The organism is Hydrogenophaga atypica (assembly GCF_042665215.1).
GTDB lineage: Bacteria > Pseudomonadota > Gammaproteobacteria > Burkholderiales > Burkholderiaceae_C > Hydrogenophaga > Hydrogenophaga defluvii_A.
Window position 1 is genome coordinate 1 of record NZ_JBHTCA010000020.1, and the last position, 55,194, is coordinate 55,194.

At 64.5% G+C, this 55,194-nt stretch carries 58 protein-coding genes (1 of these 58 only partly in view); 26 read left to right on the plus strand and 32 right to left on the minus strand.

The features are described 5' to 3' along the window. Nucleotides 1-195: 195 nt before the first annotated feature. Nucleotides 196-906: a hypothetical protein gene (locus ACFQPB_RS18325; protein WP_382226383.1), complete on the plus strand. Its 711-nt coding sequence runs from the start codon at nucleotides 196-198 to the stop codon at nucleotides 904-906. A gap of 26 nt (nucleotides 907-932) precedes the next feature. On the opposite strand, the gene ACFQPB_RS18330 is transcribed toward ACFQPB_RS18325, so the two are convergent. Beyond that, complete coding sequence (locus ACFQPB_RS18330; protein ID WP_329693309.1) at nucleotides 933-1,298, minus strand: helix-turn-helix domain-containing protein; 366 nt, start codon at nucleotides 1,296-1,298, stop codon at nucleotides 933-935. A gap of 143 nt (nucleotides 1,299-1,441) precedes the next feature. Here ACFQPB_RS18330 and ACFQPB_RS18335 point away from each other — a divergent pair, with 143 nt between their 5' ends. From ACFQPB_RS18335 to ACFQPB_RS18345, 3 genes are all read left to right on the plus strand, one after another. Continuing rightward, the gene (locus ACFQPB_RS18335; protein WP_382226386.1) at nucleotides 1,442-2,356 is read left to right on the plus strand and encodes a restriction endonuclease; all 915 of its coding nucleotides are present in this window, start codon (nucleotides 1,442-1,444) and stop codon (nucleotides 2,354-2,356) included. A gap of 387 nt (nucleotides 2,357-2,743) precedes the next feature. Continuing rightward, on the plus strand, nucleotides 2,744-3,748 hold the full coding sequence (locus ACFQPB_RS18340; protein WP_382226389.1) for a hypothetical protein: 1,005 nt from the start codon (nucleotides 2,744-2,746) through the stop codon (nucleotides 3,746-3,748). Nucleotides 3,749-4,119: 371 nt separating this feature from the next. Then, nucleotides 4,120-4,401: an HU family DNA-binding protein gene (locus ACFQPB_RS18345; protein WP_382199460.1), complete on the plus strand. Its 282-nt coding sequence runs from the start codon at nucleotides 4,120-4,122 to the stop codon at nucleotides 4,399-4,401. A gap of 286 nt (nucleotides 4,402-4,687) precedes the next feature. Here ACFQPB_RS18345 and ACFQPB_RS18350 read toward each other — a convergent pair whose 3' ends face one another. From ACFQPB_RS18350 to ACFQPB_RS18420, 15 genes are all read right to left on the minus strand, one after another. Continuing rightward, on the minus strand, nucleotides 4,688-5,473 hold the full coding sequence (locus tag ACFQPB_RS18350; protein ID WP_382226392.1) for an enoyl-CoA hydratase/isomerase family protein: 786 nt from the start codon (nucleotides 5,471-5,473) through the stop codon (nucleotides 4,688-4,690). Between the two features lie 16 nt (nucleotides 5,474-5,489). Then, nucleotides 5,490-7,133, minus strand: a complete 1,644-nt coding sequence (locus ACFQPB_RS18355; protein ID WP_382199462.1) for an AMP-binding protein — start codon at nucleotides 7,131-7,133, stop codon at nucleotides 5,490-5,492. 16 nt (nucleotides 7,134-7,149) lie between these two features. Beyond that, nucleotides 7,150-8,757, minus strand: coding sequence for an acyl-CoA carboxylase subunit beta (locus ACFQPB_RS18360; RefSeq protein WP_382199463.1), 1,608 nt, complete (start codon nucleotides 8,755-8,757; stop codon nucleotides 7,150-7,152). Beyond that, on the minus strand, nucleotides 8,754-9,245 hold the full coding sequence (locus ACFQPB_RS18365; RefSeq protein WP_382199464.1) for an acyl-CoA carboxylase biotin carboxyl carrier protein subunit: 492 nt from the start codon (nucleotides 9,243-9,245) through the stop codon (nucleotides 8,754-8,756). Before ACFQPB_RS18365 ends, ACFQPB_RS18360 begins: the two co-directional genes overlap by 4 nt. A gap of 28 nt (nucleotides 9,246-9,273) precedes the next feature. Continuing rightward, complete coding sequence (locus ACFQPB_RS18370; RefSeq protein WP_382199465.1) at nucleotides 9,274-10,743, minus strand: acetyl-CoA carboxylase biotin carboxylase subunit; 1,470 nt, start codon at nucleotides 10,741-10,743, stop codon at nucleotides 9,274-9,276. Next, entirely contained in the window at nucleotides 10,740-11,588 is an 849-nt protein-coding gene (locus ACFQPB_RS18375) for a TetR/AcrR family transcriptional regulator (protein WP_382199466.1), read from the minus strand. Before ACFQPB_RS18375 ends, ACFQPB_RS18370 begins: the two co-directional genes overlap by 4 nt. Continuing rightward, a complete protein-coding gene (locus ACFQPB_RS18380; RefSeq protein WP_382199467.1) occupies nucleotides 11,585-13,387 on the minus strand; it encodes an acyclic terpene utilization AtuA family protein in 1,803 nt (600 codons plus the stop codon). Before ACFQPB_RS18380 ends, ACFQPB_RS18375 begins: the two co-directional genes overlap by 4 nt. 8 nt (nucleotides 13,388-13,395) lie before the next feature. Beyond that, nucleotides 13,396-14,187, minus strand: a complete 792-nt coding sequence (locus ACFQPB_RS18385) for an enoyl-CoA hydratase-related protein (protein ID WP_382199468.1) — start codon at nucleotides 14,185-14,187, stop codon at nucleotides 13,396-13,398. Then, nucleotides 14,184-15,128 carry an SDR family oxidoreductase gene (locus ACFQPB_RS18390; protein ID WP_382199469.1) on the minus strand — a complete coding sequence of 315 codons (945 nt, stop codon included), beginning with the start codon at nucleotides 15,126-15,128 and terminating at the stop codon, nucleotides 14,184-14,186. The genes ACFQPB_RS18385 and ACFQPB_RS18390 overlap by 4 nt, the downstream gene beginning before the upstream one ends. Nucleotides 15,129-15,139: 11 nt before the next feature. Beyond that, complete coding sequence (locus tag ACFQPB_RS18395) at nucleotides 15,140-16,342, minus strand: ABC transporter substrate-binding protein (protein WP_382199470.1); 1,203 nt, start codon at nucleotides 16,340-16,342, stop codon at nucleotides 15,140-15,142. A 72-nt stretch (nucleotides 16,343-16,414) separates the two neighbouring features. Then, a complete protein-coding gene (locus ACFQPB_RS18400; RefSeq protein ID WP_382199471.1) occupies nucleotides 16,415-17,461 on the minus strand; it encodes a branched-chain amino acid ABC transporter permease in 1,047 nt (348 codons plus the stop codon). Next, a complete protein-coding gene (locus ACFQPB_RS18405; RefSeq protein WP_382199472.1) occupies nucleotides 17,461-18,333 on the minus strand; it encodes a branched-chain amino acid ABC transporter permease in 873 nt (290 codons plus the stop codon). The genes ACFQPB_RS18400 and ACFQPB_RS18405 overlap by 1 nt, the downstream gene beginning before the upstream one ends. Next, nucleotides 18,330-20,228 (minus strand): AMP-dependent synthetase/ligase, encoded by a 1,899-nt coding sequence (locus ACFQPB_RS18410; RefSeq protein ID WP_382199473.1) that lies wholly within the window; start codon nucleotides 20,226-20,228, stop codon nucleotides 18,330-18,332. Before ACFQPB_RS18410 ends, ACFQPB_RS18405 begins: the two co-directional genes overlap by 4 nt. Then, nucleotides 20,225-21,022 carry an ABC transporter ATP-binding protein gene (locus tag ACFQPB_RS18415; protein WP_382199474.1) on the minus strand — a complete coding sequence of 266 codons (798 nt, stop codon included), beginning with the start codon at nucleotides 21,020-21,022 and terminating at the stop codon, nucleotides 20,225-20,227. The genes ACFQPB_RS18410 and ACFQPB_RS18415 overlap by 4 nt, the downstream gene beginning before the upstream one ends. Then, on the minus strand, nucleotides 21,019-21,813 hold the full coding sequence (locus ACFQPB_RS18420; RefSeq protein WP_382226394.1) for an ABC transporter ATP-binding protein: 795 nt from the start codon (nucleotides 21,811-21,813) through the stop codon (nucleotides 21,019-21,021). Before ACFQPB_RS18420 ends, ACFQPB_RS18415 begins: the two co-directional genes overlap by 4 nt. A gap of 245 nt (nucleotides 21,814-22,058) precedes the next feature. Here ACFQPB_RS18420 and ACFQPB_RS18425 point away from each other — a divergent pair, with 245 nt between their 5' ends. The 17 genes from ACFQPB_RS18425 (at nucleotide 22,059) to ACFQPB_RS18505 (ending at nucleotide 40,948) form a co-directional block, all read left to right on the plus strand. Continuing rightward, nucleotides 22,059-23,258, plus strand: a complete 1,200-nt coding sequence (locus ACFQPB_RS18425) for an acyl-CoA dehydrogenase family protein (RefSeq protein ID WP_382226397.1) — start codon at nucleotides 22,059-22,061, stop codon at nucleotides 23,256-23,258. After that, entirely contained in the window at nucleotides 23,251-23,973 is a 723-nt protein-coding gene (locus ACFQPB_RS18430; protein ID WP_382199477.1) for an NAD(P)H-dependent oxidoreductase, read from the plus strand. The genes ACFQPB_RS18425 and ACFQPB_RS18430 overlap by 8 nt, the downstream gene beginning before the upstream one ends. A gap of 22 nt (nucleotides 23,974-23,995) precedes the next feature. After that, on the plus strand, nucleotides 23,996-24,766 hold the full coding sequence (locus ACFQPB_RS18435) for an enoyl-CoA hydratase/isomerase family protein (protein WP_382199478.1): 771 nt from the start codon (nucleotides 23,996-23,998) through the stop codon (nucleotides 24,764-24,766). A gap of 372 nt (nucleotides 24,767-25,138) precedes the next feature. After that, nucleotides 25,139-25,861 carry a FadR/GntR family transcriptional regulator gene (locus ACFQPB_RS18440; RefSeq protein ID WP_382199479.1) on the plus strand — a complete coding sequence of 241 codons (723 nt, stop codon included), beginning with the start codon at nucleotides 25,139-25,141 and terminating at the stop codon, nucleotides 25,859-25,861. Nucleotides 25,862-25,952: 91 nt separating this feature from the next. Then, nucleotides 25,953-27,542 carry an ABC transporter substrate-binding protein gene (locus ACFQPB_RS18445; RefSeq protein ID WP_382199480.1) on the plus strand — a complete coding sequence of 530 codons (1,590 nt, stop codon included), beginning with the start codon at nucleotides 25,953-25,955 and terminating at the stop codon, nucleotides 27,540-27,542. 109 nt (nucleotides 27,543-27,651) lie between these two features. Then, nucleotides 27,652-28,641 (plus strand): ABC transporter permease, encoded by a 990-nt coding sequence (locus ACFQPB_RS18450; RefSeq protein ID WP_382199481.1) that lies wholly within the window; start codon nucleotides 27,652-27,654, stop codon nucleotides 28,639-28,641. Between the two features lies 1 nt (nucleotide 28,642). Beyond that, entirely contained in the window at nucleotides 28,643-29,482 is an 840-nt protein-coding gene (locus ACFQPB_RS18455) for an ABC transporter permease (protein WP_382199482.1), read from the plus strand. Between the two features lie 3 nt (nucleotides 29,483-29,485). Continuing rightward, complete coding sequence (locus ACFQPB_RS18460) at nucleotides 29,486-31,147, plus strand: ABC transporter ATP-binding protein (RefSeq protein ID WP_382226400.1); 1,662 nt, start codon at nucleotides 29,486-29,488, stop codon at nucleotides 31,145-31,147. A 13-nt stretch (nucleotides 31,148-31,160) separates the two neighbouring features. After that, nucleotides 31,161-32,885: a thiamine pyrophosphate-binding protein gene (locus tag ACFQPB_RS18465; protein WP_382199484.1), complete on the plus strand. Its 1,725-nt coding sequence runs from the start codon at nucleotides 31,161-31,163 to the stop codon at nucleotides 32,883-32,885. Between the two features lie 14 nt (nucleotides 32,886-32,899). After that, nucleotides 32,900-34,162: a Zn-dependent hydrolase gene (locus ACFQPB_RS18470; RefSeq protein WP_382199485.1), complete on the plus strand. Its 1,263-nt coding sequence runs from the start codon at nucleotides 32,900-32,902 to the stop codon at nucleotides 34,160-34,162. Then, on the plus strand, nucleotides 34,159-35,655 hold the full coding sequence (locus ACFQPB_RS18475; protein ID WP_382226403.1) for an aldehyde dehydrogenase: 1,497 nt from the start codon (nucleotides 34,159-34,161) through the stop codon (nucleotides 35,653-35,655). The genes ACFQPB_RS18470 and ACFQPB_RS18475 overlap by 4 nt, the downstream gene beginning before the upstream one ends. Before the next feature lie 13 nt (nucleotides 35,656-35,668). Next, a complete protein-coding gene (locus tag ACFQPB_RS18480; protein ID WP_382199487.1) occupies nucleotides 35,669-36,598 on the plus strand; it encodes a DMT family transporter in 930 nt (309 codons plus the stop codon). After that, a complete protein-coding gene (locus ACFQPB_RS18485; protein WP_382226405.1) occupies nucleotides 36,595-37,995 on the plus strand; it encodes an FAD-binding oxidoreductase in 1,401 nt (466 codons plus the stop codon). The genes ACFQPB_RS18480 and ACFQPB_RS18485 overlap by 4 nt, the downstream gene beginning before the upstream one ends. After that, nucleotides 37,992-38,921 carry a 2-hydroxyacid dehydrogenase gene (locus tag ACFQPB_RS18490; protein ID WP_382199489.1) on the plus strand — a complete coding sequence of 310 codons (930 nt, stop codon included), beginning with the start codon at nucleotides 37,992-37,994 and terminating at the stop codon, nucleotides 38,919-38,921. Before ACFQPB_RS18485 ends, ACFQPB_RS18490 begins: the two co-directional genes overlap by 4 nt. Before the next feature lie 25 nt (nucleotides 38,922-38,946). Further along, nucleotides 38,947-39,975 carry a histone deacetylase family protein gene (locus ACFQPB_RS18495; protein WP_382199490.1) on the plus strand — a complete coding sequence of 343 codons (1,029 nt, stop codon included), beginning with the start codon at nucleotides 38,947-38,949 and terminating at the stop codon, nucleotides 39,973-39,975. A gap of 4 nt (nucleotides 39,976-39,979) precedes the next feature. Further along, nucleotides 39,980-40,309 (plus strand): cupin domain-containing protein, encoded by a 330-nt coding sequence (locus tag ACFQPB_RS18500; RefSeq protein WP_382199491.1) that lies wholly within the window; start codon nucleotides 39,980-39,982, stop codon nucleotides 40,307-40,309. Nucleotides 40,310-40,333: 24 nt separating this feature from the next. Continuing rightward, nucleotides 40,334-40,948: an FAD-binding oxidoreductase gene (locus ACFQPB_RS18505; RefSeq protein ID WP_382199492.1), complete on the plus strand. Its 615-nt coding sequence runs from the start codon at nucleotides 40,334-40,336 to the stop codon at nucleotides 40,946-40,948. 567 nt (nucleotides 40,949-41,515) lie between these two features. On the opposite strand, the gene ACFQPB_RS18510 is transcribed toward ACFQPB_RS18505, so the two are convergent. Together ACFQPB_RS18510 and ACFQPB_RS18515 are read right to left on the minus strand one after the other, a co-directional pair. Then, nucleotides 41,516-41,674 carry a hypothetical protein gene (locus ACFQPB_RS18510; protein WP_382199493.1) on the minus strand — a complete coding sequence of 53 codons (159 nt, stop codon included), beginning with the start codon at nucleotides 41,672-41,674 and terminating at the stop codon, nucleotides 41,516-41,518. A 512-nt stretch (nucleotides 41,675-42,186) separates the two neighbouring features. Next, nucleotides 42,187-43,380 carry an ImmA/IrrE family metallo-endopeptidase gene (locus ACFQPB_RS18515; RefSeq protein WP_382199494.1) on the minus strand — a complete coding sequence of 398 codons (1,194 nt, stop codon included), beginning with the start codon at nucleotides 43,378-43,380 and terminating at the stop codon, nucleotides 42,187-42,189. A 29-nt stretch (nucleotides 43,381-43,409) separates the two neighbouring features. Between ACFQPB_RS18515 and ACFQPB_RS23920 the strand changes: the two genes are divergently transcribed. Beyond that, nucleotides 43,410-43,799, plus strand: coding sequence for a hypothetical protein (locus tag ACFQPB_RS23920; protein WP_465262283.1), 390 nt, complete (start codon nucleotides 43,410-43,412; stop codon nucleotides 43,797-43,799). Between the two features lie 1,592 nt (nucleotides 43,800-45,391). Here ACFQPB_RS23920 and ACFQPB_RS18525 read toward each other — a convergent pair. Next, entirely contained in the window at nucleotides 45,392-45,850 is a 459-nt protein-coding gene (locus tag ACFQPB_RS18525) for a hypothetical protein (RefSeq protein ID WP_382226408.1), read from the minus strand. A gap of 365 nt (nucleotides 45,851-46,215) precedes the next feature. Between ACFQPB_RS18525 and ACFQPB_RS18530 the strand changes: the two genes are divergently transcribed. Beyond that, a complete protein-coding gene (locus ACFQPB_RS18530) occupies nucleotides 46,216-46,509 on the plus strand; it encodes a hypothetical protein (protein ID WP_382226411.1) in 294 nt (97 codons plus the stop codon). Nucleotides 46,510-47,092: 583 nt separating this feature from the next. Here the strand turns inward: ACFQPB_RS18530 and ACFQPB_RS18535 are convergent. Beyond that, nucleotides 47,093-47,638, minus strand: a complete 546-nt coding sequence (locus tag ACFQPB_RS18535) for a hypothetical protein (RefSeq protein ID WP_382226414.1) — start codon at nucleotides 47,636-47,638, stop codon at nucleotides 47,093-47,095. Continuing rightward, nucleotides 47,635-48,546 carry a hypothetical protein gene (locus ACFQPB_RS18540; RefSeq protein WP_382226417.1) on the minus strand — a complete coding sequence of 304 codons (912 nt, stop codon included), beginning with the start codon at nucleotides 48,544-48,546 and terminating at the stop codon, nucleotides 47,635-47,637. The genes ACFQPB_RS18535 and ACFQPB_RS18540 overlap by 4 nt, the downstream gene beginning before the upstream one ends. Nucleotides 48,547-49,054: 508 nt before the next feature. Here ACFQPB_RS18540 and ACFQPB_RS18545 point away from each other — a divergent pair. The 3 genes from ACFQPB_RS18545 to ACFQPB_RS18555 all read left to right on the plus strand — a co-directional run bounded on the left by ACFQPB_RS18545 (nucleotide 49,055) and on the right by ACFQPB_RS18555 (nucleotide 50,393). Next, nucleotides 49,055-49,384 (plus strand): hypothetical protein, encoded by a 330-nt coding sequence (locus ACFQPB_RS18545; RefSeq protein ID WP_382226420.1) that lies wholly within the window; start codon nucleotides 49,055-49,057, stop codon nucleotides 49,382-49,384. 159 nt (nucleotides 49,385-49,543) lie between these two features. Beyond that, complete coding sequence (locus ACFQPB_RS18550) at nucleotides 49,544-49,948, plus strand: hypothetical protein (RefSeq protein ID WP_382226422.1); 405 nt, start codon at nucleotides 49,544-49,546, stop codon at nucleotides 49,946-49,948. Nucleotides 49,949-49,982: 34 nt separating this feature from the next. After that, nucleotides 49,983-50,393: a hypothetical protein gene (locus ACFQPB_RS18555; protein WP_382226425.1), complete on the plus strand. Its 411-nt coding sequence runs from the start codon at nucleotides 49,983-49,985 to the stop codon at nucleotides 50,391-50,393. 188 nt (nucleotides 50,394-50,581) lie between these two features. Here the strand turns inward: ACFQPB_RS18555 and ACFQPB_RS18560 are convergent, their stop codons facing one another. From ACFQPB_RS18560 to ACFQPB_RS18610, 11 genes are all read right to left on the minus strand, one after another. Further along, a complete protein-coding gene (locus ACFQPB_RS18560) occupies nucleotides 50,582-50,935 on the minus strand; it encodes a hypothetical protein (protein WP_382226427.1) in 354 nt (117 codons plus the stop codon). A gap of 81 nt (nucleotides 50,936-51,016) precedes the next feature. Then, nucleotides 51,017-51,184 (minus strand): hypothetical protein, encoded by a 168-nt coding sequence (locus ACFQPB_RS18565; protein ID WP_382226430.1) that lies wholly within the window; start codon nucleotides 51,182-51,184, stop codon nucleotides 51,017-51,019. Beyond that, entirely contained in the window at nucleotides 51,181-51,384 is a 204-nt protein-coding gene (locus tag ACFQPB_RS18570; protein ID WP_382226433.1) for a hypothetical protein, read from the minus strand. Before ACFQPB_RS18570 ends, ACFQPB_RS18565 begins: the two co-directional genes overlap by 4 nt. A gap of 146 nt (nucleotides 51,385-51,530) precedes the next feature. Continuing rightward, nucleotides 51,531-52,346, minus strand: a complete 816-nt coding sequence (locus ACFQPB_RS18575) for a hypothetical protein (RefSeq protein ID WP_382226436.1) — start codon at nucleotides 52,344-52,346, stop codon at nucleotides 51,531-51,533. A gap of 14 nt (nucleotides 52,347-52,360) precedes the next feature. Continuing rightward, nucleotides 52,361-52,561, minus strand: a complete 201-nt coding sequence (locus ACFQPB_RS18580; RefSeq protein WP_382226439.1) for a hypothetical protein — start codon at nucleotides 52,559-52,561, stop codon at nucleotides 52,361-52,363. A 117-nt stretch (nucleotides 52,562-52,678) separates the two neighbouring features. Beyond that, nucleotides 52,679-53,038: a hypothetical protein gene (locus ACFQPB_RS18585; protein WP_382226441.1), complete on the minus strand. Its 360-nt coding sequence runs from the start codon at nucleotides 53,036-53,038 to the stop codon at nucleotides 52,679-52,681. Beyond that, nucleotides 53,035-53,874 (minus strand): hypothetical protein, encoded by an 840-nt coding sequence (locus ACFQPB_RS18590; RefSeq protein ID WP_382226444.1) that lies wholly within the window; start codon nucleotides 53,872-53,874, stop codon nucleotides 53,035-53,037. The genes ACFQPB_RS18585 and ACFQPB_RS18590 overlap by 4 nt, the downstream gene beginning before the upstream one ends. Further along, nucleotides 53,867-54,532 carry a Rha family transcriptional regulator gene (locus ACFQPB_RS18595; protein ID WP_382226447.1) on the minus strand — a complete coding sequence of 222 codons (666 nt, stop codon included), beginning with the start codon at nucleotides 54,530-54,532 and terminating at the stop codon, nucleotides 53,867-53,869. Before ACFQPB_RS18595 ends, ACFQPB_RS18590 begins: the two co-directional genes overlap by 8 nt. Next, nucleotides 54,529-54,927: a helix-turn-helix domain-containing protein gene (locus ACFQPB_RS18600; protein ID WP_382226450.1), complete on the minus strand. Its 399-nt coding sequence runs from the start codon at nucleotides 54,925-54,927 to the stop codon at nucleotides 54,529-54,531. Before ACFQPB_RS18600 ends, ACFQPB_RS18595 begins: the two co-directional genes overlap by 4 nt. Beyond that, nucleotides 54,914-55,138: a hypothetical protein gene (locus tag ACFQPB_RS18605; protein ID WP_382226453.1), complete on the minus strand. Its 225-nt coding sequence runs from the start codon at nucleotides 55,136-55,138 to the stop codon at nucleotides 54,914-54,916. The genes ACFQPB_RS18600 and ACFQPB_RS18605 overlap by 14 nt, the downstream gene beginning before the upstream one ends. Further along, nucleotides 55,135-55,194: the 3' end of a helix-turn-helix transcriptional regulator gene (locus ACFQPB_RS18610; RefSeq protein WP_382226456.1), read on the minus strand. 228 nt of this gene lie beyond the right edge of the window; 60 of the gene's 288 nt are visible here — the last part of the coding sequence; its start codon lies off the right edge, out of view; the stop codon is at nucleotides 55,135-55,137. The genes ACFQPB_RS18605 and ACFQPB_RS18610 overlap by 4 nt, the downstream gene beginning before the upstream one ends.

A 55,194-nucleotide genomic window follows, 5' to 3' on the forward strand; every position in this document is an offset into this window, starting at 1 on the left:
CGAGCGCTTGCCAACGCATCCGGCCAGCCGTATCGACGAGTTGCTGCCGCATCGCTGGTCACCAGCCACCTGAGGTGCAGCGCCGGCCTCGTGCTGGCCGTCAGGATGACTTTGCCGGACGGATACCTTGATGCAGCCGTACCCGGCTCAGCTGCTGATGGCCACACAAGAGCCTGAGCGGGGGCGCAGGAAAGCGTGACGGAGAACCCGACACCACCGCGCATCACCCGCCGGCACCTGACCCGGCTGCGGGAGATTTACCGATCGTCGGGCTGGCCTTGTCGTGACCCGCTGGAGGTGGACCTGATCGTGGCTGGCTTGGTGCAGGCCGAGCGGGACGACCAGGGTCGGGAAACGCTGCACCTGACACCTGCGGGGCTACAGGCGTTGGCTGATGCGCATGCCACCAACCGCGCCAACCGTAGCGCCCACGATGAGCTGGTGATGCAGGTTGCCCAGCGCATGCAGCAGGACGGGCGCATCGCCTGGACGCAGTTGGCGCTACGGGCGCAAGTGGAAGGTGCTTGGACCCAGGCCATCCCCGATGTGTTCAGCATCCGCCACACCACGGTGGAGGCGTACCTGGAACCCGTCGTGCATGAGATCAAGGTCAGCCGTGCGGATTTGTTGGGTGACCTGAAGCGACCCGAGAAGCGAGCCGCCTACCTGGCAATGGCCTCGCAGGTGTACTACGTGCTAGGCCTGAACGCCAAAGGGCAACCGATCGCGGACGCAGACGAGGTGCCGGCCGAGTGCGGGGTGATGGTGGCCGCGACAACAAGAGTGGAGATCGTGCGGGTGGCGCCCAAGCAGCCGTTCACCGGATTACGGTTCGATGTGTGGATGGCATTGGCCAAGACGGCGGCGCTGTCCAGAAGCGATGACGGCGCCCAAATGGCACTTTGAACAACCGTGAGGTTGTCGCGCCGCGCTCAGGTCGCCTTGCCTTGCGCTTTGACCAAGGTTTTCACGAGCTCCAACGCCAAGCGTTGGTACTCCGGATTCAGCGACCGGAAGTATTTGCGCATTTGCATCGCCTCACGCGCCATGTCTTCGGGCCTGACCAACGAGTGGTCGTCGTCACCGGCCAGGCGCTTGCCCTCGGCCAGGGCGTACATGGCGGCCACAGATGTACCCAGCGCCTTGGCGATCGACTGCAGCCCCTCTTCAGTTGGCTGCTGGATGCCCCGCTCGATCCGTGACAGATTGCTGGCATCGGTGGCTGCGTCAAATGCCAGGGACTCCAGGCTCAGGTCCCTCTCCTTGCGCAACACCCGTATGACTTTGCCAATCTGCATGGGTGCGGATTCTCAAAAGAACCCGTCGATTGCACAAAGCACGATGCGCAAATTGCCATCTACAATTTGCCGATTATGCAAATTATGTAACTCCCATGCCAGCCCCGCCAACCAGCACAGTCTTGACTGGAGCAGCGCTGTACGTGCCCAAAATCGTCGCAGTGCTGCGCGAACTTGGGGGCAAGGCCAAGACCAGCATCGTGCGCGCGACCATCGTCGACCAGATGAGCGCGAGCGGCGAAGAGATCGACGAAACCGAAGTCTCGGGTGAGCCCAAGTACCAGAACGACATGCGCTTTGCGCGACTGCACCTGGTCAACGCTGGCATGCTCGAGACGAAAGACGTTTCCGGTCATGGCGTGTGGCAGCTGTCTCCTGCAGGCTGGGAAATGCCACTGGACAGTGCCACGGCCGCAGCCATCTGCGGCAAGAACGCGACAGGACATGTCCTGCAAGCGCAATTGCTGGAACCTGTTCAGGACGAACTGCCAGGTGTAGGTCTGGGTGATTTGGAGCTGCAGAACATCCTGCTGTCACTCTCCGACATCGGGTTCGAGCGCCTGTGCGCAGCCATCATGGCTGCCAACAACGCTGAATCGATCGCGGTGACGGGGGGGGCCAACGACGGTGGCATCGATGGCATGGCCACCTTTGCCGTGGACGACCTGGCACTGGTGTCGTTTCGGATCGCATGGCAGTGCAAAAAGTACAACTCGGACCACAAGGTTCAGCCGGCCGAGGTGCGGGAGTTCAGGGGTGCACTGGATCACGGGTTTCAGCACGGGGTGTTCTTCACAACATCGACGTTCACGGTCAAGGCCGAGGAAGAAGCCCGGCGTGCGGGTCAGATCCCGATCCGGCTGGTGGACATTTCACGTCTGATCAAGCTGCTGAAGGCCAAGGAGCTCGGGGTGGCTCAGGTGGATAAAGACAAGTATGTCGTCCATCATGCCTACTTCGAGAAATTCAAATCGAAGGGCACGACAGGATGGGGCACCAAGACACTGTTCAGCAAAAAGGGCAAACCCGCAGCGGGAATGGGAATGCAACCGGTCTGAACCGAGGCCAACCCATCGAATGGTTGGGGCAACCTGGCGACTGCGACGTTTGCGGTCGTCCATTGCGAGATGAACGCTCGTTCTGTGATGCCGAGCTTCCCGCCCAGGGTGACCGGTGGGGCATATTGTGCAACGTGTGCGCAGTAACGGAAGGCATACGACCCGGCTGGGGGCGAGCTCAGCGCTATGAGCGGGTGAACAAAACTAAGATCGGGGAGCCGCCCCAGTCACACTGGCGTTGCACCGCCGGTGGTCCACCACCCACTGGGGATCAGTATTGAGCACTGCGCTTGATCGGCAGCAAATCAATCTGAAGGTATCGCTGGACTATCTACCGCGGTACTCAGACACTGTGCGTCCCTTGGCCCTCTGACAACACTTTGCCCCATGGACTGGTTCACCCGCCTCACCGGATTTCGCGAAACTTCTTACGCCGAAACCCAGGCACGCCTGGAGGTGGAAGGCAGCACCTTGCGCTCAATCGTCAACGGCAAAAGCTACGGCATCGGGCAGTTTGAGATGCCATCTCTGGGCGAACTGCGACAGCAGGTAGCCGCAGGGTCAGGCCACGCTGGTCGCCTGCGGGTGAGCATCGTCACCGGCGATGTCCGGCAAATGCACCAGCGCCCGGAGTTCGCAGGCGCCCTCTTCCAGGTGGCCAGCCAGTTCAACTTCCTGGAGATGGTGGGCCCCAGCGTTTCGCCGGAAGACGGTGTGACACGCTACGAGCACGACCGCACACAGGGCCCAGCCTGCGCGATGGCGGCCGGTGCGGCCACCATTTACCGCAACTACCTCGTTCCAGTGGGTGAACACACTGGGCAGACAGCAGACCGCCAACTCGAAGGGCTGCGTGATCTGGGGGACCAACTGAGCCAGGTACTGGGTTGTGCGGTGCCGGACCTGTGGGACATGCACAATGGCTATGCGCTGGCCTCGCGGCGCGGATTGCAGCTCATATCTGACCACTTGGGCCAGATAAGCGCTCAGCAACGGGATGAGCTTGGCGGACTGCTGCGCATCGGGCTGCACCAGGACGTCGAAGTCACCGACAGTCCCAATCTCCCCGGGCCGCAGGTCAGTCAGGCGTTTTGCTCGGCGCTGCCGGTTGCCTATGGGCGGGTGGCGGCGGCACACTGGGAGGCATTTGCCCGCTTGGTTCTGGAGTCGGCCTATGAGGCCACCTTGCTGGCTGGGGTGCTGAATGCGCGGCGCGGTGCTTCAAACGTGGTGCTGCTGACTTCGCTGGGTGGTGGGGCGTTTGGCAATGCACCACAGTGGATTCACGAGGCCATGGTCCGTGCACTGAATCTTGCTTCAAGCCACAACCTGGATGTGCGACTGGTGAGTTATGGTCCGCCCACCGACGCCCTGCGCGCACTGGTTCGATGAACACCTTGGCGTTGCAGACATCAAGTGACCATATGCCACTTGATGATCATTCCTTTTTGACTGCCGCCCCGAGCTTCAACCAGCCCCGCGCATGCCGATCCAGACATCCGATTTGAGGCTTGCAGCCACTCCGCCTGCGCTTGGGCCATCAGCCCTTCCCCGGGCAATCAACGCTTGCCGGCACTGCGGCGCCACCAGCTACCGAACGATCATTGCTCGGGACGCCCAAGGAGAAATGAAGCCCAGTGGGCGCTATGCCTGCAACCGTCATTGGCGGGCTGTTCTTACCAGGCTAGGGTGAATCAGCAGCAAACGGCCTGTGCACAATTGCGACCGCACTGTTGCATCAACCCAAGGATGGAGAACCTCACATGAACAAAAAAGACCTGATCGAAACCATCGCCTCCAAGAACGACCTGTCGAAGGCCGCCGCTTCACGCGCGCTGGACACGCTGCTGGAAACCATCACCACGGCTGTGGCTAAGAAGCAGGACGTCACCCTGATCGGCTTTGGCACCTTCAAGGCCGTCAAGCGCGCCGCGCGCAAGGGCAAGAACCCGCGCACCGGCGAAGCGCTCAAAATCGCAGCCACCACGGTGCCAAAGTTCACGCCAGGTGCAAGCTTCAAGGCGGCTGTGGCAAAGAAGAAGTAAGCGAGGCTGGCTGTCACCCTCAGGTGGTTTGAAGATCGGCTGAGAAGACTCCTCACTTAATCTCATCCAGTGATTTCTTGCCGCCTGTTTGGCGATACCGCAAGTCATGGCGCTCTATCGGAACATGACACGCGAGGATCAGATGCCTGGTCTCGTGCAGGGAACAGGTGTTCACGAAACCGGATATTCGTCCAATCTCTTGCTTCAGGGTGATGGCCTGCCATGCGCCAGAGATAGTCCGCATGCCGCTCGCCAATTGGCCCGTGAAGGAAAGTCGGGGGAAGCTTTACACCCCTCGAAACGCAGGTTTCCGCTTCTCCAGAAATGCCTTGCAGCCTTCATGCGCATCGCCCGTGTCAAGCAGCAGGCTGATGGTGGCCATTTCATGGTTTAGCGCGGCCGGCAGCGCCATGTCGGCGCCGTGCACCATGCTGGTCTTGAGCATACGCACCGCCCAGGGCGATTTCTCGGCGATGCGCTGCGCAAGCGCCATGGCTTCGGGCAACAAGCGCTCTCGCGGCAGCACGCGGTTGACCAGCCCCATCTGCACGGCTTCCTGCGCCGAGATGAAGTCGCCGGTGAACATCAGCATCTTGGCCTGACACAGGGATATCTGGCGCATCAGGCGCTGCGATCCACCACCGCCCGGGAACAGGCCCAACTTGATTTCAGGCAAGCCCAGCTGGGCGTCGTCGGCCACCAGACGCAAGTCGGTGGTCAACAGGAACTCGGTGCCACCACCCAAAGCCCAGCCGTTGACGGCCGCGATGGTGGGCTTGTGGCATTCCTCGAATCGCCGGAACACGCGGTGCAGCGGCACGGCAAAGTCTTTGTAGTGCGCGAGTGCGTCGCGGCTCTCCAGGTCCGCGATGTTGCCGCCCGCGACGAACACGCGGCTCTCGCCACCGGTGATCAGCAGCACCCGCACCTGCTCGTCGTCCTCCAGGGTTTGCAGGGCGCGCTCCATGGCACGCACCATGGGCAGGTCCAGGGTGTTCATCTGCTCGGGGCGGTTGAACGTCATCACCCCCACCGAGCCTTCGCGGCGCACGAGCACGTGTTCGTCTGACATAGTTTGTGGTCCGGGTTCAGGCCGAGGCCTGTCGTTTCTTGAGGGCGCGCAGGTCCAGCATGCCGGGGGCCTGGCGGGGGTCGGTGCCGGCGGCGAACAGCTGGTGCTTCTGCACCTTCTGCGTGCCGGTAGTGGGGATCTCGTCGGTGAACCAGAGCCAGCCCGGCACCTTGAAGTAGGACAGCGACTCGCGGCAGTGCGCCAGCAGCGCCTGCGCCAGCGGATCGCTGGCCAGGGCTTGGGCCTCGTGGCCAGGCTTGAGCACGACGCAGGCCAGCACCTCTTCTTCGCGCACCTCGTCGCGCACCGGCAGCACGGCGGCCTGGGCCACGGCGGGGTGGCTTTGCAGCACCGCCTCCACCTCGGCCGCCGCGATGTTTTCGCCCGAACGGCGGATGATGTTCTTGCGCCGCTCCAGAAAATGCAGCACGCCTTCGGCGTCGCGTGCGACCACATCGCCGGTGTGGAACCAGCCGCCGGCCCAGGCCTGTTCGGTGGCGGACTCGTCATCGAGGTAGCCGCTGAAACAGTCCTTGCGTGGGGTGGCGGCCGAGTGGCGCACCAGCATCTGGCCCGGCGTGCCATCGGGCACGTCCTCATCGGCATCGTCCACCACGCGCACCTCCAGGCCTGGCTGTGGGCGGCCGATGGCCCTTGTGCCCACCCGGCGTGGCGCGTCGGCGTCAAAGATGGCGCGCACCATCTCGGTCATGCCCCAGATTTCAATCAAGGGGTAGCCGAAGCGCTCCTCGAACTCGGCATGGCGCTGTGGGTCCACGCCCGCACCGATGGCAAAACGCACCTGGTGCGCGCGCTCCAGCGGGTGCGGTGGCTGGTTGAGCAGCATGGGCACCACAACGCCCAGGTAGTGCACGACGGTGGCACGCGATTCGTGCACCTCGGTGAACCACCGACTGGGCTGGAAGCGGTCGGTCTGCACCTGGCAATTGCCCTTGAGCAAGGCGCAGAAAAAGGAAAAGATCAGCGAATTGACGTGGAACACCGGCAGCGGGTTGTAGATGCGCTCGCACGCCTCACCAAAGGTGGCCAGGCCGCTGCGCTGTGCGTACCACTGGCCGGCCGCCAGTTCGTAGCGGTGCGACAGCAGGCAGCCCTTGGGCCGGCCGGTGGTGCCCGAGGTGTAGAGCACGCTGGCGATGTCGTCGGCGCGCACCGCTCGCGGCTCGGCCGCGCGGGCGGGTGCGGGCAGCGGTCCGATGGCCTCGAGCGACCGCAGGGCCGGGCGCTGGGGCGTGTGATCCAAGGCCGCCCGCAGCAGCGGCATGAGGCTGTCCACCGCGATCACCAGGTCCAGCTTCGCATGGCCCACCACATAAGCCATCTCGGCCGGGCGGTGGTCTGGGTTGAGTGGCACACAACACACGCCCAGCGCGTTCATGGCCAACTTGTGCACGAAGTGCTCAAGCCGGTTCTCCAGCAGCAAGCCCACCCGATGGCCCACGCCGTAGCCCGCCCGCGCGTAGGCTTCGCCCAGCGTGGCCACCTGCCCTGCCACCTGGGCGTAGGTCCATTCCAGGCCCTGGGGCGCGTAGGCGCGCTGCGGGTTGGCCGGCACGGCCAGCAGGGGCAGCTCGCCCCAGCGGCGGGCGGCCTCGTCCAGCACCTCGCCCAGGGTGGCAGCTTCGTGGGGAATCAGCATGACCGCTCCTGGGACTTCAGAGGCGCAGCACGCCGTAGCCTTCTTGGCCAAAGGGCGCGTTGAGCGAGGCGATGATGGCCATGCCCAGCGCGTTGCGGGTGTCCACCGGATCGAGGATACCGTCGTCCCACATTTCCGAGGTGGAGTGGTAGGCATCGCTTTCGGCCTGGAAGCTCTCCAGCACCGGCTGACGGATGGCGTCGATCTGTTCAGCGCTGAGCTGCTCGCCGCTGCGCTGCAGCTGGCGGATCTTGACGTCGGCCAGGGTGTTGGCCGCCTGCTCGGCGCCCATCACCGCGATCTGCGACTGCGGCCACATCCACAGGAAACGGCCATCGAAGGCGCGCCCGCACATGCCGTAGTTGCCGGCACCGAAGGAGCCGCCGACGATGACGGTGAACTTGGGCACCGAACAGCCCACCTGCGTCATGATCATCTTGGCACCGTCTTTGGTGATGCCGCGCTCTTCGTACTCGCGGCCCACCATGTAGCCGGTGATGTTCTGCAGGAAAACCAGCGGTGTGCGGTCGCGGTCGCACAGGCGCATGAAGTGGGCGGCCTTGAGCGAGCTGTCGTTGAACAACACGCCGTTGTTGGCCAGGATACCGACCTTGCAGCCCCAGATGCGCGCGAAGCCACAGACCAGCGAGGTGCCGTAGCCCGGCTGGTACTCGTGGAAGTGGCTGCCATCGACGATGCGGGCGATCACCTCGCGCATGTCGAAACCGGTTTTCCAGTCGGTGGGGATGATGCCGTACAGCTCCTTCGGGTCGTACTGGGGCGGCTCGGGGTCGATTCGGTCGATGCGCTGCTTTTGCGCCGGCGTGGTCTGGGCAAAGATGTCGCGCGCGATGGCAAAGGCATGTGCCTCGTCGTCGGCCGCATAGTCGCAGGTGCCCGAAACGGTGGTGTGCATGTCGGCCCCGCCCAGGGCCTCGGCGCTGACCACCTCACCGGTGGCCGCCTTCACCAGCGGTGGCCCGCCCAGGAACACGCCGCCGTTGCCGCGCACGATCACGCTGTAATCACACAACGCCGGGATGTAGGCACCACCTGCGGTGCAGTGGCCCAGCACCACCGCGATCTGCGGCACGCCCATCTTGGACAGCGTGCACTGGTTGCGGAAGATGCGCCCGGCCGTGTAGCGGTCGGGGAAAAGATCGGCCTGCAGCGGCAGGAAGCCGCCCGCGCTGTCGCACAGGTGGATGACGGGCAGGCGGTTCTCGATCGCGACGTCCAGGGTGCGAACGATCTTCTTGACCGACAGCGGGTACCAGGCGCCGCCCTTGATGCTGGGGTCGTCGGCGTGGATCACCACCTCGCGGCCGTGGATGATGCCGATGCCCGAGACCTGGCCGGCGCCGTGCACGTCGCCGCCATAGGCCTTGTTGGCGGCCAGGGCGCCGATCTCCAGAAAGGGCGTGCCCGGGTCCAGCAGCAGGTCCAGGCGCTCGCGCACGGTGAGCTTCTTGTGTTTGTGCAGGCGGTCGATGTCGCGCTGCGGGCGCTCGTGGCGCGCGGTGTTCAGGCGTTCGCGCAGCTGGGCCACGCGCTGCTCCATCGCAGCGAAGTTCTGGCGGTAGCTGTCGCTGCTGGTGTCCAGCCGGCTCTGGATGCGGCTCATGTGGGGGTCTCCTCGGGGCGAACGCGGGCCAGCACGGCACCGCGCTGGAAGGTCTGTCCGGGCTGGAAAGGCAGGTCCTCCAGCGTGCCGCGCTGCGGCGCTTCGATGGTCATTTGCAGTTTCATGCTCTCGATGACCAACAGGGCCTCGCCGGCCGCCACCTGGGCACCGGGCTGGGCGATCCAACTCACCACCACGCCCGGCATGGGCGCGGCCGCACTGCCCTGGCCGGCACCACCCCCGCCGCCGCCACTGCGCGTGGGGTCCACACGTTCGATGGCGCAGGCGCGGCCGTTCAGCTGCAGGTACACGGTGTCACCGTGGGCCACCACGCGCACGTGGACCGGGCGGGTGCCAGCCTGGGCAACGAAGTGGCTGTTGTCCAGCGCGCGCACCGGCACCTCGGTGCCGTCCACGCGCAGGTGGTCACCGCGCTTGAGCACCTGATAGCGCCGGGCGGTATCGGATCGGAAGACGTAGGTCGTCATGGGGCCTCTCTGGCGGGGGGTGTCGGGTTCAGTTGCGCCATGCGCCCATGGCGGCGAAGACCTCGGGCAAGGCGCTCGCGTGGCTGTCCTGGCTGGTGGCGCCGGCCACGGCCAGCAGCGCCTGGCGCTCCTCGTCGGTCCAGTCGCGCGGGCGCAGCTCGGCCTTGTGGCGCTCCAGGAATCCGGTGTCGGTGGCGCCGGCCTGGAAAGCGGGATGGGCCAGCACGCGACCGAGGAAGTCGGTGTTGAGGGTCACGCCCAGCATCAGCGTGTCCTGCAGGGCCTCACGCAGGCGGGCAATAGTCAGCGCGCGGGTGGCGCCGTGAGCGATCAGCTTGGCCAGCATGGAGTCGAAGTCGGCGCTCACCCGGGCGCCCTGGGTCACGCCGTTGTCGAAGCGTATGCCTGGACCTTGGGGTTCGCCCAGCAGCAGCACTTGGCCGGTGTCGGGTACGAAGCCGGCGTCGGCATCCTCGGCCAGCACCCGGCATTCGATGGCGCTGCCGTGCCAGCGAACCTCGTCTTGTTTCAACGGCAGGCGCTCGCCCTGAGCCACGCGCAGCTGCCACTCCACCAAGTCGAGGCCAGTCACCATCTCGGTCACCGGGTGTTCCACCTGCAGGCGGGTGTTCATCTCCAGGAAATAGAAGGCGCCATCTGGGGCAACGATGCACTCCACCGTGCCGGCGTTGACGTAGCCCGCCGCGCTGGCCAGGCGCACGGCCGCACCGCAGATGCGCTCGCGCAGTTCGGGCGACAGGGTGGGCGCGGGGCTCTCCTCGATCAGCTTCTGGAAGCGACGCTGGATTGAACACTCACGCTCGCCCAGGTGGATGAGTTGGCCGTGGCTGTCGCCAAACACCTGCACCTCGATGTGGCGCGGCTGCTCGACAAAACGTTCGGCCAGCAGGCGGCCGTCGCCGAAGTAGCGCTGGCTCTCGGCCCGTGCGATGGCAATGGCCTGGGGCAGTGCTGCGGCCTCGCGCACGATCTGCATGCCCTTGCCACCGCCGCCGGCCGCGCCCTTGATGAGCAGGGGGAAACCAATGGCCGCCGCGCGTTCGGCGAAGTGCTGGGGGTCGTCCGCCTCGTCGGCCGAGGGGGTGACCGGCACCTGGTGCTTCTGTGCGAACTGGCGCGCGGTGATCTTGTCGCCCATCAGCTCGATGACCTCGGCCGGCGGGCCCACGAAGGTCAGGCCGGCCTGGGCGACGGCGCGGGCGAAACCCGCGTTTTCAGAGAGGAAACCGTAGCCGGGGTGGATGGCGTCGCAGCCGCTGGCGATGGCGGCGCGTATGAGGGCGGGGCCGTCGAGCCAGGCCGAGACGGGGGGCTCGCCGTGCAGCTCAATGGTCTCGTCGGCGGCCTTGAGAGCCGGGCCGTGACGGTCCTTGGCGTGCCAGGGCACCACGGTGTCTATGCCCATTCGCCGCGCGGTGCGGGCGATGCGCAGCGCGATTTCGGCGCGGTTGGCGATGAACAGCTTGCGGATGGTCATGGGGGTGATTTCCTGCGGGTTCGGGCTGGCGCCGTGCCAGCCTTCGGTTGCGGAGGTGGGGTGTCGGGCGAGGCCATCAGCGCGTCCTCGATCTGGTCCAGGCGCACGCGCACCTCGTCCAGCACCTGGCCTATGTGGCTGCGTGCCGAGGAGGCCACCACCGGCGAGTGGGCGCGGCCATCGGGCAGCAGCGGGCCCAGCACCATGGCGGTGTAGCGGTCGGCCATGGCCTCCACGTCCACCGAGCCACGGCCAAACAGCGTGCCCCACATGCGGTGCTCGATGCCGCCGTAGACCATGGAACGCAGCAGCTCCACGTCGGTGTCGGCGTGCAGCTCGCCGTCGGCGATGCCCTCTTCCACCGTCCGGATCAGGAAGGCGGTGTAGCGAACGTGCAGGTCGTGCAGCACCGACTGGAAGTACTCGGGGCCGGTCCGTACCTCGTGCAGCACCAGGCGCGAAAGGTTGGGCTCTTCCACGTAGACGCGCAGGTGGCGCCAGATCAGGAAGCGCATGCGGCTGCGCACGCCGTGCAGGCGCGAGAATCGATCCTCGAGGTCGGCAATCAACGGCTCGTACATGCCGCGCAGCACGGCGTTGAGCAGCTCGCGCTTGGAGGGGAAATAGGTGTAGACCAGACCCTCGACCACCCCCACCTGGGCCGCGATCTCGCTCACTGAGGAGCGGTCGAAGCCTTTTTCGAGAAACACCTCGCGCGCGGCGGCCAGGATCTCGGCGGCGCGGCGCATGCGCCGGGGTGTCTGCGCGCCGGCCGGCTGTGCGTAGTCGGCCGGGGCATCCACGGCGGCGGGCGAAGGGGTGGTGAGGCGGGTCGTTCGGGTCATGGCAGTGTGTCCAGCACAGAGGTTGCAACGTCCACCTCCAGGTCCAGCAACATCTGCGCGAAGGCCTTGCCCTGGGGGTCGTAGCGCAACGATGCCACACCGCCACCCCCCAGTGCCCGTTCGAGCACAAAATTCAGCGCGCCAAAACCCGGCAGCTCATAGCGCCGCACAGGACCCTGCGCCAAATGAGCAAAGTAGCGCTGCACCACCTCGGCGCTGAGCACACGGCGCAGTTCGGCGTATGCCGCGGCCGAGCGCGCGATGACACCGATGTTGGCGCTGTCGCCCTTGTCGCCGCTGCGGCCGTGGGCCAGGCGCAGCAAGGGCACGCGGGTGGTGGGACCGGCCGGAGCGGGGGCCACATTGGTCCCGCCCACTTCCACCTGCCGATCCGGCGTGGCGGCAAACACGTGCGGCTCAAAAGCCAGGGGCTGCCCGTCCAAAGCAACACGCTGCGCGACCCGCGACCGGTCAATCAGGAAAGAAAACAACCGCACCACCGGCGACGGGCTGGGCCGGCCGGCCGCGAAGCCGGTGATGCCCTGGGCCATGGACGTGGCCGAGGGCGCGATCTCGCGCGCCAGCAACTCGAGCGCTTCGCGCTGCGGGTGTTTGGCCGCCAGCTTGAGCACCACCTCGCGCGCGTGACCGGTGCGAGCGTGTGGGCCGTAGGTGGCCTCGGCGCCCAACACCTCTAGGCTGGTTTCGGTGAAGCCCCCCAGGCCCTTGTCGGTCAGCAAACGCGTGCAGCGCTGCAGGATGGCCTCGCCCACGCGCTGGGCCTTGGCCGCTGCGGCGTGGCCGCCGATCATCAGCGTGCCCAGCAGGCGCCAGCCGTCACCAAAGGTGGCGCTGACCTTGTAGCTGACGGGCGCGGGGGTGCCGCGCGCCCCGCTCACGCGCACGCGCTCGGGCCCCTCCTGCACGAGTTGCACCTGGCTGAAGTCACAGGTCACGTCGGGCAGCAGGTAGCGGCGCGGGTCGGCGATCTCGTAGACGATTTGTTCGGCCACGGTGGCGGGCTCCACCAGCCCGCCGGTACCCGGCGGCTTGGTGATGACCACACTGGCGCCGTCGGGGTCGCATTCGGCGATGGGGAAACCCATGTGGTCCCAGCCGGGCACACGCTGCCAGTCGGTGAACAGGCCGCCAGTGCACTGCGTGCCACATTCGATCAGGTGGCCGGCCAGGCAACCGGTGGCCAGTTTGTCCCAGTCGTCCCAGGCCCAGCCGAAGACGTGCACCAGCGGGGCCAGCGTCACGGCACTGTCCACCACCCGGCCGGTGATGACCACCTGGGCGCCGGCATCCAGCGCGGCAGCGATGGGTTGCGCGCCAAGGTAGGCGTTGACGCTGAGCAGCTTGGCTGGCATGGGGTCGCCACTGAACATCTCGCGCGTGTCCTCGGCACGCAGCGTGTCGGCCTGGGCCGACAGGTCGTCGCCCTCGACCACCGCGATGCGCATCGCCAGGCCCTGGGCCTGCAGCGCAGCGGCCAGGGCGCTGGCGCAGGCCTGCGGGTTGACGCCACCGGCGTTGGCCACCACGCGTATGTTCTGGGCCAACAGCTCCGGCGCCAGCTGTGCCACCACCTTGACGAAGTCGGGCGCGTAGCCGGCCTCGGGCGACTTGGCGCGGGCACGTGCCAGCAGCGACATGGTGATCTCGGCCAGGTAGTCGAACACCAGGTAGTCGATCTGGCCGCCGCGCACCAGTTGGGCGGCGCCGGCCTCGGAGTCGCCCCAGAAGCCGCTGGCGCAGCCGATGCGCAAGGGGCGGTTCAGGCGGGTGGAAGTCATGGCGCCGCTCACCGGTTGCTCCAGGCGGGGGCGCGTTTTTCGGTGAAGGCGCGCATGCCCTCGCGGGTGTCCTCGCTCTGCGACATCACCGGCAGCACCATCTGCGCCAGGTTGAGGGCGTCGTTCAGCGGCAAGTCGCTCATGGCGGCGAAGGCGCGCCGACCCATGCGCAAGGCCACGGGCGAGTTGGCGGCCAGCTTGGTCACCAGGGTATCGATGGCCGCGTCCAGGTCGGCCTCGGGCACCACCTGGCCGAGGATGCCCAGCTCCAGCGCGTGATCGGCGCCGAAGCGCTCGGCCAGGAAACACATCTCCTGCAGGCGCCGGCGCGGGATCACGCGCATCAGCAGCGGCAGGATCATCATCGGGAAAACGCCCACGCGCGCCTCGGTGGTGCCAAAGCGGGCGCTGTCCACGCCGATGGCGAAGTCGCAGGCGCAGATCAGGCCCACACCGCCGCCAAAGGCACCGCCGTTGACACGCGCGATGATGGGCAGGTGGCAGCGGTCCATGGCGCGGAACAGCTCGGCGATCGGGTTGTCGAAGCGCCCCGGGTCGAGCGCGAAAGGCGAGCCGTTGGCGCCGGGCTTGAGCTTGCCGCCGGCGCAAAACGTCTGGCCGCCTGCGCCGGTGAGCACGATGGCGCGCACGCCGTCCATGGCCTCGGCGGCACGCAGGGCGTGGCGCAGTTCGTCCATGACGGCGTCGGTCATGGTGTTGTGTTCGGCCGCGCGGTTGATGGTGATGTGGCAGGCCACGCCACGGCGCTCCACGAGGACTTGGGGGGTATCTGCGCTCAAGACGAAGCTCCAGAGGAAGGATGAACGGGCGTGGCGGAGAAGGCCTGGGGCGGCTCGTAGAGCGGGAAGCCGTTGTAGGCAAAGTCCTGCCGCGCGGGCTCCAGCTTCCAGGTGTGGCGCGCGGTGGGCACGCCGCCATCCACGCGGATCACCGCGCCGCTGATGAAGCCGGCGGCGGGCGAGAGCAGGTAGACCACGGCCGAGGCCAGTTCCGATTCGGTGCCGAAGCGCTGCAGCGGCACCTTGGAGCGCAGGCCGCGCAGCAGATCGCGGTACTCGTCGTCGTAGGTGTCGATGCCGGCCGAGGCGATCCAGCCGGGCGCCACCGCGTTGACGCGCACGCCGGCGCAGCCCCACTCGCAGGCAGCCGTTTCAGTGAAATTGAGCACACCGCCGCGCGCGGCGCCCGAGTGGCCCATGCCGGGCAGGCCGCCCCAGATGTCGGCCAGCATGTTGACGATGCTGCCGCCGTGTTGCTCCATCCACTGCACATAGACCTCGCGCGAGAACAGGAAGGTGCCGTGCAGGTTGTTGCGCACCACCACGTCCCAGCCTTTGAGGGTGATGTCGCGCAAGCGGGCCGGGTACTGACCGCCGGCGCAATTGAACAGGCCGTCGATGGCGCCGTGTGCGGCCACGATGTCGGCCACGGTCTGCTGCACCGAGGCCTCCTCGCGGATGTCGCACGCGTGTTGCGTCACGCGACCTACCGATTCCGGGTAGGCCTGGGCCAACTCGGCCGCCACCGCCTCCAGCTTCTCGCGCTTGCGCCCCACCAGCGCCAGGCGGGCGCCCAGGCTGGCGAGCTCGTGCGCGGTGCAGCGGCCCATGCCCGAGCCGCCGCCGGTCACAACAACGGTCTGGCCCTCGAACAGGCCCGGCCGGAACACCGAGCGGTAGCGCTCGGCGCGGGCCGATGGAGGCGGTGTGGGTGTGCTCATCTCAGGAGGTTTCAGTAAGCGATGAAGTCGGTCACGGATTTCACGGTGCCATTCTTCGGATCGGTCTGGAACAGCTTGATCGGCAACACCGCCTGGGCCTTGGGGTTGTCGAAGGACAGCGGGCCGGTGAGGCCGCCGGTGTCGAAGTTCTTGAGCTTGTTGAGCTGGTCGACAACACAGGCGCGTGTTACGGTGGCGCCGCAGCGGCGGATGCCCTCGGCGATGACCAGGGTGCCGACGTAGCCGCTGACGGTGTAGCGGTTGAAGTTGGCGTGGTCGTCGGCGCTGAGGTAGGGCTTGGCGGCCTCCATCAGCTTAGCGCCAGCGGCGTCGTAGTTGGAGGCGTAGTAGTCGGGGATCAGGTACTCAAAGCCCGAGGGCGCGGCCAGCTTGACGGCGGCCGGCAGTTGCCCGGCCCACAGGGTGCCGATCAGCGGGGTCATGCCCAGCCGGCGGAACTCGCCCATGATGGCGGCCGACTCGGTGGTCAGCGTGCCCAGGTAGACGGCGGTGACACCCTTTTCCCTGAGATTGAGCACTTCAGCCGAAAAGTCTTTGGCACCGCGCTTGAAGGGAATCTCGGCCACGCTGGCGACACCGTACTGCTTGACCGCTTTCTGGTAGCCGGCCAGCAGCGCTTTGCCGAAATCGTCATCCTGGTAGAGGATGCCGAACTTGCCGTTCTTCTGCCCCATCTTCTCGATCATGTGGCTGATCGGCACGAAGCCTGCCCAGTCGTAGTCAGGGCCAATCATGAACACCGTCGGACGACGGGGGTTCACCACCGCCGGGTTGGGGGCCATGTGCACAATCGTGGGAATCTTGGCCTCCTCAATGGTGGGCAGCATGGCCACCATGTGAGAGCTGCCCGTGGTGCCTGTGAGAGCAAACACCTTGTCGGAGTCGATGAGCTTCTTGACCGCCGAGACCGAACGAGCCGGCACGTAGCCGTCGTCCTCGTAGATGGCGCGCAACTTGCGGCCATTGATACCGCCCTTGGCATTGATCTCGGCAATCGCCAGCTTGGAGCCGGCCGCACCAGCCTTGCCGATCAGCGAGGCTGGGCCCGACATGGGCTGCACCTCGCCGAGCAGGATTTCCGTGGACGTCACGCCCACGTCCTGCGCGCTCGCCGCAGCGACACCCAGGGCCAGGCTCAGCATCGAACCACGGCGCAGTTGCCGTGACCACTTCAGAATCGAATCACCCAACATCACTGTCTCCTTTATGAATGGGCCGCACCGGCGAATTCCGGCTGCGTGCCTTGCTGCCAACATTGCCACTGCTCATTGAGACAACGGCCACTGGACCCAAAAACGTTTGACCTTGCGCCAGATGCCAGCCAGGCCCTCGGGCTCCAGCCTCAGAAACAGAAGGATCACCACGCCGTAAAGCAAGCCTTTGACCTCGTAGATGCGGTCGGCCATGAGCGTGGTGAAGCGATCGCCCGCCAATGAGAAGCCGAAGTTGAGCAACTCGGGCAGCACAAGAATCAACGCCGTACCGAGCAGCGCACCGTGCACTCGGCCCATGCCGCCCACGATGATCATGGCCAGTGCCTCGATACTGATCAGGATGCTGAAGGTGTCGACGTTGATGTAACGCGTGTGCAGCGCCACCAAGGCACCTGCCACCCCGGTGTAGAACGCGCTGACCATGAAGGCCAACAGCTTGTAGCGCATCAGGCTGATCCCCATGGCGCGTGCCGCGATGTCGTGGTCGCGCACCGCCAGCCAGGCGCGGCCAATGCGGGTGCGCATGAGGTTGAGCGTGATGAGCACGAACAGCACCAGCATAGCCAGGGCAACGTAGAAAAAGGGTTGGTCGCTCTTGACCGCATAACCCAGCAGCACCAGGGGCTCCACCGCCATACCCTCGGAGCCGCGCGTGAGCCCCTCGGCGAACAGCACCAGGTGGCGCACGATGAAGGTGAAGGCCAGCGTGGTGATGGCCAGGTACAGGCCCTTGAGCCGCAGCGAGGGCACACCCACCACCAGGCTGGCGATGGCCGCCACGGCGCCCGAGGCGAAGATGGCCAGCCAGGCGGGCAGGTGGTAGTCGGTGGTGAGAATGGCCTGTGCGTAGGCGCCAATCAGCAGGAAGCCCGCATGCCCCAATGAGATCTGCCCCGTCACACCGGTCAGCAGGTTGAGGCCCAGGATGCCGATGGCCATGACAAAGATGGTGGACAGGATGTTCAGGCCGTGCGAGCCCAGCACCAGAGGCGCGCACGCCATCAGTGCCAGACTGGCGCCCGCCCAGGCCCAGTTGGAACGGTGGGGCGTGAGCGCCACCAGATCGGCGTACGAGGTTTTGTAGGTGCGTGTGCGCATCAGACTCTTTCGATTTCGCGTTGGCCAAACAGGCCGTACGGTTTGACCATCAAGACCACGACAATCAGGACGAACCCGGCGATTTCCTTGAGCCCTCGGCCCAGGTAGCCCCCCGCCAGGTTTTCCACAACGCCGATCACCAGGCCTCCGAAGGCGCCGCCCACCACCGAGTCCAGACCTCCCAGGATGGTGGCCGGGAAGCCACGAAGACCCATCTGTGATATCTCCGGCTCCAGAGCGAACATCAGGCAAAACGACAGCCCGGCCACAGCTGCAAAGAGCGATGAGAGCGCCCAGGCAATGCCGCTGATGCGCTTGACGTTGATGCCCATGAGCAAGGCCGTGGTTTCATTGTTGGAGGTGGCCCGCATGGCGATGCCCACCCGGGAGTGGCGGAAGAACGCCCACATCAACAGGCACATCACGCCGAGGATGACCATCGAGAAAATCTGCCCCGGATACAGTGCCAGCTCGCCGAAGCGGATGACTTCATCGCCCAGCGGTCGGGGATATGGTTTGGGTTCCACGCCCCAGATCAGGATGACGCTCGATCGGATGACCACCGCCAGTCCGATGGTGACCATGACACGCGAGAACATGGGCTCACCCAACATGGGTCGGATGAAAATGCGCTCGACCAGCAAACCCAGCAACATGGCAATCGGCAGGGTGGTGAGCAGCAGACCTTTGAAGCCCAGTGCCGGTACCTGCGCCAGGTTGTAGCTGATGTAGGCGGTGAGCATCATCACTTCACCGACCGCAAAGTTCACCATCCCGGTGGCGCGGTAAACGATGGCAAAACCCATCGCGATCAGGCCATACAGCGAACCGATCACCAGGCCCGACATCAGTAGGTTGAGGAAGTAGCTCATGCGGTTGCCTCCTTGCCGTAGATCTGGGCGATCTCGGGTGCGAACTTCTTTTCGATCACGTTGCGGCGCACCTTCATGGTGGCGGTCAGCTCGCCGTCGTCGTGGTCCAGCTGCTTGCGCAGGATGACGAACTTGCGGATGTTTTCGACACGCGAAAAGCGCGCGTTGACTTGCTGCACGTCGGCATCGATCAATTCCCGCACCGGCTCCAGCGCGGCCAGAGATTCGTAGGTGGTGTAGGCGATGCCGCGCTCCTGCGCCCACTTACCCACAGTGTCCAGATCGATCTGAATCAGGGCGGCCAGGAAGTGGCGACCGTCACCCAGCAGCACCGCCTCACTGATGTAGATGCTTTCCTTGAGCGCGTTCTCGATCAGTGTGGGCGTGATGTTCTTGCCGCCGCTGGTAATGAGGATCGCCTTCTTGCGGTCCAGGATCTGCACCTCCTGGGTCTCGGGGTCGATCTCGACGATGTCGCCGGTGTGCAGCCAGCCGCCCGCCAGGGTTTTGGCGCTGGCGTCTTCGTCGTAGAGGTAGCCGTTGAAGACCACCGGCCCGCGCACCAGCAGTTCGCCGTCCTCGCCCAGGCGCTGCTCCACTACGCGGGGCAGCGCCGGGCCGCACCAGCCCAGGCGGGCGTGGCCGTGGCACTGGGCGTGGGTCACGCCGCTGCTTTCGGTCATGCCGTAGATCTGGTAGATGGGCACGCCCATGGCGCGGAAGAAGAGGATGACCGCCGGCGAGATGGCGGCGCCGCCCGACATGGCCAGCCAGGTGCGGTCCAGGCCCACCGAGGCCAGCAGGTTGCTGAAGACCAGCCAGCGCAGCAGCCGGGCCAGCACCGCATCACGCATGTTCACCGGCCGGTCGCCGTTGGCGATGGTGCGCTCGGCAATCGGCTGGGCGATGGCCATGGCCTTCTCAAACGCCATCCGCGCCAATGGGCGCGCCTCTCGAGAGGCAATGATGATTTGCTGCTGCAGCTTCTCCCAGATGCGGGGCACGCCGAAGAAGAAGCCGGGGCCGATCTCGCGCAGGTTCTGCGTCACCGCGTCGATGGACTCGGCGAAGTACACCACCGTGCCGTAGACCAGTTGGGCCACCGGCGACATCAGGCGCTCGGCCACGTGGCACAGCGGCAGGTAACACACCACCGACATGGGCCGGCCCGCGTAGCCCTGCACCTGGCCGACCTGGGTGGCGTTGTGGATGATGCCCCGGTGCGCGATGCGCGCGCCCTTGGGCATGCCGGTGGTGCCCGAGGTGTAGACAATGAGGGCGTCCTGCTCGGGGCGCACCGCGTCGATGCACCGGTCCAGCGCAGCCAGTTGGGCCGGGTCGCGCGCCAGCTCGTGGCCCACGGCCAGCGCGTGCTCAAAGGTCTGGAGACCGTCTTCGTGGTAGTGGCGCATGCCCTTGGTGTCCACGGTGAGCACCTGCTTGAGGTCGGGCAAGCCTTCGCCATGGCGCATGGCATCCAGCACCTTGTCGGTCTGCTCCTGGTCGCCGCAGACGGCGAACTTGGCGCGGCAGTGGCGCACGATGTACTGCAGCTCGGGCCAAGGGTTGGTGGGGTAGATGCCCACCGTCACCCCGCCCAGGGCCTGAGCGGCCAGATCGGCGTAGAACCACTCGGGCGTACCGTCGGAGGCGATGACCAGCTTGTCGCCCTCGCCAAAACCCTGGCTCTGCAGGTAGAGCGCGAAGGCCTGCACCTTCTCGAAGTATTCGCCCCAGCTCACGCCCTGCCACACGCCGCGCACCTTCTCACGCAGTGCGATGCGATCGGGCGTCTGGCGCGCGCGGTGGCGCAGCAGGCCGGGCAGCGTGGCCAGGCCATCCAGCACGCCGGGGGGCAGTTCGCGGTCGGCCAGGTCGGCGTGGTGGCGGCTCATGGCTGGCCTCCCACGGCGCCTTCGGGCAGACCCAGGTAGGCGGCCACCACCGCCGGGTGCGCAGAAACTTCGGCCGGCGTGCCATCGGCGATCTTGCGACCGAAATTGAGCACCGCCACGTGGTCGGAAATGTCCATGACGATGCCCATGTCGTGCTCGATCATCATCACCGTGATGCCACGCTCCTCGCGGATGTCGAGGATGAAGCGCGCGATGTCCTCGGTCTCTTCCTGGTTCATGCCCGAGACCATCTCGTCAAGCAACAGCAGGCGCGGACGCATGGCCAGGGCGCGGCCCAGTTCCACGCGTTTTTGCAGGCCGTAGGACAGCGTGCCCACCGGCAGGTCGCGGATGGTCTCGATCTCCAGGAACTCGACGATTTCCTCGGCCGCCTCCCGTGCGGCGATCTCGGCTCGGCGGGTGGCCCCCCAGAAAAGTGCTGCACCGAAGATGCCCGTGTTCAGTTGCGCGTGCATGCCCGTGAGAATGTTCGACATCACCGTCTCGTGTTTGAACACGGCCAGGTTCTGGAAGGTGCGTGCCATGCCACGCCGGGGCATGGCGTGGGGTGGCATGCCGGTGATGTCCTCACCCTGGAAGCGCAAGCTTCCAGCGCTAGGGGGCAGCAGGCACGAGATCATGTTGAACAGCGTGGTCTTGCCAGCGCCGTTGGGGCCGATGATGCTGCAAATTTCGCCTGACTTGACCTGCAAGTCGATACCCGAAAGTGCATCTAGGCCACCGAAACGCTTGGACACACCGCTGAGTTCAATGAGGTACTGACCACCACTCATGACAACCACCTCTTGCGACGCTTGTAGTGCTTGACCTCGCGCATGCTCCGGCGCTGTCCGCTGCCCGCGCCCATGCCAAGGTAGAACTCCTTGACGTCCTCATTGGAGAGCAACTTGGCCGGCTCACCGTCCAGCACCACCCGCCCCCGCTCCATGATGTAGCCGTAGTTGGCCACCGACAGCGCCAGTTGCGCGTTCTGCTCCACCAGCAGGACGGTCACGCCCTGCTCGTCGCGCAGCCGGCGTATGGCCTCGAAGATCTCGGCAATGATCTGCGGCGCCAGGCCCAGCGAAGGTTCGTCCAGCAGCAGCAGGCGCGGACGCGCCATCAGTGCGCGGCCAATGGCCACCATCTGCTGCTGCCCACCTGACAGGTAGCCTGAGACCCGCGTGCGGTGCTGTTTGACGGCCGGGAACAGGGCAAACACCTGGTCCAGCCCGGCGCTGACCTCACCCGCCGGACGCGAGTAGCCGCCCATCAGCAGGTTCTCCTCCACCGTGAGCTTGTCGAACAGCCGTCGCCCCTCAGGCACCTGCGCGATGCCGCGCCGCACGATCTCGTGCGGTGCGAAGCCGGTGAGCGAAATGCCGTCGTGGGTGATGGTGCCGCCCAGGATTTCGCCGTCCTCAGGGTAGAGCACGCCGCAGACGGACTTGAGGACAGTGGACTTGCCGGCGCCGTTGCTGCCGAGCAGGGCAACGATCTGGCCTGGTCGCACCTCCAGCGAGGCGTCACGCAAGGCCTCGACGGCGCGGTCGTAATAGACCTGTAGGTTGGTGATGGTCAACATGGGTCGGGCGTTGAAAGTTGGGCGGATTCTAGAAAGCATGAGCATCGAAAGTCAACAATAACTGAGTGACACTCAACTAGACATCTTTTCAAAGCAGCCATGCAAAGATGCAAGCATGATCGCAAGTTGTTGATATTTATAGATTAATAAATATTGCTAAGTGTTTTCCCTAGAGCCCACGGAAACTTTTACTGGCAAAGTTCATGTCACTCTCAATTTTTTGAGTCATATTCAGAAAGACCCGCATGCTTATGAACACCGCGACCTCCGCCGACCAACGCTTCTCGGGCCTCTCGGACGACGAGCAAGCCATCCTCGACCAGGCCGATCGCTTCGCCCGCGAGCAGCTCTACCCGCTGTCCGAACGCATGGACCGCGAAGAGTGGTGGCCACCCGAGACCTTCGCGCGCATCGGCGAGACCGGCTACTTCGGCATCCCCGTGCCCGAGTCGTTGGGCGGCGCCGGCATGGACCTGTTCACCAGCGGCCTGGTGCTGCAAGCCTTCTCGCGCTGGAACCACGCCATGGCGTTGAGCTGGGTGGCGCACGAAAACCTGTGCCTTTACAACATCTTCCGCAACGCCAACGACGAACAACGTCAGCGCTATCTGCCCAGCTTGTGCAGTGGCAAGCTCACAGGTGCCCTCGGTTTGACCGAGCCCGGCGCAGGATCCGACGCCCTGGGCTCCATGGCCACAACGGCCACCCGCGACGGCGACGACTACCTGCTCAACGGCCGCAAGATCTACATCACCAACGGCCCGGTGGCCGACGTGTTGCTGGTCTACGCCAAGACCGACAAAGCACGTGGCGCCAAAGGCATCTCGGCCTTCATCGTCGAGAAGGACATGCCGGGCTTCAGCGTGGCGCAAAAAATGGTCAAGATGGGTTTTCGTGGCAGCCAGACCGGCGAACTGCTGTTCGACAACTGCCGCGTGCCGGCGCGCAACCTGGTGGGCGGGCTCGACGAGGGCGTCAAGGTCGTGATGAGCGGACTGGACCTGGAGCGCGCCATGATCTCGCCCATCTGCCTGGGCATCGCCGAGCGGGCGCTGGAGCTGTCGCTGGACTACGCCCGCACCCGCGTGCAGTTCGGCAAGCCCATCGCCGACTTCCAGATGATCCGCGCCAAGCTGGCCGACATGTACGTGTGGGTCGAGTCCATGCGCCTGTTCACCTACCAGGCCCTGCGCGCGGCCAACGACATGGAGATTGGCGGCGGCGGGCGCGGCAGCATCCACAAGATCACCGCAGCCTCGGTGCTCTACACCGCCGAGACCATGAACAAGGTGCTCAACGAGGCGGTGCAGATCCACGGTGGCACGGGCTACATCTGGGAGTCCGAGGTCAACCGCCTCTACCGGGCCATCAAGCTGCTGGAGATCGGCGCCGGCACGACCGAGGTGCGCAAGATCATCATCAGCGAGGAACTGCTGCGTGGCTGAAGGCCAGCGGGCGCTCATCGTCAGCGCCCACCCCGAGCCCACCTCGTTCCAGGCGGCGCTGCGCGCGGCGGCTGTGGAGGAACTGGCCGCACAGGGCTTCGCGGTGCAGGTGTCCGACCTCTGCGCGATGGACTTCAAGGCGACGCTGGGCCCCGAGGATTTCAACGATCCGCGCGACACCACGCGTCTGAACGTCTCCCTGGAACAGCGCCACGCCTGGCAGCAGGGCACATTGGCGCCCGACGTTGCCATCGAGCTGGACCACTTGCTCGCGGCCGATCTGCTGCTGCTGATGTTCCCGCTGTGGTGGTTCGGGCCGCCGGCCATCCTCAAGGGCTGGATCGACCGCGTCTTTGTTTCTGGCGCCGTCTACGGCCGCACCGCCGTGTTTGAAAAGGGGCGCTTGCAAGGCAAGCGGGCGCTGCTGGCGGTCAGCACCGGCGCGCCGTCTCAATCCTACGGCCCCCACGCCTTGAACGGCGACATGAACGACATCCTCATGCCGTTGCACCGAGGTGTGCTGGGTTTCACGGGCATGACAGTACTCCCGCCCTACGTTGCCTACCATGTGCCCTACGTGGGCCCGGCGGGGCGGGCAGCACTGCTGTCTAGCTGGCGCCACCATCTGCGCGCACTGGAGCACTTGCCCGCCCTACCCATGCCTCGGCTGTCCGATCACCCCGACGCGCTCGGGGCCGGCGAGCGTGCACATTGACCTCAGCATCCGGAGCCTGACCATGACATCCCAAACCGTTCGGCTTGAACGCCCCACCCCCGATCACGCCCGCTTGGTGCTCGACAACGCGGCACGTCGCAACGCCTTGGGTGTTGACGAGCTGCAAGCCCTGGCAGCCCTCACACACGAGCTGACCACCCACCCGCCCAAAGTGCTGAGCATCCTAGCTGAAGGCCCCGCTTTCGGCGTGGGCGGCGATTTGAAAGCCATGGCCCACGCCGTCTCTGAGGACCGGGTGGACACCTGGCTCACCGAAGCGATCACCGCATTCAACCAGGCCATCACGCAGTTGCGCGCACTGGACTCGGCGATCGTGGTGGGTGTACAAGGCGCTGTGGCCGGCGGCACGCTGGGCCTCGTCTGGGCAGCAGATCACGTCATCGTGGCCGACAACCTGCGCCTCAACCTGGCCTACGCCCGCATCGGCGGGAGCCCCGACGGCGGCACATCCTGGTTTTTGCCCCGTCTGGTGAATCCGCTGCGCGCCTTTGAGCTGTTCACGCTGTGCCCAACGCTGGACGCCCAGCAAACGCACAGTCTGGGCTTGGCGAACCAGGTGGTGCCAGCCCAGACACTGCGTGCGGCGGTGGACCAGGTTGTGAACCAGTGGCTCGACATACCCACGGCGAGCTTGAGCAACTTCAAGCGGCTGTTGCGCGACGCACCACACCAGCCACTCGCCACCCACGTGCAACAGGAGTTGCGCGGCTTTGTCGATGCCTCTGCGCAACCCGCCTTCGGCAGCCGTGTGCAGGCATTTGCACATCGATGACTTCATGGTGAAACCATGAATGGCTCTTGCGAGGTAGCTGTTATAGACCCCCGCCTCGTCGTCAGCAGCTCAAGTCGGTGTCAACGCGACCGGCAGCAGCCCACCATGCCGAGCATCCTGCACAAGCTGCCGAAGTCAACATGCACCACCACGGTGCAGACGGCTTATCACATGCACCAAGGAAAAGGGCCAACAATCGGACACGCATATAAAAATCAAAGACTTACCAAAACCAACCGATCAACTACCCGTTTGGCACGGATTTCGCTTTGACAGTCGCTACGGTAGTTACCCTGATGCTCGACTCCCTTTTTTTAGTTAAATTGGCCTTACCACTTGGCCACGAGGCTACTTAACCTTGCAAACACTTTCATGAGCACCTTTCAGCCCGTCAGCGTTGCCCGCCTCTATCGGGTGATCGCCAATCAGATCAAGGACAAGATCCGCGGAGGCAACTACCAGTCCGGCGAGCGCCTGCCTGCGGAACGCGAGCTAGCGGAGATGCTGCAGGTCAGCCGCCCCTCAGTGCGCGAAGCCTTGATTGCACTGGAAATCGAAGGCTGGGTGGACGTGAGGGTGGGCAGCGGTGTTTACGTCACCGGTCCGGAGTCAAGGCTCAGCCTCAATGAATCCAATGCCCCAGGCGCGCCCCTGTTGCTGGACATAGGCGCCGCCGACCTGTTGCAGGCCCGCCTGCTGGTAGAGCCCCACTGCGCCGAGCTAGCCGCACGCCACGCAACCGACGCGCAACTCCTCGCGATGGAAGAGGCCACCATGGCCCTGCCCGGCTCCGAGCAGCCGTTCAAGCACAACGACCGCCTGCACCTGCTGATCGCCGAAGCCTGCGGCAACGTCGCCTTGGCCTCCACCGTGCAGCACCTGTGGACTCTGAGCGAGAACAGCGCCATCTTCAACAAACTCAACCAGCACTTCGTGTACGGCGAGGTGTGGGAAGTCGCGCACAACGAGCACGTGCCCCTGCTGCGCGCGCTGAAAAAGCGCCAGCCCGCAGCGGCGCGGCGCGCCATGCGCGAACACCTCCTGGGTATCAGTAGCCGCCTCGGCCTGGATGCCAGCGAAGACAAAAACATGTGAAACACGCCTGCGCGCCCCCGGCACGTTGGCGCCCCTGCCCCATCCCCCTCTTGGCCTCGCGCCTGTCTTCTTCAACCTCCCGGAGAACCCGATGAAACACACCATGGCCCTTTCCACATTTCGAAAAGCCGGTGCCGTGCTGGCCGTCACCGCCGCGCTGTTCGGCTCGGCGGCCGCATTGGCCCAGACACAAGGTGGCACGCTCACGGCCATCGTCCAGCCCGAGCCGCCCATCCTGATGCTGGGCCTGAACCAGCAAGCCCCCACACAGTACGTGGCCGGCAAGATCTACCAAAGTTTGCTGACCTACGACGCCAAACTCACGCCCCAACCGTCGCTGGCCAAATCGTGGAAAACCTCGGCCGATGGCCTGACCTACACCTTCGAACTGCAGCGCGGTGTCAAGTGGCACGACGGCAAGCCTTTCACCGCCGCAGACGTGGTCTTCAGCGTGGACAAATTCCTGCGTGAGACCCACCCACGTGGCCGGCTGGTGATCAACAAATACATGGACACCATCACGGCGGTCAACGAGCACACCGTTGAATTCAAGCTCAAGGAGGCCTTCTCGCCCTTCATGAGCCTCTTCGTGGTGGACAACATGCCCATGGTGCCCAAGCACATCTACGACGGCACCGACTACCGCACCAACCCCGCCAACCAGACCCCCATTGGCACCGGCCCCTTCAAGTTCAAGGAATGGAAGAAGGGTTCGCACATCGTGCTGACCCGCAACCCCGACTACTGGAAGAAGGGTCAGCCCTACCTGGATGAAATCGTGTTCCGCGTCATCCCCGATGCGGCCTCGCGTGCCGTGGCCTTTGAAAAGGGCGACGTGCAGCTGCTGCGCGGCGGTGACGTGGACAACGTGGATGTCAAGCGCCTGCGCGCCCTGCCCAACGTCGAGATGACGACCAAGGGCTGGGAGATGTACGCGCCGTTGGCCTTCATGAGCATGAACCAGCGCAAGCCCCCGTTCGACAACGTGAAGGTGCGCCAGGCGGTGATGCACGCCATCAACCGCAAGTTCATCGTGGACAACATCTTCTTCGGCATGGGCAAGATCGCCACCAGCCCCATCGCCTCGACCACGCTGTACCACGAGAAAAACCTGCCGCAGTACGCCTACGACCTGAAGAAGGCCCGCGCGCTGATCCAGGAGTCGGGCGTCAACGTCGGCGCCACGCCGGTCAAGCTGCTGTCCTTCCCCTACGGCTCGGCCTGGGAACGCCTGGCCGAATACACCAAACAGAGCCTGGAGCAGATCGGCTTCAAGGTGCAAATCGATCCGGCCGATGCCGGTGGCTGGGCCAAACGCTCGGGCGAGTTCGACTTCGACATCACCTTCAACTTCACCTACCAGTACGGTGACCCGGCACTGGGCGTGGCCCGCCACTTCCTGTCGACCAACTCGATCAAAGGTTCGCCCTTCGTCAACAACCAGGGCTACAAGAACCAGAAGGTCGATGAGTTGTTCGCCACCGCCGCCGCCGCACGCACGCCCGAACTGCGTCAGAAGCTGTACACCGAAGTGCAGACCATCCTGATGAACGAAGTGGCCAACGGCGTGCTGTTCGAAATCGAATACGCCACCTTCTATCCCAAGAACGTGAAGAACCTGGTGAAGACCGGCATCGGCCTGAACGAGACCTTCGACGACGTCTACATCGAGAAGAAGTAAGCCCGACGGCCCGCCGCGCGCGGGCCCCCTCTCCCGATCGCAGCTCCCGGCCGCGCGTTGTGCGCGCGGCCCGGGCCCAGCTGCGCCTTGCACACCGAGGCGCCACAACGTGAAACTGATCTCCTTCCTCATTGCCAGACTGGGCAAGGCCTTCTTCGTCATCCTGGGCGTGGTGGTCTTCAACTTTCTGCTCATCCGCCTGGCCCCAGGCGACCCCGCAGCCATCATGGCAGGCGAGGCGGCTTCGTCCGACCCCGCCTACCTGGAACAACTGCGCCAGCAATTCGGCTTTGACCAGCCCCTGTGGATGCAGCTGTGGCTCTACGTCAAAGGCATCCTGCAGCTGGACCTGGGCTTTTCCTACCGCAACAACCTGCCTGTGCTCGACCTGATCGCCGAGCGCCTGCCCGCCACGCTGCTGCTGATGGCGCTGGCCTTTGTTTTCTCGCTGCTGGTGGGGGGGCTGCTGGGGGTGTTCGCCGCGCGCAGCCGCTACACCAACCGCCACACCTGGCTGGACAGCCTGATCATGTCCGTCTCGCTGATCTTCTACGCCACGCCCCTGTTCTGGTTGTCGCTGCTGATGGTCATCCTGTTCTCCGTCACCCTGGGCTGGTTGCCGGCCTTTGGCATGGAAAGCGTGGGCGCCGGCCTCACCGGCTGGGACCGCGTCGCCGACATCAGCGCCCACCTGGTGCTGCCCGTGGTGTCGCTCGGCTGCTTCTTCATGGCCGTGTACGCCCGCCTGGCACGTGCGTCGATGTTGGAAGTGATGGGCATGGACTTCATCAAGACCGCGCGCGCCAAAGGCGTGCCCGCTGGCCAGGTGATCCGCCGCCACGTCATGCGCAACGCCATGCTGCCGGTGGTCACCTTCGCCGGCATCCAGCTCGGCCAGATGGCCGGTGGCGCGGTGCTGGCCGAAACCGTTTTCGGCTGGCCCGGCATCGGCCGCCTCATGTTCGACGCCCTCATGCAGCGCGACTACCAGCTGCTGCTGGGCGTGTTCCTGGTTACTTCCACCATGGTCGTGCTGTTCAACCTCATCACCGACCTGGTCTACCGCCTGGTCGATCCCCGCATCGAATTGGGAGCCTGAAGTGAAAAAATTCATGCACCGTTTTGCCGCCAACAAAGGCGCGCTGTTGGGCCTGGTCATCCTGTGCCTGGTGATCCTCACGGCCTTGTTGTGCTCGGTCTGGTACGAGGATTCGCCCTGGTCCATGGTGGCCGAGCCTTTGCTCAAACCGCTGAGCAACGCCGACTACCCGCTGGGCACAGACATGCTGGGCCGCGACCTGGGCGCTGGCCTGGCCTACGGCGCGCGCGTGTCGCTGCTGGTGGGTGTGGTGTCCACCCTGGCGGCGGTGATCTTCGGCATCCTCATCGGCGCCCTGGCGGGCTTCTATGGGGGGCGCATCGACGACCTGCTGATGCGCTTCACCGAATTCTTCCAGACCATCCCGCAGCTCGCCATGGCCGTGGTGCTGGTGGCCATCTTCACGCCGTCCATCTACTCCATCGTGGGCGCCATCGCCATCGTGTCGTGGCCGCCGGTGGCGCGCCTGGTGCGCAGTGAATTCCTCTCGCTCAAGCAGCGCGAGTTCGTGCAGGCGGCCATCGTCATCGGTCAGAAGCCGGGGCGCATCATCTTCACGCAAATCTTGCCCAACGCCATGTCGCCCATCATCGTGACGGCCTCGCTGATGATCGCTACCGCCATCCTCACCGAGTCTTCGCTGTCCTTCCTGGGCCTGGGTGACCGCAACCTCATGAGCTGGGGTTTCATGATCGGCGCCGCGCGCACCATGCTGCGCGAAGCACCGCTGATGAGCGTGTTGCCCGGCATCGCCATCCTGCTCACCGTGTTGGCCATCAACCTCATCGGTGAAGGCCTGAACGACGCCATGAACCCACAACTGCGCAAGCGGGGGGAATGAACCATGACCACCTCTCCCTCCCCAACCGGCACCGACACCCCCTTGCTGCGCATCGAGCAGCTGACCGTGGCCCTGCCCACCGGGGGTGACCGCGCGCACGCCGTCAAGGACCTGTCCTTCGACCTGCGCGCCGGCGAAATCCTGTGCATCGTGGGCGAGTCCGGCTCGGGCAAGTCCATCAGCGCCAACGCCATCATGGGCCTGCTGCCCAGCTACCTCAAGCCACAGGCCGGGCGCATCCTGTTCAAGGGGCGCGACCTGCTGCAGCTGCGCGAAGACGAGTTGCTGGCACTGCGCGGCAAAGACATCGGCATGGTGTTCCAGGAACCCATGTCGGCGCTCAACCCGCTGATGCGCGTGGGCGACCAGATCGCCGAGGTGCTCGCCGTGCACGGCGCCTACCCCGGCGCGGCGCGCCAGCAGCGCGTGCTGGAGCTGCTGCATTTCGTGGGCCTGCCCGACCCGTCCACGCTCCAGCATGCGTACCCCTTCCGCCTCTCGGGCGGCCAGCGCCAGCGCGTGATGATCGCCATGGCGCTGGCGCTCGAGCCGGCCATCCTGATCGCCGACGAGCCCACCACGGCGCTGGACGTGACCACCCAGGCCCAGATCCTGTCGCTGATCAAGCGCATCCAGGCCAGCATGGGCATGGGCGTGATGTTCATCACCCACGACTTCGGCGTGGTAGCCGACATCGCCGACCGCGTGGCGGTGATGGAAAAAGGCGTGCTGGTAGAACAAGGCACAGCCGAGCAGGTGCTCAACCGCCCGCAACACCCCTACACCCAGCGCCTCATCGCCGCCGTGCCACACCGCGACGGTGACCACGCCACCGAAGAAGCCAATACCGACCCGGTGGTGCTGGAGGTGAAAAACCTGCGCAAGACCTACGTCACCGAGCGCGGTCTGTTCGTGCGCAAGCGTGTGGTCAACGCGGTGGACGGTGTGAGCTTCCAGGTGCGCCGGGGCCAGACGCTGGGCATCGTCGGCGAATCGGGTTCGGGCAAGTCCACCATCGGCAAATGCCTGCTCCGCCTGACCGAGATCGACGGTGGTGAACTCGTCTTCAACGGCACCGACATCGCCCCGCTGACGCAAGCGCAGTTCCGGCCCATGCGCCAGCAGTTGCAGATGATCTTCCAGGACCCGTTTGCTTCGCTCAACCCGCGCCACACCGTGGGCCGCAGCATCACCGACGGCCCGGTGGCCAACGGCGTGCCCTACGCCGAGGCCGAGCGCAAGGCCCGCGAACTGCTGCGCCTGGTGGAGCTGGACGAGTCCGCCTTCGACCGCTACCCCAACGCCTTTTCAGGTGGCCAGCGCCAGCGCATCGGCATCGCCCGCGCCCTGGCGCTGGAGCCACAACTGCTGGTGGCCGACGAGTCGGTGTCGGCCCTCGACGTCTCGGTGCAGGCCCAGGTGCTCAAGCTCTTGCAAGACATCCAGCAGCGCCTGAACCTGGCCATGATCTTCATCACCCACGACCTGCGCGTGGCGGCCCAGGTCTGCCACCAGATCGTCGTCATGCACAAAGGCCGCATCGTCGAACACGGCACCCCAACCGAGGTGTTCGACCGCCCGCAGAACGAATACACGCAGCGCCTCATCGCCGCCATCCCCGGCAAACACTGGAGCCCCGTGGGCGCCAGCGTTGCCCTTGCCTGAAACCCGCTCCAACATGTCCCCAAGCCAAACCCTCCCGGCCGCACGCAACGGCGGCCAGATCCTCATCCAGCAGCTGCGCCACCACGGCGTGCGCCGCGTTTTCCTGGTGCCCGGCGAAAGCTACCTGCCCTGCATCGACGCGCTCAACGAACACCAGGACGCCATCCAGGCCGTGGTCTGCCGCCAGGAAAGCGGCGCCGCCTACATGGCCGAGGCGCACGGCAAGCTCACCGGCGAGCCCGGCATCTGTTTCGTCACCCGCGGCCCCGGCGCCACCAACGCCAGCATCGGCGTGCACACCGCCTTCCAGGACTCCACCCCCATGATCCTGTTCGTGGGCCAGGTGGGCAACGACTTCTACGAACGCGAGGCCTTCCAGGAAATCGACTACCGCCGCATGTTTGGCCAGATGGCCAAGTGGGTGGCACAGATCGACCGCACCGACCGCATCCCCGAGTACATCGCCCGCGCCTTCAGCGTGGCCACCAGCGGGCGGCCTGGCCCGGTGGTGCTGGCCCTGCCCGAAGACACCCTGTGGGGCACGGCCCAGGTGCCTGACCTGCCGCGCTACACCCGCGTGACAACACGCCCGGGCGCGGCCGATCTGGACACGCTGCGCGAACGCCTCGAAGCCGCCCACAACCCCTTCCTCCTGGTGGGTGGCAGCGGCTGGACGGCCGAGGCCCTGGCCCAGGTGCAGGGTTTTGCCGAACGCTTTGACCTGCCGGTGGGCGTGTCGTGGCGGCGGCTGGAATGTTTTGATCAGCACCACCCCAACTTTGCCGGCCACGTGGGCTGGGGCATGCACGACGACCTGCGCCAGCGCGTGCGCAACGCCGATCTGCTGCTGACCCTGGGCGCCCGCCTGGGCGAGGCCACCACCGAGGGCTACAGCGTGGTCGAAAGCCCGCGCCCGCGCCAGCAGCTCATCCACGTGCACGCCGACCCCAGCGAGCTGGGCCGGGTGTTCCAGCCAGCACAAGCCATTTGTGCCAGCAACGCCGGCATGGCCCATGCCCTGGCCAGCGTGCAACCCACGCGTGCGCCCACCTGGAGCGCCCACACCCGCGCCGCCAACGCCGCCTACCGCGCCACGCTGGCACCCCTGCTCTCGCCCAGCGCCATGAGCCTGGACCAGGCCGCCTGCCACGTGAACACCGTGTTGCCGGCCGAGGCCTGCATCACCGTGGGCGCCGGCAACTACGCGCTCTACCCGCACCGCTACCGCCAGTTCAAGGGCATCGGCAGCTCGCTCGCGCCCACGGTGGGCAGCATGGGCTACGGCCTGCCGGCGGCCATCGCCGCCAAGCTGGAAGACCCACAACGCCCGGTGGTCTGCTACGCGGGCGACGGCTGTTTCCAGATGAACCTGCAGGAGCTGGGCGTGGCCATGCAGTACCGCCTGGGCATCGTGGTGCTGGTGTTCAACAACGGCATGTGGGGCACCATCCGCGCCCACCAGGAACGCGAGTTCCCCGGCCGCACCATCGCGCTGACCTTCGACAACCCGGACTTCGCCCACCTGGTGGGTGCCTACCGGGGCCACGGTGAGGTGGTGAACGACAACGCGCACTTCGAAGCCGCGTTCGCCCGCGCACTCGCCTTTGCCGAGCGCGAACGCCTGCCGGCCCTCATCGAAATCCGCTACGACGCCGACGGCATCGCCCCCGGCGAAACCCTCACCGCCATCCGTACCCGCGCGCAGCAGTTGCAGCGCGAACGTGCGGCCGCCCTCTGAACACCCCTCGCACCATGTCAGACACCTCTTTGAAAATCAACGGCCAGCGCCTCTGGCAATCGCTGATGGACCTCGCCCGCGTGGGCGCCACCGAACAGGGCGGCAACTGCCGCCTCGCCCTCACCGCCCTGGACGGCCAAGGCCGTGACCTCGTGGTGGGCTGGATGAAGGACGCCGGCCTGAGCGTCAGCGTGGACCAGGTGGGCAACATCTTTGGCCGCCGCGCGGGGCGCAACCCCGCGCTGCCCCCGGTGATGACGGGCAGCCACATCGACACCCAACCCACCGGCGGCAAGTTCGACGGCTGCTACGGCGTCATGGCCGGGCTGGAAATCATGCGCACGCTCAACGACCAGGGCCTGCAGACCGAAGCCCCGCTGGAGCTGGCCATCTGGACCAACGAGGAAGGCTCGCGTTTTGTGCCGGTGATGATGGGCTCGGGCGTGTTCGCCGGCAAGTTCCCGCTGGCCACCGCGCTGGACGCCACCGACATGGCCGGCAAGCGCGTGCGTGACGAGTTGCAGGCCATCGGCTACGCCGGCCCACAGCCGGTGGGTGGGCGCCCGCTGGGCGCCTACTTCGAGGCCCACATCGAACAAGGCCCCATCCTGGAAGCCCAGGACAAGGTGATCGGGGTGGTGACCGGCTCGCTCGGCCTGCGCTGGTACGACGTGAACGTGACCGGCATGGAAATGCACGCCGGCCCCACACCCATGTCGGTGCGCCAGGACGCGCTGTTTGCCGCCACCCATCTGATGCAGGAGGTCATCCACATCGCGCGCGACCACCAGCCCCACGGCCGTGGCACGGTGGGTGTGGTGCAGGTGCACCCCGGCTCGCGCAACGTTATCCCGGGCAAGGTGCACTTCACCGCCGACCTGCGCCACGAAGACGCCGCCACGCTCGCGCGCATGGACCAGCGCTGGCGCCAGGCCTGCGCCGAGGCCGGCGAGCGTTTCGGCGTGAAGGTGGAGCTGATCGACGTGCAGCACTTCCCGCCCACGCCCTTTGCCGCGCCGCTGGTGCAGCACATCCGCGAGCAGGCGCAGCGCGCCGGCTATTCGCACATGGACATCGTCACCGGTGCCGGTCACGACGCGGTCTACATTGCCGAGGTGGCCCCCACCGCCATGATCTTCGTGCCCTGCAAGGACGGCATCAGTCACAACGAAATCGAGGACGCCCAACCGACCCACCTGGAGGCCGGTGCCAACGTGTTGCTGGGCGCCATGCTGCAAGCCGCTGGCGTCCACCAAGCAGCCGAGGTGACCGCATGAGCGCGGCCACCCTCGCCACCTGGCAGGCCCGTGCCAGCGCCCTTCGGCTGCGCCACCAGGCCTTCATCGACGGCCAGTTCGTGGACGCGCAGTGCGGGCAGACGTTTGCCACCCTCAACCCCGCCAACGGCCAAAAGCTGGCCGACGTGGCGGCCTGCCAGCCGGCCGACGTGGACCGCGCGGTGTTGGCCGCACGCCGCGCCTTTGAGTCGGGCGTGTGGGCGCAACAGCACCCACGCGAACGCAAGCGCGTGCTGCTGCGCCTGGCCGCCCTGATCGAACAACACAGCGAGGAACTGGCCCTGCTGGAAACGCTGGACATGGGCAAGCCCATCAGCGACGCCCTGGCCTACGACCTGCCGGAAACGGCCAAGTGTTTCGCCTGGTACGCCGAGGCCATCGACAAGCAGTACGACGAAATTGCCCCCACCGGCCCCGACGCCCTGGCCACCATCACCCGGGAACCGGTGGGTGTGGTGGCCGCCGTGGTGCCGTGGAACTACCCGCTCATGATGGCCTCGTGGAAGGTGGCACCCGCGCTGGCGGCGGGCAACAGCGTGCTGCTCAAGCCGGCCGAACAGTCGCCGCTGAGCGCGCTGCGTTTGGCCGAGCTGGCGGCCGAGGCTGGCATCCCGCCCGGCGTGTTCAACGTGCTGCCCGGCCTGGGCCCGGTCACCGGCCAGGCCCTGGGCCAACACATGGACGTGGACTGCCTGGCCTTCACCGGCTCCACCGCCACCGGCAAGCGCTTCATGGCTTACGCCAGCGAGTCCAACCTCAAGCGGGTGTGGCTGGAGTGTGGCGGCAAGTCGCCGCACATCGTGTTCGACGACTGCCCCGATCTGGACAAAGCCGCGCAGGCGGCGGCCGTGGGCATCTTCTCCAACCAGGGCGAGGTCTGCATCGCCGGCTCGCGCCTGTACGTGCAAGACGGCATCTACGACCAGTTCATGGCCAAGGTGGCGCAGTGTGCGCAAGGCATGCGCCCGGGCAACCCGCTGGACCCCGCCACCACCATGGGCGCCATCGTCGATGAAAACCAGATGCGCCGTGTGCTGGGCTACATCGCCGCCGGCGTGAGCGAAGGCGCCACGCTGCGCACCGGCGGCCAGCAAGCGCACACCGCCAGCGGTGGCTACTACGTCGAGCCCACCATCTTCGACTGCCCGCGCCAGGCCATGCGCATCGTGAACGAAGAGATCTTTGGCCCGGTGCTGGCGGCGCAGCGCTTCCACACCGAAGACGAGGCGGTGGCCCTGGCCAACGACTCGCCCTATGGCCTGGGCGCCGGCCTGTGGACCGCACAACTGGCGCGTGCCCACCGCGTGTCGCGCCGGCTGCGGGCGGGGCTGGTGTGGGTCAACTGCTACTTCGACGGCGACATCACCGTGCCCTTCGGCGGCGTCAAGCAATCCGGCTTCGGCCGCGACAAATCGCTGCACGCGCTCGACAAGTACAGCGACTTCAAGACCACCTGGATCAACCTGCTCTGATCGGCCCGGCCCCATGACAACCACCCCGGCCACTCAGGCGTCCGCCCACACCCTCTGGCTGCAGGCCTGTAGCATCTTCTTGTGCGCCATCGTGGCCCTGGCCACGCTGGACATGCTGGCCAAAGACCTGGTGGCGCGCCACCCGGCGCCCCTGGTCAACCTGGTGCGCTACGGCACCGTGCTGCTGATGGCCGTGGTGCTCATGCACCGGCGCGGCACGCGCTGGCGTTTGCCCGTCGCGCACCGCCGCACGGTGTTGTGGCGCGGCGTCATGCTGGGCACGGTGGGGGTGACTTTCATGCAGGCCCTGCACACCATGCCGCTGGCCGAGGCCACCGCCATCTACTTCCTGTCGCCGCTCATCATCGTCGCCCTCTCGCCCTGGCTGCTGGGCGAGCAGGTGCGCGCCCCACAGGCGGCGGCGGTGGTGGCGGGTTTTGTGGGCATGCTGCTCATCGTGCGCCCCGGTGGCGCCCTGCCCCTTGTGGGCACGGTGCTGATGCTGCTGGCGGCCGGCGCCTATGCCATGCTGCAAATCCTCACGCGCCGGCTGGCGGGCAAGGTGAGCATGGAGCAGCAGTTCGCCTGGACCGCGCTGATCTGCACCGTGATGACGGTCTTGTCCCTTCCCACCGCCGGGCACCTTGACTGGCCTGGCGCACGCGATCTGGCGCTGATGGCCACGGTGGGTGCGCTCAGCGGCATCGGCCAGTACCTGCTGATCGAAGCCTTTCAAAAAGTGCCCGCCTCGTCGCTGGCGCCCTTCAACTACTTCCACCTGCTGCTGGCGGTGGTGTTCAGTGTGCTGGTGTTCGGCCAGCGGCCCGACGCCATCGCCCTGCTGGGCATCGCCGTCATCGGCTGCGCCGGCCTGGCCTTGACGCTGCCCGTGTTCCGCGCCCAGTGGCTGGCCATGCTGGCCGCGCGCCAGGCCCACCGATGAACCCTTCCGACATGACCTCTCTGCTCGACGAACTGACCCAGGCCGTGGGCCCAGCCCACGTGCTCACGGGTAATGCCATCCCACCCCAGCATTGCACCGATTGGTTCAACGCCCACACCCACCAGCCACTGGCCCTGGTGCGCCCTGGCACCCCTGACGAGGTGGCCCGCGTGATGGCCATCTGCCACCGGCACGGTCAGCCGGTCACGCCCCAGGGCGGGCTCACTGGCCTGGTGGCGGGCGCCACCCCCAACGAAGGTGACGTGGCCCTGTCGCTGGCACGCCTGAACGGCGTGGAGGAAATCGACACCGCCGCCGGCACCCTCACCGTGTTGGCCGGCACACCCTTGCAAACCGCGCAAGAGGCGGCGCGGGCCGCCGGCCTGCTGCTGGCGGTGGACCTGGGAGCGCGCGGTTCCTGCCAGGTGGGTGGCAACATCGCCACCAACGCTGGCGGCAACCGGGTGATCCGCTACGGCATGTTCCGCGACCAGGTGCTCGGCCTGGAGGCCGTGCTGGCCGACGGCAGCGTGGTGGGTGGCCTCAACAAGATGCTCAAGAACAACGCTGGCTACGACCTCAAGCACCTGTTCATCGGGTCTGAAGGCACGCTGGGCATCGTCACGCGGGCGGTGCTGCGCCTGCACCCGCTGCCCCAAAGCTGCCACACCGCCTGGTGCACCCTGCCCGACCACGACACGGTGGTGCGCTTCCTCCGGCACGCTCAGGCGGCGCTGGGCGGCACGGTGTCGGCCTTCGAGGTGATGTGGCCCGACTTCCACGAACTGGTCACCACCCGCGTGCCCGACATGCGCTCGCCCGTGGCGGCACAAGGTCTCCAGGTGCTGATCGAGATGGAAGGCAGCGACACCGAACGCGACATGCCCATGTTCTCGGCCATGCTGGAAGCCGCCTTTGAACAAGGCTGGTTGCTGGACGCGGCCATCGCCCAGTCGCTCAAGGAACGCGAGTCCTTCTGGCGCCTGCGGGACGCGGTGTCGGAGTTCCCGCTGATGTGGTCGCCTTACTGCGGCTACGACGTCAGCCTGCCCATTGGCGACCTGGGCCGTTTTGTGGACGAGCTGCAGGCCGCCCTGCGCGCGCGTTTCCCGCACTGCGAACACGTGCACTTTGGCCACGTGGGCGACAGCAACATCCACGTGGGCGTGCACGTGGCCGCCGCCCACGGCCCCTTCCCCGAGGCCGAGATCGACGCCTGTGTGTATGGCGTGCTGCGCCGCTACGGGGGCTCGGTGTCGGCCGAACACGGCATCGGTCAACACAAAAAAGCCTACCTTGGCCATTCGCGCACCCCGCAGGAACTGGCGCTGATGCACACCCTCAAGCGGGCCCTGGACCCCCACAAGCTCCTCAACCCTGGCAAGGTGCTGGCATGACCACCGTTTTTTTCTACAGCGACCTGGACGACCCCAACGCCTGGCGCGCCACCCTGCAGGCCGCGCTGCCCGATGTGAACTTCATCGTGGGCCCACAGTGCGAGGCCCCGGAGGCCGTGGACCTGGCCCTGGTGTGGACACCACCGCCCCAAGGCCTGCGTGCTTTTCCCCGGCTGCGCGCCGTGCTGTCGCTGGGCGCGGGCGTGGATCAGTTGTGCCTGGCCGATCTGGACCCGCGCATCCCCGTGGCGCGCCTGATCGACCCCACGCTCACGCAGCGCATGGTCGAGTACTGCCAGGCAGCGGTGCTGTACTTCCACCGCCACCTGCACCTGCACGCCCGCCACCAGGCGGCACGCGAGTGGCAGTTCATCCCGCCCGTGAGCGCGGCGAGCCGGCAGGTGCTGGTGCTGGGCCTGGGCGAGTTGGGCTCGGCCGTGGCCGGTGCCCTGGCGCAACAAGGCTTCCAGGTCACGGGCTGGAGCCGCAGCCCCAAACAGCTGCCCGGCGTGGACTGCCGCCACGGCGAGGCGGCGTTGAACGAAGCCCTGGGGCGCTGCGACGTGCTCATCAACCTGCTGCCCCTCACGCCCCAGACCGCCGGTGTCCTCAACCGCAATCTGTTCGCCCGCCTGCGGCCCCAGGCCTGCCTGGTGCAGGTGGGTCGGGGAGGTCATCTGGTGGAGGCCGACCTGCTGGCCGCGCTCGACGCCGGTCAACTGGCCGGCGCCTTCATCGACGTGTTTGGCGTGGAGCCCCTGCCCGCGGAGCACCCGTTCTGGGCCCACCCGGCATTGCGGCTCACGCCCCACGTCGCCTCGCTCAGCGACCCGGTGCAGTCCGCTGCCACCGTCATCGACAACATCGGCCGCGCGATGCGGGGCGAGCCTCTGCGCCACGCCATCGATCGCTCGGCCGGCTACTGACCCCACCGCCATTTGAGGAACCCACATGAAAACCTTTTTCGCCCCCGAACAGCTGCTGCACCACCCCCAGACCTACCTCTCGCGCGGTCAGATGCGCAAACCCCAAGAGGTGCCCGACCGCGCGCTGGCCATCCTGCGTGGCCTGGGCGCGCTGGGCCTGGAAGCCAGCCGCCCCACCGACCACGGCATGGCGCCCCTGCAGGCCGTGCACAGCGTGCCCTACTTGCGATTCCTTGAAAACGCCCACGCGGAGTGGAAGAAGATGCCTGCCGACTGGGGCAACGAAGTGATGTCCAACATCTTCGTGCGCGAGCCCAACGCCTTGCGCGGCATCCTCGCGCAAGCGGCGGCCTACCTGGCCGACGGCAGTTGCCCGGTGGGTGAATTCACCTGGCGTTCGGCCTACTGGGCCGCCCAGTGCGCCGTGGCCGCCACCGACGTGGTGCTGGCAGGCGAGCGCCACAGCTACGCCCTGTGCCGCCCACCCGGCCACCACGCGCGCGAGGCCGCCGCCGGTGGCTTCTGCTACCTCAACAACGCCGCCATCGCCGCCCAGCGCCTGCGCCAGAAACACGCCCGCGTGGCGGTGTTTGATGCCGACATGCACCACGGCCAGGGCATTCAGGAAATCTTCTACGAACGCGACGACGTGCTCTACGTCTCCATCCACGGCGACCCGACCAATTTCTACCCCGGCGTGGCCGGCTTTGCCGACGAAACGGGTGCCGGAGCCGGCCTGGGCTTCAACCTCAACCTGCCCATGCCCCACGGCTCGTCGGAGGCCGTGTTCTTTGAGCAGGTGGAGCAGGCCCTCAAAGCCATCCGCGCCTTCCAGCCCGACGCCCTGGTGTTCTCGCTCGGCTTCGACATCTACGAGCACGACCCTCAATCCCAGGTGGCCGTCAGCAGCGCCGGTTTTCACCGCCTGGGCCAGGCCGTGGCCGGCCTGGGCCTGCCCACCGTGTACGTGCAGGAAGGTGGCTACCACATCGACGCGCTGGCCCACAACACCGAGCAGTTCTTCAGCGGCGTGCTCCAACGGCCCGCCCCGTGACCCTATGAACCGAAACAACATGCGACCCCAGGCCATACCCACCGTGCAGATCGACAACGGGCGCGTCATCGTCACCGAATGGCGCTTTCCACCGGGCGCCGAAACCGGCTGGCACACCCACGCACACGACTACGTGGTGGTGCCCATGACCGACGGCAACCTGGTGCTAGAGACCGACGAAGGCATCAAGACCAGTACGCTGGTCAAGGGCCGTTCGTACGCGCGCCAGATTGGCGTGAGCCACAACGTCATCAATCCCGGTCCTCACGAAGTCATTTTTGTAGAAATTGAAGTCAAAACGCGAACAAGGCAGGACTACGCTGAACAAGCGTAGGTACCCGACGGCCGCCTGCTGACCATGTTGGGGCGCGTCACCAAGAACACCACGGGCATCGACCTCAAGCACCTCTTCATCGGGTCGGAAGGCACGATGGGTGTCATCACCCGGCTGGTGCTCAAGTTCGCGCCCCTGCCAGGCGCCACCAACACCGCGCTGTGCGCCTTGCCGTCGTTCGAAGCGGCCATACGGTTGGTACACGAGCTGCGCCGAGCCTTGCCCGGTCTGTCGGCATTCGAGGTGATGTGGGTCAACCTCATGGATGCCGCCCTGGCCGTGGGCCAGCTGCGCCTGCCCTTTGATAAACCGGCACCCGTTTATGCCCTGGTGGAACTACAAGGCCAGAACGAGGGCGAGGACCGCGCGCGGCTGGAGGCAGTGCTGGGCAATGCGCTAGAGCATGGCACCGTGAGCGATGTGGTGGTGGCGCAGTCATTGGAAGACGCTAACCGCCTGTGGGCCTACCGCGAGGCCATTGGCGAAATGCTGGGGCAAACCCAGCCCTATGCTGCTTTCGATATCGGCATACCCATGGCGGAGATGGCGGGCTTTGTGGGCGCGGTGCGCGAGGCGGGCGCTCCAACTCCGGTTTGCGCAACAGCAGCACCTATTTTTTCGGGCACATCGGGAACCTGAGGGAAAGCACGCAAAAAGTAGCATCCGGTTACAACGCAACGGGAGGCGCAACAGAGTCCCTACAACGCAGTCCTGTGACAACCACCTACCCTGGATTGCTGCCAAGCGTTGAAGCTCCAAGTTGCAACAGCTCCGAGGTCATCGGTGCTAGAGGGGCAATCAGGTGCATCCCAGAAACGCGCGAACCGAGAAAGCCACCGCGCCGCAACCCATTGGATATAGGACACCCCCTAAGTCAACCACAGCCGCCTCACCTCATTCCTCGAACTACCTCAGGATCTGACGTTGCCGGCAGGTGCGCCAACGAGAGCTCGAAAAGCTGCGCGGGGCCTTCGAGCATGAGCGGATGCAGGAGGCCTTGGGCTTGACGGCCTGAGGACCGACATCTATGGGGTTTGGGGTCTCGCCCGTGTTCGCATCCATGTACGTCATCGTTGCCGATCGCCAATGAAGACAGCGCTCCCACTCATGGGTGGCATCGCGGGTTGGTAGCCCAGCCTCGCGCTGAGACCTGCCCACAAAAAAGGCCCGCACAAGGGCGGGCCTCGGACCGGCAGTTAACCGGACTTACTTGCCTTTGTGCTTGCTGGCGCCAACTTTTTGGGTCAAGGCGGAAGCTGCCACGGACTTCACGGCAGCAGGCGTGCGCGGATTACTCAGCAGCTTTGCAGCCTTCGAGGCCACGCTTGCCGAGGTGGTTTCATTGCTGGGTTTCTTGGGGGTCATAGATAGGAATTACCAGTTAGGGAATAGGAAACACGCGGGCGACCTGCAAAGCGACCTCCCGCATGCGATCGGGGTCAAACAAACAACTGCATCTGACCCGGATGGGAGCGCCAGTGCTGACACACAGACTCCTGGCGTCCGAAACGGAACCGGGTGTATGCGCGTACGAAAACGCTCCTCCATCGGTGATAGGCCATGGCCATCTCCTCATGAAGACTCAGGAGAATTTGGCTTGCCCACACATCGCGAACTGGTAAAATTCACTGTCTGCCAAGACTGATGTGCATGGGTGGTTTGGTAGCCCCCTGTTCACCTCACCAAAGGCCCTGTTGTGTTACAGCACTTCAGGGCCTTTTTTTCGACCTTGACGGCGAGCCGCTGGCGCTGCGCTCACCACTTCAGGTCTACCAGAACACGAGGGTTGGTATGCCCATCACACTCTGGCATGACCATGCTACAACATCCATATTCGTACATCAATGCCATAGAAAACATTCCCGTTTCGGGAACCATTACGCCGACAGCAATTCACTAACCTGACCTGTTTTGCCAATGAGGTGGTTCATGAGCTTGAAGTTTTTGGTCTCGAAGCGCAGCCTGCCCGCGACCACGGCTGGGTGAACACCAAGCTCATTGGCAAAGGCAATCGCGTCCTCGGTGGTCAGGGTCTCCCGCACTTGGGCGTCCTCCCAGGACTTGGCGGGAATCAGAGCCTCTTGTGCGGTCTGATCCGCACGTTTTTCGATGGCGTCCTGATCGGCACGATCCAAATCATCAATGAAGAACGGGGCCTCTGCCGTCAAGTCATGGGCGACGTGGGCCAACTCGTGCATCAGCGCGAACCAGAAGTTATCCAGGCGGTCGTGCCGAAGCGTCAAGGCGACAACAGGTCGCCCCGTGTGGTCGAGCATCGCCGCGCCATCCAAGAACGTGCGGTTGAAGTGGCGCTCGACAACAAAGACGATGCCATGCCGGGCCAAGTACTCCTTTGCGAGTTGGGGCCCATTACTGAAAGCAGAAAGCTTGGCCAACTCACGCATCCATGCAGGGGTAATGACCCCAGATTTGTACTCGCGCGTGACGCCTGCCTCTTTTGCCTTGCGCAAGACACACATGCACCACGCCCTGATCGCCATTTCGTCGGGCTCGCGATCCCCACGTTGAGACAGCGGAGCACGTAAAAACGCGGGGCCCATGTGCTTTGGCATAAAGCCTTTGATCAGGTCCTCCGCGTAGTCCTTGAGCTTCTGTAGATTGCCCTGAAACTCTCCAAAGTACCCGCGGTCTCTCATCTCCTTGAGCGGAAAACGGGTGTAGTCGATGGTCGGCTCTTCCTCAACCACCGCGACGTCCTCGATCAAGACGTCAGCGGGAATGCCCAGTCCATGGTGAAGGCGCCGAATCATCGGCAAGGACAGCGGCCGCTTGCGCGCCAGCACCTCCGAGACCTTGGAGAGCGAGCCCAAATACGGCACCAAATCTTTTCGGGCCAGGTCCATCTGGTCCATGCGAAACAAGATCGACTCGATGGGGTCAGGCTTGACGGGCGGGACCGTTTGACGTTCGAAGTTCTCGATGACCAACGCCAGCAACTCAAGCTCATTTTCTTGAGGTGAGTTGGGCACGAGTTCGCCCGACATCAGCTCAGACAGGCGCGCCATGGCGGATTCGTAATCAGCCTGGGTTTTGATAATTTTGACGTCCATCGCCTTCTCCGTTGATTTCCAGACACTAGATGTCGTTGGATTCAGAATTTCTTCTTGCTGTACTCGGCGTGTGTTCCGACCCACTCCACGAGCACCAGACCGTTCTGGTATCGGACCTTCACGACAAGCCGATACGAGTTGCCCTTGATGTCAAAAATGACTCTGTTGTCGGCCAGAAAATCCGCGCTTCTGTATCTGCGCTTGATGTCATGGGGCGTTTTCCAGTGCTCTCGCTCAACATCGACCTGCCAGGCATCCAGTTGGCCACGACACGCAGCATGGGACGCCTTGAACGCCTCAAGGATAGGCAAACCCAGTATTCGCATGAAGAAGCGGTGTGTCCATGTTCAGATGGATATTATAATTCCCAAATCGGGAAATTCATAAGAATCCCGAGCACTGCCTCGGGAAAACCATGAATCATCCTCCAAACGAAACCAGCAGCCCGGAGCATTGCGGCCGCATGCGATAGATCGCCTCTGCGTGCTCACGTCTACGAACCGCGATTACTCGTCCTCGGTCAGGGGGTGCCCCCAAAAGCTGTAGATGCGTTTTGTTACCACCCAGAGCGGGAACCAGAGCGGGAACCAGAGCGGGAACCAGAGCGGGAACCAGAGCGGGAACCAGAGCGGGAACCAGAGCGGGAACCAGAGCGGGAACCAGAGCGGGAACCAGAGCGGGAACCAGAGCGGGAACCTTCGGGCAAGCACGCGCAAGTAGCATCCGGTTACAGCACAACCGCAACCGCAACCGCAACCGCAACCGCAACCGCAACCGCAACCGCAACCGCAACCGCAACCGCAACCGCAACCGCAGGCGCAGGCGCAGGCGCAGGCGCAACAGAGTCTCTACAACGCAGTCCAGTGACACCCACCCTGGATTGCTGCCAAACGTTGAAGCTCCAAGCTGCAGCAGTTCGGAGGGCCTCGGTGCTCAAGGGACAATCAGGTGCATCCCACAAACGCGCGAACCGAGAAAGCCAGCGAGCCACGACCCATTGGGTATGAGCCCCCCCCAAAAGTCGGCCACGTCCGCCTCAGCCCAAGTTCTCGAACTACCTCAGGATCTGCCGTTGCCGGCGGTCCTCCAACTTCGCCACATCACTGCCCGACGCGTGACGATCAGACGTGCTCAAAAATGTTGTCAGTGATCATGTCCTGGCGCACTGGCCGCTGCAAAGCTGAGATCAACAGTTCATCAATCACGGGATGAGCCAGGCATGAACACCCCGGCAACGCCACTCAATAGACCCTGTGGATCGAGAAACGACAGATGGAACCCCACACCCACGCGCCCAAGATTAAATCGCGCCAAACAGCCTGAAAACCGCCTGCGTGCGGGTATGCATCATTGCTGCGGCATCTGGCTTTCAGACGAGCCCGCTCACATGCGTTGGGTGCGCAACATGACTCAATTTTTTTGCTGTACCAGGCAGGGCACCTGTAACTGACGCGGGGGGCTCGCAAACTCCCAGCCCGGTTCCCTTTTTGTGCGCACGCGTGTATGCGCGCGGGCGCGCGCCCCTTTTTTGGTAGCTTGCTGTTTTGAGCACATGTTTGGCTCGCTCAGTTTTGGGGATACCAATAAACACAAGGGAAAACGCAGATTTTGCGACCGCGCCGGGCCGATACGGGTTCGGTCCAGACTACGTCCACCGCCAAAATGCAAGCCCAAGTGATTGATTTCACTTGGGTTTTTTGCTTTCTGCCTTTGCAGTCCCCCGCATGGTCCCCCGGCCGCACACAAAACATCCGTAGGTCGACTACCTGGACAAGCTGCGCGCAGGCGCCGAGGTGATCCAGTTCCGTGCGGCGTAACAACCGGCAGGCTTGTTGCGCTTTTTTGTGGTCTTGTTACGGCGGGCCGGTAGCCACCTGAAAACCCAGATGGTTGCCAAATCGAAACCATCCGGAAACCATTTGGTTTTCGCCGATCGCTTCCCCTGTCCCATGGGACAGCACCGGGACAGACGCGGGACAGGCTGGGGAGACCTACCTTCCCCGGCTCACCCTCACCCAAAAAGGCGACGGCGGGAGGTTCTCCCCAAAAAAGGGGAAAACCCAGCCACACACGGTGCGCGCACCTGAAGTTTTCTCAAGGCCCGGACACTAACTTTGGCTAACAGGCTGGTGCCCGCCACCTTGTCCAGATCGTCGCCAAGGGCTTCGGCGCGGGCGATGTGCTGGTTGATGCTGCGCTTGGACTCTCCAGTCACAGCGGCTGTTGACGACGCAAAGGACTTGTTTTGCGGACGTGCGCCGCCGTGACCTGAAACTTGAGGTGGGAAAACGTCGCCCACCTCAAGTTCATTCGCCTTCACCGGCACCGCATCGGCCACCACCTCAACCCGCTGCTTGATAACCGGGTGCAGCGCCTCCCAAATCTCCTTGCGGCGCTTGACGGCTTTGCTGCGCTGGGCGGCGGTCAGCTTGAGCACTTCAATTCGGTCGTGACTGACGACCGATTTCAACGAGATGGTTCTCGCCTTTTTGGGCGAAAACCAGCACGCCCCCCATGAACACGGGAGGCACCCCGCTGACGTTGGTTCACAATGACCCGATGGACGACACAACCGAAGCCCACGACAAAGCCGAGCATGAGCAGGAAGCGCTTGCAGCTTCAGGGCCCCATCGCAGCCTGCGGATCAAGCCCAGCACGTTCGATCAGATGACCGAGCCAGACTCGACCGCATGGGCCCCGCCTGGACCAGCCGCGCGCCGGCAATGAGTGGCTAAACTAAGGCGATGAGCTCCAGAGCGAGCTGTGTCACCTCTGGAGTAACGGTTGCTGTGTCCATAGTCGTGTAGCCGCCGATCCAACTCATAAGGACCATCAATGCAGACCCAGCCCGCATCAGACGACGCGACTGATTGGTGCTTCCTTCTTCGTCGCGAAGAACAAGCGGCCGCTCTGAGTCAGAGGTACCTGCGTTACGTCGCCCGCTTTGAGCGCAGGGACAACCGCAGAGCATGGTTGCGCTACATCGTTGGCAGCCCTGTGACCGCACTGTCCGCCATCTTCAAACGTAAGCCGCTGCCGCTTGAATTGCGCCGACAGCCGCTGAGCGAAGTGGATTTCCAACACGAATTGTTCTTGGGCTCTATCAGACGCATGTCCGCACCGGATTGAGTCGGCGTTCGGGACGAGTCATCCCCGGCAGCAATGGCGGCAGTGTCTGTCCTCGTGCCGCCACCGGCACCCTCGCAAGTGGTTTCGCAGGGCACTAAGATGGCACACGAACACCACCCTTTCTCACCCTTGGGAAGCATGTGAACATGGCGACGTGCCGCATTTGTCAGCAACAGTTTCAGCAGTTGAAGTTCAAAGTTGATGACATAGGCATTTGCGGCCAATCTAACCACTATCTTCACGACAGCCCAAAGCCAGCGTCCGCTGCACAAGCGCGGATTGCTGAGATGCTAGTGGGTGGAATCGAGCGAAGGGTCTATGCCAATCTCGAATCTAACGAGGAATGGAAGCTCCGCCGTGCGGCACTGCGGTTGGACGACATGGACGCGACGGTAGATGGTGGACCGCCTGGACGGTTGAACCGCCTACTTGCTGACCCTGCGAACCGGGACAATAGATTCAAGATGATGCGGGCATCCCGACGCGGACTACTTCGCATGAATGGCCCTATCCCGTGGTCCTAGCCCAGCCCGCCCGCTTCGGTGGGCTTCTTCATGCGCAAAGTTTCCACGTGGAAACTTTTTTACTCGAATGGCGGTAGGCCGTCCGGGATATCGTCCATAGTGAACATCAAGTCCAGCCGCTGGTTGATAAGGTCGGCTAGCGTGTCATCGTTTGACGCCCGCTGCACGAGCGCCTTGATACCCTGGCTGTGCGCCGCAGCGAGGTGGCGCAGCGATACAACCACCACTGAGCTGTCTTCGTTGGACTGCACTGGCACCAGGTTGTTGTCGACCCACACCAGCATGGTCGCTTGTCCCTTACGCTGCGACGAACTGACCGGCGTGTACCCGTGCAGAAAGCCGTTCCGGGCTCCCCACAGGTCAATGCCGCGCAGGGTGTAGTTTTCACCCTTGAGCGCCAAGTGTCTGTTGCCGTAGTCTATGAAGCGCTGGCTCGTGGTGTCCGGCATGTTGGCCGGTCGGTCCATGCCGGCCACCGTGTCGATGGAAGCCAGCAGCAGTTGAGCCGCTGCGAGGTAACGACCGCTTTCTATGCAAAACCGCACGTCGCTAAGCATGTGCTCAACGAACACTCGGTGAAACTGCTTGTTGTTGAGCTTGCTCACCGCAGAAACTGCTGCGCGTCTTGCTTCAGCTTCTGTTCTCGCTGGGCAAGTTCTTCCCTCTTCTTTTCGTAGCGCGCAAGGGCTGCGTTGTACGCCGCCGCTTGCTCGTCCACCTTCCCGGCCAAGGCTCGAAACCTGTCCAGGTCCGGCTGCGTCGTGAAAAGCGGCTGCCCGTGGGCTCCGACCTGCATCTTTCCGTCTTGCGTGTTAAGCCAGTTGAAAAGCGCCTCTATCGAATCGGCATACGCGAGCTGCACCACGTCAAGCTCGCCGAACAGCTCCGTCATCTGCCTGCGGGCGTTCTCAGCGCCTACAACCGCACCACGGCGCGCCTCCTCATTCTTCAAGGTGGCCGCCATGGCTTGGCCCTGGGCCAGCGTGTTTGCCACCAAGGCTTTGCGCTCTGCGAGCAGAGCTTTGTACTGCGCCACCTGGGCCAGTGCGAGAGTGCGGGTGGCACGGTTGGTCACGGACTCCATCGACAGCACTGCAGCCATGTCAATCGCGCCCATGCGGGTAAGGACGCTGTCGAACTTGGCCCGGTTTTCCTCCTGCGTAGCAAGGGCTTTCTGGACCAAGGCTTTGGTCTCGGCCTGGCTCATCTCTTTGGCGACGGCCATGCCGCCGGCTGTTAGCACCAGCAGCACACCCACGACAAAGGTACCTTTTGCTTTGCTCAAGTCATTCCCCTTCTTGGTTGCGGCCCATGTGATGAGCACCGGCAGCATCATCTGCCCGAAGCTGGTTGCCAACTCGTACCCCACCCATGCCGCGGTGCCTTCGCCAAGGATTTGGAGATGCACCTGCGGTATCAAAAAACCGATGCCGATGAGCGCCCAGCCAGCCAGGCGCCACTTCTTGGCGGTGGCAGCGGCATCAGCCGGGGTTTCGTAGGGGGCGGTGGTCATGGGTTGTTCCTGTTTGCAAACACTTTTTAGCAGATTCCGGGACGGCTTTTCCCTGAAAGGGGCGGTTGCGTTAGGCCGGCAGGCATTCTCTGGCGGGTTTGCGCGGGCGCCACCGCCATCGCAGCAGCCTCCGCCGGCACCTCCACCCGAACCTAAACCCGCAAAACGGGCATTTGCCCCACCTCAAGCACCACCGTCCGGTGGCAAATCCGTGGATACCCAGATGGATACCAGCCTGGAAACCTTCTGGAAACTTCTGGCAACCTCCTGGCTACTTTTGGCGACCTGGGCCGCAGCGGCTGGTGATGTATTGGTGACTGGCTGGTGACTTCTGGCGTAACCTTGCTTGTAACCATGGCGCCGGGCGCTACAGGAAATCCTGTAACGGTCTGCGTGGTGCGTACTCGTGCGTACCGTTCTGCGTACCGGAGTACGTAGTCGGTCGCGTCGCCATGGCCGTCCGCGAGCTAAAGACTCACACATTCATGTGGGTTGGCGCCACCTTGCATTGCAACAACAATCGGAATTTGGAACCACCGGCGAGGAAAACAGGATGACCGAATCAGCAGCGACTCAAGCCAACGCAACGCCAGGTGTTGCGCTTCGTTTTGCCAGACACCTCGTTGGTGTCTCTTCCCTGCTGGCGGTAAACCCTTTCCACGAGGTGCTGGGCAAGGCGCTGGAGGGTCACGATGACATGGACCGCGAGGCTGCGGCCATCTTCTTGCGCAAGCTCACGACGAACCCCAAGTTGGCCGACGAGGTGGCCGACAAGCTGGAAGGCCTGTTGGGGGGAGGTGGCGCAGACCGGCCGATGTTCAGCCGGAAAGTCGCGTGATGCGGAGCGCCCGAATCTATCAATTCCCTGTCAGGACTGAAACAGACTCAAAAATGGCTAAAGGCTTACACCTACCCCATGTTCATGTGAATTTTTTTTTTTTGGGGGGGGGGGGGGAGAAATGAACTCAGTGCAACCCAATGAAGGGATGATGTTGCGATGAACCTGAAACTCGTGGCGGCGCTGCTTGGCGCTGTTCTAGTCCATGTAGCTGCGTCTGCAAACACTCTTGACCTGTGTCAAAAAGCAGCAACCAATGCGAACAGGATGGGCGTAGTCCAGAAGGACAAATACACCTTTTCCAAGAGCGCTGCGTGCATTCCTGCCTCCCCGAAGCACAGGTTTGTTTACATGCTTGAGCTGCGCGGTCTTCCGAACGATGTCTTCCGGCAGATCGACTTTGCGCGAGACATCAAACCAAGTGGGCTCAATCAGTTTTGCACCGACCCTGACATGCGTGCACTGCTAAATGCCTACGACGTGGACCACCGCTACTACTCCGAAGACGGCACCTTTATTGGGTCGATTCTCATGCAGTCACAGGAATGCGGCCAACGCCGGTAGCCTGCCACAAATGCACCGATAAAGGAGTAATGCGATGATGAAACCCAAGCTGGCGATGGCGCTTGTTCTTGTGGCCGCGACCACTTTCTCTTTCGCAGATGACCGAAAGGTTGAGGCTTACGCCCGTGCCGCTGCGGAAGCCGGGGACAAGTCGCTAAAACAAAACCAGCCGAATGATGGCGTCACAAAATCACAGCGAGCCTTTTCCCAGGGGAAGGCTGTCATATACGAGTATGTTTTGGCGATCAGGGCTGACGTTACAGAACAGCAGCTTGCCGCATGGAGGTCGGCAACCCGTAGCGAGGTTGTTCCGCCTGCTTGCACCTTATTGAAGCGTGACGAGTTTTTTAAGCAAGGCTTTCATTTCCGGTATAGGTACCTTGATCGCTCCGGCCGCGTGCTTGACGACTTCTCTGTCAACAAGCCGGCCTGTGAGGGACTGTAAAAATGCCCGACGAACAAACAAGCCCATGCCCGCTGTGTGGCTGCCTAGCCCAACCATCAAGCCGGCCAGCCGAAATAGTTCTATGCGCCAACTGTGGCGAACTGCACCTTGCCCCAGGCTCTGCCGACTACATCCAAAATTCACCTCAGTGGGTGCGCGATGACCAGGCGCGGCGCGCGCGAGCATGTTCAGCCAGCGGCGGCGTCTGGACTGTCAGGCCCACCACCGATGACGAACGGCGGCGAGGACCTTCCGTAGATGGAGTCATAGGCAGGTGCGTCGGTAGATGCTGACCTTCGGACAAGGCACACCTCTGCAGGCGTCAGCTTGCGCGGCCCAAAGCACAAGCACAAATCCTCGCCAACTTCCACGATGTCGTGTGCCTCGTCGCCTTGAATGCCGGTCTTGACCTTGAGGCCGCCAGGACCAGTCCATTCGTATGTGATGGCCGTGGGCGCTCGCTCAATTTTGGCCTCTCTCATCGCATCAAACATGGCATTGACCTGATTCAGCGCGTTTTGAGCCACATCTACTGAGTCCATTACCTTCTCCTTCAAATGTTGCCGAGCTGCTTACGCTGCTGTTTCTCGTTGCGCTCTCACCTCTTTATAGGCGGCCATGATCTACGGGTCGGTGCGGTACTTCTCGGGAATTTCGCCGTTCACCACCTTGATGCGAAAGCCGTGATCCCAGCCCCCGCGCGTCACGCACACGCCGATGCGTTGCTCAAGACGAAAGGCCTTGGCCACTACCGTCACGGAGGGAATTTCAAGCGAGCACTGATTTTTCACGTCATTCCTCTGGTCAGGTTCTTCATCAGCCGGTCCGTGAGTAGGTCGGGCTCGGCCAGGTAGTCGTCGCACACGTCGTCGGTCTGGGGTGGGCGTAGTTCATCGGGATGGCCGTCCACCACGAAGGCGACCATGTTGTGGCACTCATGGTCGATGTAGGACTTGCAGTTGTCGCAGCGGTGCAAGGGTTTGTGAGACATGGAGTTTTCCCGTTCGGGTGACACAATGGAAGGATGGACGGCACTCTCTGGGGCTTCAACCCCATCTTCATCGGCTGGCTCGGCGCTTTAATGGTCCTGGTCGCTTTCGGCGCCTGGCCCAACCGGTAGGCCCCGGGCCTGCGCGCTTACCGCCGTTCCTCCTTCTTTTCCTCTGCCCCTGGTAGGGCGAACGTCGCGCCAATGGTTGCCGGTGGGGTCATGCGCCAGCCGACAGGCAGCGCGGTCAGGGCGCCGCGCGCGAGGGCCGGCGCGATGTTCTGGGCCTCGCTCTGCTGCACGCCACGGGTCACGGCACTGATCTGGGGCCCAAGGTTCAACAGCGGCAACTTGCTGGCGATGGCGTCCAGGGCGTCAAAGCTGCGACCTAGCAGCAAAGCCCCGCTGTTGCTGTTGTTGACCGCGCTGCCCACGGGCTGGTGGCTGGTGTAGCTGCCCACCCGGCCCACGGCTTTGAGCTGGGCGACTTCCTCGGGCGTGAAGCCCAACGCCTTCAGTTTGCGCTCGCCGATGGTGGCCACCGCCTGGTTGTAGCGCAGGGCGTCGAACCGGGCGGTTTCGTCTACCAAACCCGTGCCGACAGCACGATCCTTGAGCCAGGCCACCACCGAGCCGCGCACCGCCTGCTGTGCGGCTGGGTCTTTGGCCAACTCGGTGCCCAACTTGCCGACCGCGAACACATTTGCGCTTGGACCGACCACGTACTTGCGCACAAAGTTTTCGGGCAACCCCTCACCGTCAAATATCGTTTTCAGTGCGGTCGTCTTCTTGATGGGGCACATCATGGCGGCGTTGCGCTCGATGTTTGGCTCAGCCGCTGCTGACGGATTGCTGATTGCTGCTGACTTGTCGGCGCTTGCCTGCGCCCCCAGCGTGCCGCGCTGGCCAGTGGCGACCGCAAGCTCTGCGGGGTTCGGGTATTTGGATTTTTCGGTTGCGAGCATGGTTTCCTACTTGGTCAGACCGAGCCGAGTTCGGCGCGCATGAAGGCCTCGATTTCGTCCAGGCCGGTGCAGCGCTGGCGGATGGAGCGGCCTTTGCTGACCACGATGTCGTCGGGCGTGGCGCCGAACTGGGACAGCGAAAAGCCGTGGGCCTGCAACTTGGTGCGGGCGTGTTTCATGCGGTTCGCATCGCGGGCAGAGATTGCGGAGGCCATGTCTTCGGCGCTCAGGCCGGGCACGTGGAAGGGGCGGTTTGGGTTGCGGTGTTCATGGTTCGATGGACGGGTTTGACAGGTTTTGGGGCTTGCGAAAAAGAAGATGTCACCACCCGATCACGGGGCTTGGCCGGGGTTGGCTGGCTTGTCGTCGGGCAGGTCCGCGATGTAGGCGTCGGCGATTTCAGCCAAGGCGAGCGCCTGCTCCAACGCGTGGTCCAGGTCGGGACAGTTGGTCAAGTCGTGGCCCAGCTCGTCAATCCGGCGGTGCAGTACCCGCAGGCGGAGGGCCAGGGTTGCGATCTGCTTTGCCGCCGATGGGTCGCTCGCGGGGGCCAGGCCACACTGCTCTGCCAAGAAGCGGATATGGGTCGGGTGCAATGCCGCCGTGGCTGTCTGCCCTTCACGGCGCTGGCTGACAAACACCAGCCCGTCCTGCTGTTCGACCTTCAGGGCCGGGATGTGCACGGCGGTCATGCGACGGCCTCCACGGGCTGGGCCGCTTGCTCGACAAGGCGGGTGAAACACGGGCGGCCGGTGCGGTGCGGGAGCAGCCTGCGGTACACCCCGAAAGCCCCGCAATCCCCCTGCAGGGATGGCAATATGTAAGGGAGGACATTCCGTGACGTAAGGCCCTCGAAATCAGCACCACCTGCAAATCGAGCCAGAACCCGCATGGCTGCTTGGTTTTCGCCCTTTTCGTCCAAGGTCACGGCGTGACGTGGTTGTGCCGTCCTTACGTCACGGCGTGACTTGGTTTTTGGCTTCACCACGTCACCGGGTGACTTGGTGGACGTTACGGCGTGACGTGCGGTTTTTGTTTTTTCCCACCCTGCCGCGCGTGCTGCAAAGTCCTTGACGGCCTGCTGTTCCAGCTTCTCAATCAGGTCCAGGCCCTGCTGAACTGTGGCGACCTTCTTCCAGTCGTTGGTGGCCGGCATGGCTTCAATGAACAGCTTGCGTTGCTCGAAAACCTCCACATCCGTGACACGGTAGAGGCTGCATTCCCGCTCGCCGTCCTTGTCGGCACCACCATGACGAACCCGATCAATGAGGCCGACCGCACGCAGCGCGCGAAGGCTGCGCGCCAGCGTCACATGGCTCTTGATGCCGTAGCGCTGGGCCCGGGCAATCGGCAAAGACAAATTGCCGTTGTTCGATCCCCGCAGTTCACGCAGCAGGGCGAGATACACGCGGATGTCAGTGCTGGACAACGCAGCAAACGCGGCGCTGTCGAACACGTCGTCGTAGATGCGCAGGCTGTGGCCGCGAGGGTCGCGCCAGTTGCTCGTTTTGCCGCGACCGTTAGCCATGATGGCGGCCTCCCCCCAGCACAGCCACCTCGGGCCCGTCCAGCACCGCCAGCGCGTCCTGCAGGCGGCCCAGTGCGGCCTTGGCACGCTGATACGCCTCCTTGTGGTCTGCGGCGCCGGCAGTGGCGCGCGTGGCGACTGTCTGGACCACCGCCGTCAACGACAACACCGGGGCCGGCAAGCCCTGGCGCTGGCCTGCCGACAGGCCCACGGTCTTGTTCACCAACTTGTCGAAGTTGGCGTGCACCCAATGGCGGTTTTCCGATTCGGCAGCCAACTGGTGCACACGGTCGTGCAGCTCGTGATAGCCCGGCAGGTAGTCGCGTTGGCGGGTTTCGGCGGCGGCGCGGGCATCGCGGAAGGCTTTCACCAGGTCGACCTTGAGCGCGCGGACCTTGGCGGTGTTGCGGCTGTAGGCCAGCAGCAGATAAGCCTGGTCCTCGGTCAACAGCGCAGAACGTTCAGGGCGCCCACCCTTCGCGCCCTTCGGAGGTTTTGCGATTTCAAATCGCACAACCCCAAGCGCCTTGAAGTCTTCCGGGTAGGCCTCCACCAACTTAAAGGCGCTGCGGTGCTGAATGCCGAGGTGGTGGGCAAGGTCGCGGGTATCGACGCGGGGTTCCTCGCGGGCGATGATTATGGTTATGGCGGCGGTCATTTGGCACCCCCGATCACGGCAGGTTCCGACTCCAGGACGTACAAGGCAGCCCCGCGATGTGGCCACCCGTCACGGTCCCACAGCGTCACACGCTTGGTCAGAATGCTGTACCCGAAGCGGTCACGCAGCTCCTTGATGCGTGCGGGCGCCTGATAACACCCGAGCCGGCGCAAGTCATAGCTGGTCTGTGGGCCGATGCGCAACGCCCGGATGATCCGGTCCCGCTGGGCTTCTGCTGATGTGGACCGGCTGACCCCCACCAAAGATTGCTCGGCGGCGTGGAGATTTGTAGAGTCAGGCTTGTCTGACCACTCCGGGAAGTTTGGCTTGGACACCTGAACGCCCCCGGCCTCACCCCCGGGGGCTTTCTTTTTGCGGCGGTCAGGCTTGGACATGGGCCACCCCCTTCCCCAGCAGCGGCTGCTGCTCCACCGCACACACGGCGGCATCGAGGTCATCCACCGAGGCGGCCTGCTTCGTCAGGGCGCCGCAGTTCAACACGAACAGTGGGCGGCCGTCGTCACCCTGAGTCACCACCACTGCACCGCCAGCAAGGGCAGCACGGGCCTGCAGATTGGCGACGAGCTTTTGGGTCGGGTTGCTCATGCTGCGCCCCCTTGGCCATCGGCCTGGGCTGCCAGCCAGGCGCGTATGTCGCCGAC

Coding starts and splice junctions, on each gene's coding strand:
- ACFQPB_RS18330 (WP_329693309.1), bottom strand. CDS start 1,298: ATGCAGATTGGCAAAGTCATACGGGTGTTGCGCAAGGAGAGGGACCTG.
- ACFQPB_RS18340 (WP_382226389.1), top strand. CDS start 2,744: ATGGACTGGTTCACCCGCCTCACCGGATTTCGCGAAACTTCTTACGCC.
- ACFQPB_RS18345 (WP_382199460.1), top strand. CDS start 4,120: ATGAACAAAAAAGACCTGATCGAAACCATCGCCTCCAAGAACGACCTG.
- ACFQPB_RS18350 (WP_382226392.1), bottom strand. CDS start 5,473: ATGTCAGACGAACACGTGCTCGTGCGCCGCGAAGGCTCGGTGGGGGTG.
- ACFQPB_RS18355 (WP_382199462.1), bottom strand. CDS start 7,133: ATGCTGATTCCCCACGAAGCTGCCACCCTGGGCGAGGTGCTGGACGAG.
- ACFQPB_RS18360 (WP_382199463.1), bottom strand. CDS start 8,757: ATGAGCCGCATCCAGAGCCGGCTGGACACCAGCAGCGACAGCTACCGC.
- ACFQPB_RS18365 (WP_382199464.1), bottom strand. CDS start 9,245: ATGACGACCTACGTCTTCCGATCCGATACCGCCCGGCGCTATCAGGTG.
- ACFQPB_RS18370 (WP_382199465.1), bottom strand. CDS start 10,743: ATGACCATCCGCAAGCTGTTCATCGCCAACCGCGCCGAAATCGCGCTG.
- ACFQPB_RS18375 (WP_382199466.1), bottom strand. CDS start 11,588: ATGACCCGAACGACCCGCCTCACCACCCCTTCGCCCGCCGCCGTGGAT.
- ACFQPB_RS18380 (WP_382199467.1), bottom strand. CDS start 13,387: ATGACTTCCACCCGCCTGAACCGCCCCTTGCGCATCGGCTGCGCCAGC.
- ACFQPB_RS18390 (WP_382199469.1), bottom strand. CDS start 15,128: ATGAGCACACCCACACCGCCTCCATCGGCCCGCGCCGAGCGCTACCGC.
- ACFQPB_RS18395 (WP_382199470.1), bottom strand. CDS start 16,342: ATGTTGGGTGATTCGATTCTGAAGTGGTCACGGCAACTGCGCCGTGGT.
- ACFQPB_RS18400 (WP_382199471.1), bottom strand. CDS start 17,461: ATGCGCACACGCACCTACAAAACCTCGTACGCCGATCTGGTGGCGCTC.
- ACFQPB_RS18405 (WP_382199472.1), bottom strand. CDS start 18,333: ATGAGCTACTTCCTCAACCTACTGATGTCGGGCCTGGTGATCGGTTCG.
- ACFQPB_RS18410 (WP_382199473.1), bottom strand. CDS start 20,228: ATGAGCCGCCACCACGCCGACCTGGCCGACCGCGAACTGCCCCCCGGC.
- ACFQPB_RS18415 (WP_382199474.1), bottom strand. CDS start 21,022: ATGAGTGGTGGTCAGTACCTCATTGAACTCAGCGGTGTGTCCAAGCGT.
- ACFQPB_RS18420 (WP_382226394.1), bottom strand. CDS start 21,813: ATGTTGACCATCACCAACCTACAGGTCTATTACGACCGCGCCGTCGAG.
- ACFQPB_RS18425 (WP_382226397.1), top strand. CDS start 22,059: ATGCTTATGAACACCGCGACCTCCGCCGACCAACGCTTCTCGGGCCTC.
- ACFQPB_RS18435 (WP_382199478.1), top strand. CDS start 23,996: ATGACATCCCAAACCGTTCGGCTTGAACGCCCCACCCCCGATCACGCC.
- ACFQPB_RS18440 (WP_382199479.1), top strand. CDS start 25,139: ATGAGCACCTTTCAGCCCGTCAGCGTTGCCCGCCTCTATCGGGTGATC.
- ACFQPB_RS18445 (WP_382199480.1), top strand. CDS start 25,953: ATGAAACACACCATGGCCCTTTCCACATTTCGAAAAGCCGGTGCCGTG.
- ACFQPB_RS18460 (WP_382226400.1), top strand. CDS start 29,486: ATGACCACCTCTCCCTCCCCAACCGGCACCGACACCCCCTTGCTGCGC.
- ACFQPB_RS18465 (WP_382199484.1), top strand. CDS start 31,161: ATGTCCCCAAGCCAAACCCTCCCGGCCGCACGCAACGGCGGCCAGATC.
- ACFQPB_RS18470 (WP_382199485.1), top strand. CDS start 32,900: ATGTCAGACACCTCTTTGAAAATCAACGGCCAGCGCCTCTGGCAATCG.
- ACFQPB_RS18475 (WP_382226403.1), top strand. CDS start 34,159: ATGAGCGCGGCCACCCTCGCCACCTGGCAGGCCCGTGCCAGCGCCCTT.
- ACFQPB_RS18480 (WP_382199487.1), top strand. CDS start 35,669: ATGACAACCACCCCGGCCACTCAGGCGTCCGCCCACACCCTCTGGCTG.
- ACFQPB_RS18485 (WP_382226405.1), top strand. CDS start 36,595: ATGAACCCTTCCGACATGACCTCTCTGCTCGACGAACTGACCCAGGCC.
- ACFQPB_RS18490 (WP_382199489.1), top strand. CDS start 37,992: ATGACCACCGTTTTTTTCTACAGCGACCTGGACGACCCCAACGCCTGG.
- ACFQPB_RS18495 (WP_382199490.1), top strand. CDS start 38,947: ATGAAAACCTTTTTCGCCCCCGAACAGCTGCTGCACCACCCCCAGACC.
- ACFQPB_RS18500 (WP_382199491.1), top strand. CDS start 39,980: ATGAACCGAAACAACATGCGACCCCAGGCCATACCCACCGTGCAGATC.
- ACFQPB_RS18505 (WP_382199492.1), top strand. CDS start 40,334: ATGTTGGGGCGCGTCACCAAGAACACCACGGGCATCGACCTCAAGCAC.
- ACFQPB_RS18510 (WP_382199493.1), bottom strand. CDS start 41,674: ATGACCCCCAAGAAACCCAGCAATGAAACCACCTCGGCAAGCGTGGCC.
- ACFQPB_RS18515 (WP_382199494.1), bottom strand. CDS start 43,380: ATGGACGTCAAAATTATCAAAACCCAGGCTGATTACGAATCCGCCATG.
- ACFQPB_RS23920 (WP_465262283.1), top strand. CDS start 43,410: ATGTCGTTGGATTCAGAATTTCTTCTTGCTGTACTCGGCGTGTGTTCC.
- ACFQPB_RS18530 (WP_382226411.1), top strand. CDS start 46,216: ATGCAGACCCAGCCCGCATCAGACGACGCGACTGATTGGTGCTTCCTT.
- ACFQPB_RS18540 (WP_382226417.1), bottom strand. CDS start 48,546: ATGACCACCGCCCCCTACGAAACCCCGGCTGATGCCGCTGCCACCGCC.
- ACFQPB_RS18550 (WP_382226422.1), top strand. CDS start 49,544: ATGAACCTGAAACTCGTGGCGGCGCTGCTTGGCGCTGTTCTAGTCCAT.
- ACFQPB_RS18555 (WP_382226425.1), top strand. CDS start 49,983: ATGATGAAACCCAAGCTGGCGATGGCGCTTGTTCTTGTGGCCGCGACC.
- ACFQPB_RS18560 (WP_382226427.1), bottom strand. CDS start 50,935: ATGGACTCAGTAGATGTGGCTCAAAACGCGCTGAATCAGGTCAATGCC.
- ACFQPB_RS18570 (WP_382226433.1), bottom strand. CDS start 51,384: ATGTCTCACAAACCCTTGCACCGCTGCGACAACTGCAAGTCCTACATC.
- ACFQPB_RS18575 (WP_382226436.1), bottom strand. CDS start 52,346: ATGCTCGCAACCGAAAAATCCAAATACCCGAACCCCGCAGAGCTTGCG.
- ACFQPB_RS18580 (WP_382226439.1), bottom strand. CDS start 52,561: ATGGCCTCCGCAATCTCTGCCCGCGATGCGAACCGCATGAAACACGCC.
- ACFQPB_RS18585 (WP_382226441.1), bottom strand. CDS start 53,038: ATGACCGCCGTGCACATCCCGGCCCTGAAGGTCGAACAGCAGGACGGG.
- ACFQPB_RS18590 (WP_382226444.1), bottom strand. CDS start 53,874: ATGGCTAACGGTCGCGGCAAAACGAGCAACTGGCGCGACCCTCGCGGC.
- ACFQPB_RS18595 (WP_382226447.1), bottom strand. CDS start 54,532: ATGACCGCCGCCATAACCATAATCATCGCCCGCGAGGAACCCCGCGTC.
- ACFQPB_RS18600 (WP_382226450.1), bottom strand. CDS start 54,927: ATGTCCAAGCCTGACCGCCGCAAAAAGAAAGCCCCCGGGGGTGAGGCC.
- ACFQPB_RS18605 (WP_382226453.1), bottom strand. CDS start 55,138: ATGAGCAACCCGACCCAAAAGCTCGTCGCCAATCTGCAGGCCCGTGCT.